Consider the following 57,671-nt stretch of genomic DNA (forward strand, 5'->3'; position numbering starts at 1 on the left):
AACGCCATTAGAAACTTTATTAGATGGAAAATTGATCTGGGCTGAGAAAAATTTAGCTCAAATCTAGACTGACAGTCACCGATTAAAAAACGGGTAACTGTCAGATCAAGTCTGAGCTAGTACAAGTAATACCTATGAAACAATGTCTTTATGCTACTTTTTTAAATTCAATCTCAAATTTTAGTTTTGCCTGTTTATAATCGTCAATAAAGTGCCTAACATTCCAGATAATATTACTTTCGCTTCGCTTTTCTCCTATACCACTAAAAAATATAAAAATACTATGCAAGCATGACATTAAGCCACAATATTGATTACTAAGTTCTTCACATTCAAAAGGAGATAAACCTAATTCAGTTCCTTTTAAATAAATATCATTTACCTCATCAAATTTATCTTTGAAGTTATCATATAATTCATTAAAACCAATTTTTTTATCATCATAATTTTTTAATGTTTTTTCGGAAAAATCAAACAAGGGCAGAGATTGATTTGAGAATTTGGTGATAGTTTCAATAAATCCTCCCTTTGTCATGGTATTCTCAGAGTTAAATTTTGATACTGCTAAGTATGAATCATTCCATACAATACGAACATTAGAGCCTATATTTTCTCCATTGTTAGAATAAGGTAAATAATCACTATCTAATGCTTCAGAAAACCACTCTGTTTGGCATATATGATTGCAATTTCTTTCATCTTCAGCGGATGGGTAAACATATAACCATACAATCTGAGCTGGTTGATCTCGCCAGAGTGTTTTAGTTATATTACTTCTGTGATATTCACAATTTGCTATTTCTGGTGTTACTTTTTTTATTACATGGATTATTTCTAACTGAGTATGTTCTTTATTTAAAATTATATTTGCAGAATACCTTTTCGCTCCTCTTATGCTTTTATCTGAAGTGGAGCTAATGGTGTAATTGTCATACGAAGGCACCTTATTTACTAGTCTTTTCAAGTCGGTAACCATACCACTATTAATTCTTTGAGCTTTTGGAACAATTATTTTCCATTGTTTTTGAGTATATTTAACATTTTGAGGAATTACTGTTTGCCAATAACACACTTCATTATCGATATCACATAAAATAATTAGCACCGAGAGGGAGTGCTCAAGCCAATATGACAAATGCTCTAACTTCCCTCGATAAATAAAAGCATCATCTTTTTCTTCTTTGAAATAGGATGCTCCAGATTTTATTTGAAGAGCAATGAGCTTTCCTGATGTGTTTTCATCTTCAACAGCTTCAATTTGAGCATCGATACCACAATCAACTATTGCTTGCTCCCTAAAAATACAGCCAATACGCTCGAATTGTGCTCCAACCGTATAAATACCAATTCTTTCACTATTTGAGCTTGAGGGGTATTTCATAAAATTAGCCTATTAACTGTTTATTTAAATTTCAGTGTTTGTGATTTTAATTTAAATAATATGATTATTCATTTGTTCTAGGAAATAATTTTATCAGTTAAACTTTCAAAATAATTAAAACTAGAACGTATTTCATCACCTCAATCTATGTGTGTTTTTCGCCACCCATTGAAACAGGGATGTGTAGTTATCGTTAATAAAGTTTGTGACTCGAACCACTGAATTTTGAAATTTATTTCAAATATAATTATGAATTAAATATGTAACTAGGCTCTTATTTTGACATTCAAGTCACAATAAAATTTTTCATAAAGATCGTGACTTGATCCATATACCTACTTAGCAATAGGTGGGGCTTTATAAATAATGAGGAACGCGTCACTTTGTGAGAAAATATAACGAAAGTGCAGAGGGTCAGGTCTTGTTTCTTGCCAAGACCAAACAGCTACCTCACATTTAACACCCTTCCCCGTCATCACGCCCTGAAAATAAGCAATTGATAAGTAATGCATTTCATGGATGAAATGAAAGCCATGCTTGCACATGGATGTGCTCTCATGCCGTTTATGTTCACATCAATTGTGTTTTGAAGGAAATAGCGTGATGCTCGGGGCGCCGTGGGGTTCTAAGGGGTGTCGGCGGTAGCCGCCCCTTGGTTGCCGCCAGCAATCTGGCAAAAAACCTTGAATAAGATTTCTTATCTTTAAAATGTGCCAAACGCATTCACATTATCGGTGATAATAACCTCAAACACATATTCAAATACTTATTCAGGCTGCCGCCCGCGCGCCAGCAAGCTAAACGCCTACAATAAATAACACATACTCTTGGTTTTTGAGCGAGTAAGTATATTTGTGATTTGTTGGGTTTCGTTTCACTCTGCCCAACCTAAGCCCATATCACTTATGGCAAATCACTATGCACAAAAAAGCCATGACATAGCTGCAACGGCTTTTATAATTTTGATAAATTCCCGGACTATTATGGGTCTGACGTACCATTAAAGTTCAAAAAATTAGTCTTGAGAATCGTTAATTAAGTTGGTTAAAAAAATTTAAAACGCTAGTTTAGAATTTATCTATTTTCAAACGTATGATTTCCTTTTTTAATTCAGATAAAACTAGATCCGTATCTATTTGTTTTATATTCTCTTTCACATGCTTCTTAAGCATTGGGTCTGTAGTTAAATTAATTCTCACTGTTAAATTGTCTTCTTTCTCACTTTTTTCGATATTCTCAATAAGAAAACTTTCAAAATCCCACGCATCAATCACTTTATCAATGTTTCTATCCAAAACCTCCTTTCTTTCCTTAGGTTTTGAAAGGTAATCCACAAGATTTTGATGCATCTCACTTTGCTTCCAAGCTTCTTTAACGGATTCACCTATAGTGTTTGTTAACAACCATAAACCTACGGCAGTTAATGTACCTCCAATTAAAATACTTCCCTTTTCTATTCGCTCAAAATAATAAGCATCTATATGATGTAATGGCCCTTTTAACTTATCTCTTAAAGATTGTTTTTCTGAAGGGCTTATAGAACTGTTATTTATTAGATAAAATACTTCTTGATATTGTATTTCCCTTAGAAGGGACGATAATTTTTTTAGAAGCCCTCTTAGAGTTCTATCTGAGACTATATTTAGATCAGGGTGATAAATTTCGAAGGTAATATTTTTCATGATTTTAGGGCTCGAGTTCAGGCGTCTATTACTTGGTTTTTTCATAGATTTTTCATAGCTAGAACGATTGTTCTTAACTTAAAACCGCAGTTCTAAGTTAGAGCTGGTGTTCGAACTTACGACACTGAACCGCAAAGCCAATTCCTTTTTATAATAAATGTACGGTTGAGTCAAATAAACCTAACGCTTTATAAAAATAATATCAATAACTTATGGGAGATAACTTAGGATACTTACTTTATTAACTAGCAAGTAATTCTAAAAAAATACAGAAGGTCAGATCTTGTTTCTTGCCAAGACAAAACACCAATTTCACGTTTAACACCCTTCCCCGTCATCACGCCCTGAAAATAAGCAATTGATGATTAATGTCGCGCATGGATGCGCGATAAGGCGGAACTAGGCCATGGATGGCCTATCTTCGCCGTTTACGTTCACATCAATTGTGCATTGAAGGATTAAGCGTGATGCTCGGGTGCGCTGAGAGTGTCCAGAGAGGGACCAGCGGCAGCCCCTCTTTGGCTGCTGTCGCCAGCGCGACAAAACCTTGAATAAGGTTTCTAATCTTCAAAAAGCGCGAAACGCATTCATATTATCGGTGATAGTAATTCCAAATACCTATTCAAATACTTATTAGGGCTAACGCCCGCGCGTCAGCAAGCTAAACGCCTACAACTAATAACACATACTCTTGGCTTTTGAGCGAGTAAGTATATTTGTGATTTGTTGGGTTTCGTTTCACTCTACCTAGCCTATGCAACTTGTGTTGTAAGGCGAAAGTTAAGTGCTTTCATCACTTTAAAAATAGTTTCCCAACGTGGCTTGGTTTTACCGTTAACTGCTTTATATAAGCTTTCACGGTTTAATCCCGTTGCTTTAGCAATATCACTCACGCCATGTTTTTTAACTAATAAGCCAAGTGCTTCAATAAAGGTATTTGGATCATCATCAGCTAAACACTCTTCTAAAAATGTATTAATTTCTTGTTGTGTTTCCATATAGTCAAACGGGTTAAAATCTGATGTTTGTAGCGCCATAATAATTACTCTAATTTATTCAACTTGCTAAATTAATGTAGCCTAAAAGCTACAGGCGCACAATGTTATTTATAGCTTTAAGGCTGCCGCCCGCGCGTCAGCAAGCTAAGCGCCTACAATAAATAACACATACTCTTGGCTTTTGAGCGAGTAAGTATATTTGTGATTTGTTGGGTTTCGTTTCACTCTTCCCAACCTACGGCCATATTATTTATGGCTTATCTTCACGCACAAAAAAGCCGTTGCATTGCTGCAACGGCTTTTATAATTTTGATAAATTTCCAAACTATAATGGAACTTACTCCCCATTAAAGTTCAAAAATCAGTCTCGGTTCTTAGTCACGATAAGTCTCAACCGCTGGGCATGAACATACTAAGTTACGGTCGCCGTATACGTCGTCTATACGTGTAACGGTTGGCCAAAACTTGTTTTTAGCCACTGCAGGCACTGGGAATGCAGCGTAAAAGCGGTCGTACGCGCGGTCCCATTCGTTACCTAACACGTCGCCTTGTGTATGCGGTGCAAACACTAGCGGGTTGTTTTCGATTGACCATTCACCAGAAATTACTTTTTCAATTTCGCCTTTAATTGACACCATTGCTTCGATAAAGCGGTCAATCTCACCTTTTGATTCAGACTCAGTTGGCTCAATCATTAATGTGCCAGCTACTGGGAACGACATAGTTGGTGAATGGAAGCCGTAGTCTTGCAAGCGCTTAGCTACGTCCATTTCAGTAATGCCTGATTGCTCTTTAAGCGGGCGTAAGTCAACAATACATTCGTGAGCAACACGGTTGTTACGACCACGGTATAAAATTGGGAAGTGCTTGCTTAGCTCATGCGTTAAGTAGTTAGCATTAACGATTGCCATTTCAGTAGCTTGTTTTAAGCCCTCGCTGCCCATCATGGTGATGTAAGCCCATGAAATAGGTAAAATAGCGGCTGACCCGTAAGGCGCTGCCGATACCGCACCGTTACCAATGTTAGTACCTGGTACGTTAATTACGCTGTGGTTTGGCATAAACGGCGCAAGGTGCGATTTAACACCAATTGGGCCAACACCTGGACCACCGCCACCGTGTGGAATACAAAACGTTTTATGCAAGTTTAAGTGCGATACGTCTGAGCCAATAAAGCCTGGGCTTGTTACGCCAACTTGCGCGTTCATGTTTGCGCCGTCCATGTAAACTTGGCCGCCGTGCTCATGAATAATGTCACAAATTTCGCGAATTGTTTCTTCGTATACGCCGTGCGTAGACGGGTATGTGATCATGATGCACGATAAGTTTTCAGACACTTCCTCAGCTTTCGCTTTAAGGTCGCTCATGTCTACGTTACCGTTTTTGTCGCAGTTAACTACCACAATTTTCATGCTCGCCATTTGCGCTGATGCAGGGTTAGTACCGTGCGCAGAGCTTGGGATTAAACATACATTACGGTGTGCATCGCCGCGTGATTCGTGGTATTTACGAATCGCGATTAAGCCTGCGTATTCACCTTGTGCACCAGAGTTTGGCTGAAGTGATACTGCATCGTAACCGGTAATGTTTACTAGCCAGTCGTGTAGCTCGCCAATCATTATTTGGTAACCCTCTGCTTGATCCAGCGGGCAGAATGGGTGAAGGTTTGCAAACTCAGGCCACGTAATTGGGATCATCTCGGCAGTTGCGTTTAGTTTCATGGTACATGAGCCTAACGAGATCATTGAGTGATTAAGCGATAAGTCTTTGCTTTCTAGTCGCTTAATGTAGCGAAGCATGTCTGTTTCACTGTGGTAGCTGTTAAAGTTTGGATGCGTTAGTACTTCGTCGTCACGTACTAAACTTGCAGGGATTGACTCGCTGCCATTTGCTTCAACGTCGGCTGCAATAGCGTCAACACTTAGGCCATGGCCTTCGCCTAAAATAATATCGAATAACTCAGTAATATCGGCACGTGTTGTTGTCTCTGATACCGAAATTGAATACTCGCCTTCGTGATTTGTTGCAAAGTTTACGCCTTTTGCAATTGCACGCGCTATTACGTCGTCTTTGCTGTCGCTTACTACTGTTAGTGTATCAAACCAAGTGCTGTGCTTAAGTGCGATGCCTTTAGCTTTAAGACCACTTGCTAAAATATCAGCAAAGCGATGTATACGCTGCGCGATAGTTTTTAAGCCTTGTGGGCCGTGGTACACCGCGTAAAACGCTGCCATGTTGGCAAGTAATACTTGTGCTGTACAAATGTTTGAGTTGGCTTTGTCGCGACGAATGTGTTGTTCGCGCGTTTGCATTGCCATACGTAGTGCGTCGTTACCTAAACGGTCTTTAGATACACCAATAATACGACCTGGTAATGAACGTTTGTATGCGTCACGTGTTGCAAAAAATGCAGCGTGTGGACCGCCGTAACCCATAGGTACGCCAAAACGTTGAGCCGAACCAAGTACTACGTCTGCGCCTAGTTTACCCGGTGCTTTTAATAGTAATAAACTCATTATGTCGGCAGCAACACAGGCAATGGCCTTTTTGCTTTGTACGCCAGCAATTAGGTCTGTTATGTCTACCACTTCGCCTGATGTAGTTGGGTATTGGAACAATGCGCCAAAAATATCAAAGTTAACGGCATCTTCTGCTTTACCTACAATTATTTCAAAACCAAACTGCTCGGCACGCGTTGTTACTACGTCGATTGTTTGTGTGTGTACATCGTCTGCAATAAAAAAGGCATTGGCTTTTTTAGCTTTTGATACGCGTTTTGCAAGGCCCATAGCCTCTGCAGCGGCTGTTGATTCGTCAAGTAGTGATGCGCTTGCTAAATCAAGACCAGTTAAATCTAGGGTCATAGTCTGGAAGTTTAATAATGATTCTAAACGCCCTTGAGCAATCTCTGGCTGATACGGTGTGTACGCTGTATACCAACCTGGATTTTCTAGTACGTTACGTAAAATTACGTGCGGTACGTTAGTTGGGTGGTAGCCTTGGCCAATGTACGATTTGAAAACTTTATTTTTGCTGGCTACTGATTTTAAGTAGCTTAGTGTTTCAACTTCAGTACGGCTTTGTCCAACTGTTAACGGTTGCTCTAGACGAATGCTAGCCGGTACAGTTTGGTCAATGAGCTCTTGCACACTCGATACTTCTAAAGCACTTAGCATATCGCTTACTTGTGCTGGGCTTGGCCCAATATGGCGGCGAATAAAATCTTGCTTTTGCTCTAGTTCTTCAAGAGATTTGGCGTTTGACATGTGTCCAGATTCCTATGATCCAAAAAATGTGGCTACTGCTGATGGGTAAACAGCAATAACTTAAAATTCTTATGATTTAACAGCCCACTTTGTATGGAAAAGTTAACTGTAAAATCATAAAAGCCCCGATATCTAAATAAAACACGCGGGGCTTTTAGTTATCTACAAAGAATAATTATTCTTCGTCGATAGTGTGCGAGTAACCTTCAGCGTCTAATAAGTTGTCTAGCTCAGACTCGTCAGATGCTTTAATTCGGAATAACCAACCGTCGCCGTAAGCGTCGTTGTTTACCGTTTCTGGTGAGTCTTCAAGTTCTTCGTTAATAGCAACAATTTCGCCACTGATAGGTGCGTAAATGTCTGATGCTGCTTTAACTGACTCTGCTACTGCACAGTCTTCGCCAGCGTCTACTTCGTCGCCAACTTCTGGTAATTCAACAAATACCATGTCGCCAAGAAGTTCTTGTGCATGCTCAGAAATACCAACAGTAAATGTACCGTCGCCTTCGTTACGAACCCACTCGTGTGAAGGTGCGTATTTTAACTCGCTAGGAATGTTGCTCATTTTATTTGTCCTTTGGTTTATATTGGGAGGATATCAATCACTGTAATTACACTGATTGATATAACCAAATTATTTAAATTATTGATTTACCGTTACGTACAAAGCTAGGCTTTACTACTTTAACGTTTACTAATTTTTTACGCATTTCTACTTGAGCTGTATCGCCTGTTGAACGTGGTACACGTGCAAGGGCTACACTAAAACCAAGTGTTGGTGAGAAAGTACCTGAGGTAATAACCCCTTCACCACCATCAACAATTACTTTAGAACCGCTACGCAAAACGCCTTTTTCTTCAAACACTAAGCCAACTAGTTTGTCAGTGCTTTTTTCTGCGCGTTGCTTAACAAGTACGTCACGACCAATAAAGTCACGATCTTCTGGTTCCCATGCAATGGTCCATGCCATGTTAGCTGCAAGTGGTGATACGCTTTCGTCCATATCTAAGCCGTAAAGGTTCATACCTGCTTCTAAACGTAGCGTGTCGCGTGCACCTAAACCAGCAGGCTTAACACCTGCGTCTAGCAGTTGTTGCCATAAATCGGCTGCTTGGTCGTTCGGTACTACTATTTCGTAACCGTCTTCGCCAGTATAACCCGTTGTAGCAATAAATAAATCACCTACTTGAACACCAAAAAATGGCTTCATACCTTCAACAGCGGCTTGTTGCTCAGCATTTAAAAGAGTGGCTGTTTTTGCTTTAGCGTTAGGGCCTTGTACTGCAATCATTGCAAACTCAGGGCGCTCTGTAACGGTTACGTCAAAGTCGCTCGATACGTTAGCTAAATGCGCTAGGTCTTTTTCGCGCGTTGCTGAGTTAACAACTAGGCGGTAAAACGTTTCACTAAAGAAATAAATAATTAAGTCGTCTATTACACCGCCTTGCTCGTTAAGCATGCCTGTGTAAAGCGCTTTGCCTGGTACGGTTAATTTTGCAACGTCGTTAGCTACTAGCTTACGTAAAAATGCTTTTGCTTGAGGCCCTTCAATATCAACAATAGTCATGTGTGATACGTCAAACATACCTGCGTCGGTACGTACGCTATTGTGTTCTTCTATTTGTGAGCCGTAGTTGATTGGCATTTCCCAGCCATGAAAATCAACCATTTTTGCGCCCGCTTCTAGGTGCTTAGCATGTAGTACAGTTTTAGAAGTCATAACATTCCTTCACGTTTAAATTAACCCTGTTTAGGGCGTGGCTTAAATAGATATAAAAACAGGTAAACATTGTTATGCTCGCCTGTTGTTTTTATTCGTTATGCGGCTTCACTATGCATAAGTGCAAAGCCTTGCGCTTGCATGTAGCTTTGCCATTTTTGTAATTCTTGTTGTTTAGCTACTAATACAAAGTGTTGTTTGTCGTTTTTATCAATGGCGGTAATAAATACATCACCGCTTTGTGCACCGTAGCAAAGTTGCGCATCAGAAAGGCGCAAACCTGGTGTTAATTTAAAAGCATTAACAAGGGTATCAAATGCGTTGTCGCCACTTAAAATAAAGCTTGCTAGGTCCGTGCGTACTACATAATCAATATCAAAACGTAATTGCTGCTCGTTTATAAGCGCTTGTAGTTGAAGGCTTGCGTTGTGTGGTAGTACGAATCTAAAGGCGGTTTCGCTAAAGTAATAAACAGCAAAACTGTAGTCTGAATTATAGTCGCCATCAAGCGTGCCTTTTAAGCCTAAACCGCTGGCGGTAAGCTTAGTTAAATCAAGGCCTAAAATAGTGCTTAAAAATACACTGGTTTCGGTGCCGCTAAAATCCATTACAACGTGATTGTTGTTAGTTTGCAAAGCGTTAGTAACCGCACTACTTGCGTTGCTGTGGCGGGCAAACATTATTGGGTTAAAAGTCATAGCAAACACCTGTGTATTTTCGATTACAAAAGTATATTGCCCACGCCTATCAACAACAAATTGTAATTATTTATCAATTGATAAATAATACTTATATATATGGCTATATAAATTGTAATTTTAAATATGAAAAACATATCAACAGACGGTTTACGTACTTTTGTAATGGTAGTTGAAATAGGTGGCTTTGCTAAAGCAGGCGATTTACTTGGCCTGTCGCAACCTGCTGTAAGTTTGCAAATAAAGCGCTTAGAAGACGTGCTTGGCTATAAACTATTTAAAAAACAAGGGCAGCGCCAAGTATTAAACCAGTACGGCGAGCTATTATTGCCTATGGCAAAACAAATGATGCAACACAACGATGCTATTTTGCAGCAGTTCACCTCAGAAAACATTGCAGGTAAAGTGCGCTTGGGTATTCCGAGCGAATTTGCAGCGCGTATTTTACCCTCAATTATTGGCGACTTTGTGGCGCTCTACCCTGAGGTGTCGTTAGAGGTTAAGTCGCGTTTAAGTAAGCATTTGCTTTCGGCTTCTCGCCAAGATCAGTTTGATTTAGTACTTGCGCTAAATGAGCGACTCAACTCTGATAAGTTTCCTATTTTTATGCAAGACGAACTAGTGTGGGTGGGCGATCTGTCTCTTGCGCATAACGAGGTAGTTACCCTAGTTACCGCACCAGAGGGGTGTATTTATCGTCGCCGTGCTACTGATGCATTAAAAAGTGCAGGCATTAAATACCGAATAGTTTATAGCAACGCCGATTTAACCGGCCTTATTGCTGCATTAAAAGAAGGCTTAGGTATTACGGTACTTGCCAAAAGTACAGTACCGAGTGAGCTTAACTATCAGGTTCAAACCAAGCATTTACCAGCTCTTGGTAATATTGGTATTAGCTTGGTTAAAAGTTCGGGTGAGTCAGAAAATGCGGTAGATAAACTCGCTGAATTTATAGCTCTACGCTTGGGCTAGCGCTTACGTAGTACATATAATTCGTTCAGCCTTTATAGCTAGCAAAGCAATTACAAAATAATACAAAAGAAACAATTTAGTTAATTAAGTTGCATAAGCAGGTGTTTTTAGTTCTATTAAACTGAATAATTAAATAGTTAATAACATTGATTCGTATTCGTTAACGTGTTCAAATTGCGCCAATTAAGATAATTGACATGATTAGGAACACAATGAACCCTAAGTTTTTAGTATCTACTTTGGCAACAGCGGTTGCTTTGTCTTTTAGTGCTACTGCAATAGCAAAAGACACCAGCAATAAAGAACAACGCTTTGAACAAATTACTGTTATTGGCTCTCAGCAAGCAATTAACGATATTCCTGGTTCGGCTACGTTTATTTCTGAAGAAGAACTTCAAAAATTCCAGTTTACCGATATTTCTCGCGTTTTAGCGTCTGTTCCGGGCGTTTACGTGCAAGAAGAAGACGGTTATGGCCTTCGTCCTAATATTGGTATGCGCGGTACAGGTACTGGCCGTAACGATAAAATATCAGTAATGGAAGACGGTGTATTAGTTGCACCAGCACCATATTCAGCACCTTCTGCATACTACTTCCCTACTATGGGTCGTATGGAATCTATTGAAGTATTAAAAGGCGCAGCCTCAGTTAAGTACGGCCCGCGTACTACGGGTGGTGTTTTAAACTTACTTTCGCGCAGCTTACCAACTGAGCCAAATAGCTCAAAAGGTATGGTAGATGCAGCCCTTGGTAGCGACGGTTACTACAAAGGCCACGCTTACTTTGGTAAAGAAAAAAATAACACAGCAGGTTTAATTGAAGTATTTACTTACGGCGCAGACGGCTTTAAAGAGCTGCCAGTAGGCAATGACAACACCGGCTTTGAAAAAACAGATTTACTATTAAAGTTTGGCCATACGTTTGGTCAAAACGATGCGCATAATCTTGAGCTAAAAATTAAGTACTCTGACGAAACATCAGACGAAACATACATGGGCTTAACTGACGAAGACTATAAACAAAGTCCTTACCGTCGTTATGCTGCATCGCAAAACGATGAAATGAATACGCGCCACAACGCATACCAACTTAACTATGCATACCGTTTTGGTGATGGCTATGAGTTTTTAGCTACGGCTTACTTAAACGATTTTCATCGTAACTGGTATAAAGCCAGCAAAGTAAGCGAAAGCTACCTTGAGCAATACAGCGATTTTGAAGCAAACCCAACAAGCGAAGGTATTGAAGGTATTGGCGTTAAAGCTAATAACCGCGACTACCAAGCTAAAGGTATTCAGTCTGAATTACATATTCCGGCAGGCGAACACTATGTGACTGTTGGCGTACGTTACCACGAAGACGAAATGGATCGTTTTCAATGGGAAGACAAATACACACTTAATCAAGACCTAAGCTTAACGCTTACAGAGCAAGGCGTTCCGGGCTCTGATAGCAACCGCGTAGATAGTGCAGAAGCAAGCACCTTGTTTATTCAAGATGAGTGGACAATTGATGCATTAGTAGTAAGTGCAGGCCTTCGTTATGAAGACATTACTATTACGCGTGAAGAGTGGTCTAAATCAGATCCAACACGCAGCAACGGTTTAACTAAAGATGTGTCGAACGACACTGAAATTTTAGTGCCGTCACTAGGTGCTACATACACGCTTAACGAAAACGTAACGCTACTTGCGGGCATTCAAAAAGGTTATGCACCAGCTGCACCTGGTAATGCTGACCAAGAAGAAGAAGAAAGTGTAAACATTGAGTTTGGCTCTCGCTTTAATATGGATGGCTTTAGCGGTGAAGTAATTGCGTTTTACTCAGACTACGACAACATGCACGGTAACTGTACTGCAGCGGTTGGTTGTAGCGACGACAACATTGGCGACCAATACAACTACGGTGAAGTAGAAGTAGCGGGCTTTGAATTTAGTGCAGCACGTACGTTTGCAACTGATACAGCTATGTTCCCAGTTAAATTAACGTATACCTACACAGACTCTGAGTTTAAAAACGATTTTGATTCAGAAATTTGGGGCGCGGTAGAAAAAGGCGATGCAATGCCTTACGTACCAGAAAACCAAGTAGCGTTATCGTTAGGTGCTGAGTTTTCTGCGTTTGTAGTTAACAGCCAAATACGTTACGTATCTGATGCGCATGCTAACTTAACGCAATCGGGCTTAAACGCAATTGATAGCCGCGTAGTATGGGATTTAGCTGCTAAATACTTAATCGATGAAAATCAAAAAGTATACCTAAGCGTTGATAACTTGTTTGGTAAAACATACGTTGCTAACCGTTCAAACGGTGGCATTCAGCCAGGTAAGCCGCGTACTGTTCAAGTAGGCTACACTTACTCATTCTAAATTGAAAGCTGGTTAAACGGTTCACTAACAGCGTTAATAATTTTTTATGTAAGAACACTACACATCTAAATTATTGCCTTGTTATTAAACCGTTTTCCTGCGCTTTGTGTAGGAGAAATGGTTCACTAGCTACGTTAAAAGTAACTCATATAAGAACACTATATTTCGTTATTTTTGCCTTATACCAATCTGCTTATATATGAGGTCTATTTAACGTTAAGAAAATTACACTAGAACTAGGCAATAATTTTTGTATCTAGTTGTTCTAAATAAAAAATTTTTAACGACGTTATAGTGCAATTTAATTCGTTAAATTGATCAAAGATTTATGCAGCTTGGTATTACTATAGAGCTATTTTCCTATCGCTATAATAGAGTATCAATTGGTGTAAAGTTAAAGCGTAAATTACAGACACAAAAAAGCCGAGATTGAATTTCAATCTCGGCTTTTTAATACATAAAACTTATCGTTTTATATATTAGTTATTTGCGTTACGTTGGCGTAATACTTCAAACAAACAAATACCCGTGGCTACCGATACGTTTAAGCTTGAAACAGTACCTGCCATTGGGATTTTAACGAGCATATCGCAATGCTCACGCGTTAAGCGTCGCATGCCCTCGCCTTCTGCACCCATAACAATAGCCATTGGCCCCGTTAAGCTTGCATCAAATACGTGGTTATCAGTTTCGCCAGCAGTGCCTACAACCCATACTCCTGCATCTTTAATTTCACGAAGCGTACGTGCAAGGTTAGTCACTTGAATAAGCGGTACTGTTTCGGCTGCGCCACAGGCCACTTTACGTGCTGTGCCGTTAAGCTTTGCCGACTTATCTTTAGGTACAATCACAGCGTGAACACCTGCCGCGTCTGCACTACGTAGGCATGCACCTAAGTTATGAGGATCGGTAATACCATCAAGCACAAGTAAAAATGGTGTGTCTTCACGAGCGATTATCGCATCAAGATCTTTTTCATTAAACGTTGGCGCTGCTTTTACGTTAGCAATAATACCTTGATGCTGCTCACCTTTTGATTTGCTATCAAGGGCTTTACGCTGCATAAACTGTACTGAAATACCAAATTTACGTGCTTCATCAATAATCGGAGTTGAGCGTTTGTCGTCACGGCCTTTAAGGGCGTAAATTTCTACAAAGCGCTCTGGTTCGCTTTCTAAAATTGCTTCAACAGAATGAAAGCCAAAAATTAATTCATTACTCACGTATTGTCTGCTCCTGGGCTAGTACGTTTGCGGGCATTTTTGCCTGCTCTTTTAGGCTTTTTAACGGCCTTCTTCTTTGGTTTTTTCTTTACGGCAGAGTCTGCTGCTTTTTTATCTGCAGGTTTTGTTGCAGACTTATTTGCAGGCTTGCCTTTATCTTTATTTGCTGGCTTTTTTTTACCTTTTGGTTTGTCATCGCTGTGCGATTTTTTACCAGGTACTTTGCCTGCTTTTAATTGCGAACGCACACTTGCTGGCGCATGCTCAGACTTACCTGAGCCTTTTTTTGGTGCACGACGACGTGAGTATCTGTCTTGTGCAACATCGCCTTTAAGCGTTAAGTTTATACGGCGATCGTCTAAACTAACCGACGCAACTTTTACTGTTACTTTATCGCCAAGGCGATAAACTTTGTGAGAGTGCTCACCTATTAGGGTGTGTTTTGCAGCATCATGTGCAAAAAACTCGTCACCTAAATTAGTAACGTGAATAAGTCCATCAATTTGTAAATCGTCTAAACGAATAAACAAACCAAAATTGGTAACCGATGAAATAACACCATCAAACTCTTCACCTACATGGTCTTGCATAAACTCACATTTAAGCCAATCAGCTACTTCGCGAGTTGCATCGTCAGCACGACGCTCTGTTGTAGAACACTGCTCACCTAGTTGATCAACTTCATCATCGGTGTAAGCATATTCGCCAGACGTTTGCTGACCTTGTGCTTTTATTACTGCTTTAATAGCACGATGCACTACTAAATCTGGGTAACGACGTATTGGCGATGTAAAATGCGCGTAAGCCGATAACGCTAAACCAAAGTGACCAATGTTATCTGGCTGATATACTGCTTGTTTCATTGAACGCAGTAACATAGTTTGAATAAGTTCAGCTTCTGGGCGCTCACCTAATCGCGCTAATACTTGCGTTATTTCTTTTGGTGTTGGCTCGTCGCTCAATGTGCTTTCAATACCTAACTCGCCTAAAAACTTAGTAAAGTTACCTAGTTTTTCTTGATCTGGTTCGTCATGCACACGATAAAGCGCACTCGCTTCATGCTTTTCAAGAATTTTAGCCGCTGATACGTTGGCTAAAATCATACATTCTTCAATGAGTTTGTGCGCGTCATTACGAATAACAGGCACTATTGATTCTATTTTACGCTGAGCGTTAAATACAAAACGTGTTTCTAGGGTTTCAAACTCAATGGCACCGCGGTCTTGGCGTGCAGCTTTAAGTGCCATGTACATTTGCTGTAAATCAGTTAAATGTGGCACAACGGCTGAGTATTCTTCGCGTAGTTTTTCGTCGTTTTGTAAAATGGCATTTACTTTGGTGTAAGTTAAACGTGCATGCGAGTTCATCACGGCTTCGTAAAACTTATAACCCGAAAGTTTACCCGCGCTCGACACGGTCATTTCGGCAACCATACATAAGCGATCTACTTTTGGATTAAGCGAACATAATCCGTTAGAAAGTACTTTTGGAAGCATCGGAATTACTTGCTCAGGAAAATACACTGAGTTACCACGCAAAATTGCTTCTTTGTTAAGTGGCGTGTTCATTCCTACGTAATGCGATACATCGGCAATAGCAACCCATAAGCGCCAGCCACCTGATTTTTTAGGTTCACAATATACGGCGTCATCAAAGTCGCGTGCATCTTCGCCATCAATAGTTACAAGTGGTAAATCACGTAAATCTACGCGACCTTGTTTGTCGGCTTCTTCAACAAATTCCCCTAGGTGAGCAACTTGAGCTTCAACTTCTTCTGGCCATACATGTGGAATATCGTGATTGCGCAGTGCAACTTCAATTTCCATACCTGGGGCTAAATGCTCACCAAGTACATCTATAACTTTACCTACCGCGTTCATGTTACGGCTTGGGTTTTGCGTAATTTTAACCTGCACCATTTGGTTATGGCGGGCACCGTTTTCGTTGCCTGGTAAAATCATTATATCTTGCGTTATGCGCGGGTCTTCAGCGACTACAACAGCAACACCGTGCTCAACAAAGTAACGGCCAACAATTGGCGCGCGCTCGTTAGTAAGCACTTTTATAATACGTGCATCGCATTTTGAGCCAGAACCACGTTTAGTGCCTTTAGCTAATACAATGTCGCCATGTAACACCATATTCATTTGGTGCTTAGCAATAAACCAATCTTTACTCTCGCCTTCAACTTCTAAAAAGCCGAAACCGTCTCTGTGGCCTATTACTTTGCCTTTGGTTAAACCGGCTTCGTCAATTAGGGCATAGCATTTAAATTTATTGAAATACAGCTGTCCGTCACGCTCCATAGCGCGAAGGCGGCGTTTAAATGCTATTTGGCGTTCGTCATCATTTACTGCTAGTTCTTCACATAATTGCGCGTAGTTAGCAGGCTTTGAACGCTCTTGAAGGTGAGTAAGTATAAACTCACGACTAGGGACTGGGTTTTCGTACTTTTCTTGTTCTCGACTGAGATTTGGATCTTGGTTTGACATTCACTATCTTGTTAGTTGGTTATGTAGGTATTTTAACCCATATAGTTATAATGAGACAGGTAAAAGCTATTAAACTTTTAAGAAAGCACTTTTACCTTGCTGTTTACCTTGGTGTATAGTTTAAAAATTTAGCGCAATGGGGCTTAACGATCCCTTAACTGCAAAGTGTTTTCATCTGGTAGCAATACTAAGACTTATACTATTTTTTTTGTAGATTTTTCCACAACAGTTTACTTATATTATCAATAAAGCTCGGGTCTTCTTCTTTCATCGTAAGTAAAATCTGCTTATTCATTTGTGTTTTATTTTGAGCGTAAATCCAACGATTTTTATTAAACTGCTGGGCAAACTCAAGTACACCCGCTTGTAGTTCGTCGTTATTTGCAAACACAGCTTCAACTACTTTGTTCTCTAGCAACTGCTGTGCACCAACCCGCTCTCCTGACATAGCTAGACGATTAAAGAAGGTTTGCGAAATAGCCTTATTAATTATAGGAAACATCGACGGAACAAACGGCACCATTACATCCACTTCAGGAAAACAAAAAAAGCCTTTGTCTGATTTCATAAATCTAAAGTCGCACGCACACGCAAGTACAGAACCATTACCATAGGTATGCCCGTTTAACGCAGCAATAATAGGCATAGGAAAAGTAACTATACGTTTAAATAAGTTACTTATTTGAATCATAAAGTCAGAAATTGCTGCAGGTAAAATACTTGGATTAGACATCCATTGAAGGTCGATACCCAATGACCAGTTTTTATCACTTGAAGACGTTAAAATAACTGACTTAATATTTTGTTCTGCTTCAATGTGGTCTAGGTGTAAATTAAACTCAGCCAAAAACGCTGGGTTGTGGCGGTTTTCAGCGGTATTCATGATGAGTATAGCGATATTATTTTTAGTTGTTAGTTCTATTAAATTTGCCATTAAAACCTCTTTTAGCGCTTTTTAAGCTAATTTTAAGCGCTGTTCGTTACTTTTACATATCATAGTAATACTTTGCTTATAATTTATAAACCCGCTAATTAAAGCCACCCTTTTTGTTTAGCTATACGCGCAGCATCTATGCGGTTAGTGGCGTTTAATTTTGCAATGGCATCCGATAGGTAGTTACGCGTAGTCCCTTCGCTAATAAATAACTGCTTGGCTATGTCGCTTGTTTTAAGGCCATCGCTTGCAAGTTTAAGGGCTTTGCGTTCTTTATCGGTAAGTGGATCTGCGTCGTCTAATGCATTAATAGCAAGCTCTGGGTCAATTACCTTTTGTCCCTGCATTACTTTTTTAAGCGCATTTATTAACTCTTCACTTGGTGCTTCTTTTAAAATAAAACCTTTAACGCCTGTCGTAAGCGCTCGCCTAATATAACCCGCACGAGAAAATGTAGTCATAATAACCATTTTTATAGTAGGAAATTTAACAGCTATTTTTTCGCTAAGCTCTATACCATTCATGGTTGGCATTTCTATATCGGTTAAAATTATATCGGGATGTAAATCACTATCAAGCGCCTCAATTGCATTAAGTGCATCTTGCCCGTTACTTGCTTGCCCAATAATCTCAATATTAAAATCAAGCCCTAACAATGCTGCTACTGCGTCGCGCACAAGCGCCTGATCTTCCACTAAATATACTCTGATCATTATAAATCCTTAGCTGTAATTGGCAGCACTACTTTTAAAGTAAAATTATCGCCACAGGTAAATGCTGCACTGCCATTTAGTTGCTCTGCCCGCTCTTTAATACCATTTAGGCCATTGCCCGAATTCAATGTACTGCACGGACCATGGTCAATTACGGTTATAAGTAACTGCTGCGCTGTTTGTTCTATATTTATTTCGCAATTTTTTGTGTTGCTATGGCGTAATAAGTTAGTAACTGCCTCTTTAATTATAAGGCCTGCTATACCCTCTACTTTAGCGGGCAGAGCATTTAAAACCACATTAAATGAAACGTTAAATCCTTGCTCTATTAACCTTTGCTTTAACTGTGCTACTTGGCTGACAAGATTAAGCTGTTTTAAATCACTTACGGCGCTTCTTACATCGCTAAGCAACTGCCTTGCCAAATCGGCCACTTGTGCAATTTCGCTATTTGCTTGAGCGTATCGCTCTCCTTGGTTTAATTTATTAGCAAGCTCAGCCTTTAGAGCAATAGATGACAATGAGTGGCCTAAAATATCATGCAAGTCGCGAGCTATTCGTTCTCGCTCTGCAATAGCTGCTAATTGCTCTAGTTGGTTAGCGCTTTCTTGTTCGCGCTTTTTGTATAAGCTTTCTCTTTTTGCTGCAATACCGTAACTAAATAATGTGGCGCAAAGAATCAAAGCAACGCCTAAAAAGTATTGAACCTTACCTATATCTCCAATATATGTGCTTAATAAAACCGTGAATATAATTGCGATCGCAGCATAAATTCTTTGTCGGGAGCAGTAAGAGTAGCCTGCTATATAGGCTACGAAACCAAATAAAGTAGGCGTACCTGTGGTGTAATAAGTAGCGCAAAAACAAATTAAGAGCATGACTAAAAATAACTTAGTCACCCCTGCACTTTTACAGTTTATTGCTTTTATATACAAAAGAATAAAAGCAACATAGAAGGCTAAAGACATAACAATTTGGTTAACGGTAAAGCTCGCAAAATTAATTATTAGCGGGAGTAAATAAAAGCCGGTAAAAATTAAATGTCCATATTTCCAAAAACCTTTATCACTTTGTTGAGAAAAGCTGCTTAACGAGCTCATACTAATACCTCTGGCATATTATTTTTACTTATAGCACTATTTTTATTAATAAATATAAATAACATAAAAATGCATACCAGCATAAAGCAATCTGCGTACGTAATCGTAAAACTTAACGCCTCTAGCACTTCATTAATAGTTAAGCTAATTAAAATTAAAGAATTCATAATTACCTCCTGTTGAGTAAGGTAACTATGCCCGCGTACAAAAATAATAAGAGTGTGAAGTGTCATCAACTTTAATGACTTTTGTCATGAGGAAAAAATTCATCTTAAGAATTTTTAAGCAATGTTAATATATTCAAAAAGTACAACAAGGAAACTAAATGCAGCCTCAGCAACAAAGTTTAATTTATTTACACATAGCGGTATTACTTTTTGGCGGGACCGCTCTATTTGCCAAACTTATTGGTTTAAATGCTTTAGATATTACCGTTTACAGAACTGCAATTGCAGGAATGGCTATTTTAGCCATGCTTTATTTTCAAAAAAAACAAATTAAACTCAACAAACCTAAAGACTATCTTATTGCGTTATTTTTAGGTGTTGCGGTGGGTATTCACTGGGTTACCTATTTTGCTGGTATGCAAATGGCCGGTATAACTATTGGAATGCTGGCATTTTTTAGCTACCCCGTAATGACGGTGTTTTTAGAACCCTTATTTAATAAAAGCAGGCCAAAAGCAAAAGATATAATAAGTGCAGCGGTGGTTGTTTTAGGTATTTACTTATTAGTACCAAGTGCAAACTTGGGCGATGATGTAACCCTAGGTGTAATAACAGGTGTGATATCAGCATTGTTTTTTTCAATAAGAAACATTACTCATAAGCGCTACTTTAGCCAATATGGCGGGCCGCAAACGATGTTTTATCAAACCTTAGTGGCAAGCATTATGTTGTGTGTATTTATAGAAGTACCAGTGTATGAGGTTAGTAATCACGACCTGATTTTAATTGCTGTAGCGGGTGTTATATTTACAGCTACACCGCACTCGTTATTTGCAGCAAGTTTAAAGCATTTATCAGCGGCAACCGCGGGGTTAATTTCTTGCTTGCAGCCACTTTATGGCACCATACTGGCTATAGTAATTATTCATGAACGTCCTACTGTTATGACGTTAGTTGGTGGTGCACTCATAGTGAGTGCCGCTTGTTTTGAAACGTGGTCAATCACTAAAAAGGCTCGATAATGAAAGTATTTGCACACCGTGGTGCCAGTGGGGATTTTCCTGAAAACACCAAAAGCGCTATTTTAGAAGCGTTAAAAGTAGGTGTTGATGGTATTGAAGTAGATATTCAAAGTTCCTTAGATGATTACATGGTAATACATGACTCATGGCTTGATAGAACCACCAGCGGTAAAGGTAGGGTGAGTAACTTTACCGCTCATGAGCTCTCTAAGCTTGATGCTGGAAATGGTGAAAAAATTCCTACTCTTCAGCAGCTGTTTGATTGGAATAACAATAAATCTTTATTAAATATTGAGCTTAAACACACGTTTGCACTAGAAAGGTTTGTGGCTCAATTAGAACAAAACATTGAAGCTAAAAAAATATCGAAAGCCAATATTTTAGTATCATCGTTTGATCATCATCAACTACAGTGGCTTAAAAACAAGCTACCATGGCTTAAAATAGGTGCCCTTACTTCTTCTATTCCAATTAACTATGCAAAGTTTGCTAGTGATTTAAACGCTTATAGCGTACATGCAGATAAAACCTTTATAAATAAGGCTTTTGCAGAGGATGCAAAAAAAAGAGGCCTAAAGATTTATGCTTATACAGTCGATAGGGAAGAAGATATAGCGCTAATGCTTGAGTATGGCATAGACGGAATTTTTACAAATTACCCAGCGCGAACCAAAGCTTACTTGTTGTCGTTACAAAAAGGCTAACTTACATTCCCCTCACTTAAATAACAATCGTAGGGCTTGAGCATAATGAGTGGTTTTATGAAAATTTATAACTATATAGAGCAAACATTCTTTTTTACGTTAACCCGTAAAATAGTCGGTAATTTAAGTTTTGTATTATTGTTCCAAGCAATTACGTTATTTTGGCTGCATCAGAGTTTAAGCGAACAACAGCAAAGTACAGGGCTATTTTGGCTGCTTACGCTTGTGATTATATCTGGTTTTATTTTTACTCTTTTTTATATGCGTTTTTTAATTGTTCGCCCTGTTACTGCTATGCGCGATACTTTGATAGAAATAAACCAACAAGATGCAAATTTAGCAGCAAAACTTCCCCACTTTTCGTATGACGAATTTAAAGATTTAAGTTCACAATACAATATATTTACTGCCCATTTAAGTGAGTTACTCAGCACAACATATAACAGTGCTCAAGCTAGTGCACACAGCAATACACAAGTCACTGAATCAATGAAAAATACTGAGCAATCAAGTGAGCAACAAATACAGTTAAGCCACAGTATTATTAATGCCAGTATGCAAATAACCCAAAGCTTACAAGACATAGTAAATAATACAGATAGCGTACATAACGTTAATAATGAACACCTTAACTTTGTAAAACTATCTGCATCAGAACTCGCTGCTTTAGTAGAGCAGGTGAAACTTATTACTAATATGCTAGGTAGCTTTTCAAATACAATTGCGGGACTAAAAGAGAACAGTGAAAACATTCGTAGTATTTTAAAAATGGTTGAAGAGTTTTCTGATCAAACTAATTTGTTAGCCCTCAACGCCGCAATAGAAGCAGCTAGAGCGGGTGAAGCTGGCAGAGGATTTGCCGTAGTTGCAGACGAAGTACGCACGCTTTCAATAAAGGTAAGTGGCGCAACTAGGCAGATTAGCGACTTTATAAATCAGATGAATCATTTGGTAAACGAGACAAATAAAGAGTCAGAGCAATTAATGACTCACTCTAATAACGCACAAAGCTCAATTAGTGCAACCTGTGATGGCTTTACTAAAATGCTTAGTGAGTTTGAGCACAACCAGCAGCAGCTGCAACAAATAGCCAGTGCTGTGCATTTGCTTGAGGGCACCCAAAGTACGACTCACCAATCGGTAGAGCAAATCGTAGCTTTAGGGGAGCAAGCTAAACAGCAAATAGATACGGCATTAGCCGATAGCGAGCAATCTCAACAGCTAAGCTTGCAAACCCAACAACAGTTAAAACGCTTTGTGCACTAAGAAGCGTTTTCGGGCTCAGAGAAATATGGTAAATTACGCAGCTATTAATTTAAGTGTGTAAAGCGTGTGAGCAACCCTACCCCAGACTATGAAAAATTAGCCCTGCAAATAAAAACCTGGGGGCAAGAGCTTGGCTTTAGCGAAGTGGGCATTACTGATATTGACTTATCTAAGCACGAAGCCCAATTGCAACGTTGGCTTGATGCAGGCTACCACGGCTCGATGGATTATATGGCTGCCCATGGTATGAAACGCGCCCGCCCTGCTGAATTAGTACCTGGTACACAGCGTGTTATATCTGTAAAAATGAATTATCTGCCTCCCGATGCTGGCTTTGCAAAAACCTTAAAAAATAAAGAAAAAGCATATATAAGCCGCTATGCATTAGGTCGCGATTACCATAAATTAATGCGTAATCGTTTAAAAAAACTCGGCCAAAAAATAGAGCAAGAAGTTGGCGAGTATGGCTTTAGACCCTTTGTAGATTCAGCCCCTGTACTTGAGCGTCAACTTGCCGAAAAAGCCGGTTTAGGGTGGCGTGGTAAGCATTCGTTATTAATTAACCAAGAAGCGGGGTCGTGGTTTTTTTTAGGCGAGCTATTTATTGATTTACCTCTACCAATTGATGCAGAAAACACCTTTGAAGGCTGCGGTAAATGCGTTGCTTGTATTACTCTTTGCCCAACAGGTGCAATTATAGAGCCCTACGTTGTTGATGCACGTAAATGTATATCGTATTTAACCATAGAACACCAAGGGCCAATACCAGAGCAGTACCGTTCTTTATTAGGCAATCGTGTTTATGGTTGTGATGATTGTCAGTTGGTATGTCCTTGGAATCGTTATGGACAAATAACTGACGAAAATGACTTTCATCCTCGCACTCAATTAAAAGATAAAGATTTACTTGAGCTGTTTGCTTGGGATGAGCCTACATTTTTAAAAAATACCGAAGGCAGCCCTATTCGTCGCATTGGCCACGAACGTTGGTTACGTAATTTAGCAGTTGGTTTAGGTAATGCAGAGTTTAGTCCCGCTATTATTAATGCCCTACAAGATAAAAGCCAAATATGCAGCGAACTTGTTTTAGAGCATATTGAATGGGCACTTGCTAAGCAAAACGATAAACAACGATTACAAATTCGTAAAACAGCTAGGTTAATTAGAATTGTAGAAAAAGGCTTACCAAGGGATGCATAGCACCGCTTAAGTAAACCTTTATATTGCGAAGTAACTAGTTTTTCAAAAGTAACGATAGATCTTGTTCTATCTCTGTAAAGGCTGCTTTGACTTGTTTAACAGACTCTTCTCTTGCTACTGAGTTTTGGATAGTTTCATCTACTTTTTTATAAATAAACACCTCCTGATCTTCATCCAGTCCCATTGATGGGATACGTTCTTCGAGCTCTTCTTGTAACTGTTTAAACACTTTTTCGTTGTTTTGACGGTTTTCATTCAACAAGCTAATTAAGCTATGAAACTTACTATGAACAGTACTTGCTACGGCATTAAGTTTCGCTCGTTGTGATTCAAGCATTTTCTTGGTCATGATGGCGCGTAGCTGCTGCTCGGTAACACTGACAATAAAACATACGTGGTCGCGTATACGACCATGCTTATCAGGGTCATGATCGGGCATATTTAAAATAAGTAAGCTAATCAATTCATAGTTAACTAAAATTCGGTGCGAAAACTCATGTAAGCGCCCTTTGTTTTTCAGCATTTCAAATAGCTCCACCACAATAGGTGAACACACGCCGTTTAGCGCAAAGTGGCTAATTTCATTATTTTCTCTAAATTCTACATTGCTTTGTAAATCAAAAGACTGCAGGCAATCTACAAGCGCTTTACCTAGCTCTTGAGGATCGTTAATAAAGCCTATGTTTTCAACGTAGTTAACTATTTGCCCCATTTCACTGCTATTGGCCATTGCATTAAATGCAGTTGATGTTGCATCTTCAACTTGCTTTTCTAGGCTTTGTTTTTCAACGAGTACTTGATTTAAATTTTTAAGCTTTGACTTAAGTTCATCATGGCCAAAGGGTTTTACAATATAGTCTTCTGCACCAACCGAGTAGCCTTCCATGCGCTCTTCAACTGTGCCACGAGCAGACACAAACATAACAATAATGTGTGCTGTATTTGGGTTTGCTTTAAGTGCCTTACATACTTCATAGCCGTTCATTTGCGGCATACTTACGTCGAGCAATATAACCTGAGGCATATAGCCCTCAACCATGTTTAAACACTCAGGACCATTCGTTGCTACTTGTAATTCAAAATCAAGATCCTCTAAAATTTCCTCAATAATTTCAAGGTTAAAGGGTTCGTCATCAACGGCAAGTATTTTAGTTAAGGCCATAATTTATCATCCATTTAAATTCTTTAAAAAGTTACTTGGTATGCCAAAAAACAATTAATTAGTGTGTTGTATTAACTGATCTTCAGCTAAATGCTCGTCTAAGTTTATTTCTAATGGCACTTGTATAGATATAGTTGCACCACCATTTTCGTTGTTACGTGCAGTGATTTCACCTTGGTGTAAAGATACAAACTCTCTACACAATGCAAGGCCTAACCCTGTGCCACCAGCACCACTATTTGTTTTACTGCTTTGCACAAACTTAGTAAAAATATGCTCCAACTCATCTTCTGGTATACCGACCCCATTATCGGTAACCTCTATAGTAGCAAGCTTATTATCTGACTCTAAATTTACCCGTATTTTACTTTTAGGTTCGCTAAATTTAAGTGCGTTACCTAGTACGTTTCGAAGTAACTGGTTTATTTGCTCTTCATCACATTGTGCAATTACAGGTAATGGCTGTGCGGTAAATATAATCTCAATTTCTTTTTCCATTGCCGTACCAGACACATCATCAATACTTGTTTTAATAATATTCGCTAAATTATAGGGACGAGGGTTAAATGGAAACTTGCCTACATCTAGCTTAGATAGGTCGAGTAAATTATTTAGTAACGACAGTAAACGCTCACCACTACTCTCTATTCGCGATAAATACTTAATGAGTTTTTCTTTTGCAAAATCTCCAGCTTCTAATTTACTTAAACCAAAACGAGAAAAGCTTAAAATAGAGTGCATAGGTGTTCGAAGTTCATGCGACATGTTTGCTAAAAATTCTGATTTACTTAAGTTTGCAGCCTCAGCCACATTTTTAGCATGCTCGAGTTGTGAAGTACGTGCTCTTACTTGCTCTTCAAGAACATCTTTTGCTTCAAGTAATAAATCCTCTTTTTGCTTTAGATGGGTTACATTTTTAAATATGACCGCAAGTGCTATTTCGCCATGGTGATCTATCTCATTAAAAGAGCCAACTAAGGGTATATAACCTCCTGCAGTTTTAGATAAACGTAAGTCGCAGCTAAATTGGCGATTACTATTTAATGTCGAAATTTTATTTTTAATACCTAAAGTTGAATCATCATCTAAAAAGCTAAATACTGATTTACCTTCTAGTTCGTTAAACGGTAAGTTAAATAGTTTTAAACAAGCATCATTAGCTTCTATCACTCTACCGCATTTCTCAAACAACATAATTGCATCGGGCGTATGCTTATAAATAACCTGAAGTAGGCTGTCTTTTTCAATCAGGGCATCAACTGTATCTTGTAGCCTTTCGACAAGTTCTGCGTTATGGCGTTTTAATAGCTCTGTTTGCCACAATTTATGTATTGATTGTAATAATGAGCTGTCGTTCAATGGCTTAATAAGTACGTCTTCTACACCTTGACGAATAGCTTCAATCATTGAAACTTGATCGGGACGTGAGGTAAATAATAAGCAACGGCAATGTGGTTGCATTATTTTTAAGTTTGAAAAAATTTCTAAACCGGTTCCGTCATCTAAAATAAAATCGCTTATCAGTATATCGATTTGCTTTTCTTTCGTAATTTCTAAAGCTTCTGCAGAGGTGGTTGCTGTATGGGTCTCGATATGAGCACCGATTAAGCTATTTTTCATTTTTTCGAGACGCTCAGGAACATGATCGACGAGTAAAATAGCGGGTAATTGCAAAATATGATTAGAGCCTAATTCTAGTAGGCTCTCTAAAAGAGAAGTAATTTCTTTATTAGAAAAAAATGGATATATCACGGTTGCGTCAGGCGCAACATGATTTAGCTCACTAAACGCAGTTAGTTGCTCACCACTTTGTGCTTTTGGAGCAAGCAGCATAAAACGCTCTTGCGCTACTTGGCTAACAAGCGGTTTTATAGAATCAACAGGCACACCATTGGCAACAACAACTAAGTCGTAGTCGCCTATATTGGTATACATGTCTAGCATGCTGAAATGAATTAATTCGACTTCACATCCTATTAATTCTAAAAGCACTTTCACACGCATTGCGATGACACTGCTACTATCAACAATTAATATTTTTCGAATCATCAAGCTACACTTCAAATTAATAAACTTAATATGTTAATAGCGTAGACTATTTTTATTTAATTGGCATAAACCCTTCGTCTTATTTTGTAAAAAAATATTACAACATTATGAAAAATAATTTATTCCAGATGTTTTCCAAAAATAGTAAGGCTATACGCCTTATCATCCATTATGGCAACGCTTGGCAACTCGCCCCATATTTCAAAATCAAAATGCTTAAACAATTTAACACTCGGTAAGTTATGACTAAAAATAAAACCAAGCAATACTTTAATATTTAATTGCTTAGCTTGTGTTTGAGCAAATATCATTAGCTTTTTACCAAGCCCTTTACCTTGTGCTTTACGGGTAATGTAAATGCTCATCTCTACTGTGCCATCGTAAGCAGGGCGCCCATAAAACGACTTATAACTTACCCAAGCAAGTACTTGGTTATTTTCGCAGTAAACATAAATAGGCCTTTTATCGTTATGGCTATTAAACCAGTCACGCTTTTCGTCAACAGTAACTTCTTCGGTATCTGCAGTTACCATTCGCCCTGCAATGGTTTCATTATAAATGGCTACAATTTCACTAAGATCATCAATAGTTGCTAAACGGGTTGTCATAGGTCATTCAAAGGTTGATCAATTTGTTTCATATTAGCGTATGATTATCCAATCAAACAATTGAAAAGTTTAGGTAATGTAATGCTAAAAAAAATTATAATAGGATTAATGGCTTTATTTATTAATGCCCCACTCCACGCTGAAACATCATCAACTATTAACCAAACCTCTACCCAAGACTGTCAAGATTTTACCAATGTCGATATTCGAAAGCTTCGCTCAAAAGAATCTATTAATTTATGCCAATTTAAAAATAAGCCTTTATTAATAGTAAACACGGCAAGCAACTGTGGTTTTACACCCCAATTTAAAGGCCTCGAAGCGCTATATCAACGATACAAAGAACAAGGTTTAGTCGTATTAGGGTTCCCTTCTGATGATTTTTTTCAAGAAGAGGATAGTGAAAAAGAAACTGCAAAAGTATGCTTTGTAAATTATGGTGTAACCTTCCCTATGTTTGCTACAAGCGAAGTGCGTGGTAGTAAAGCGAATCCAATTTTTAAATATTTGAATGAGCAAACTAGCTCTCCAAATTGGAACTTTTATAAGTATTTAGTGTCTGCTGATCGTGAGACGGTTTTACGATTTAACAGCAAAGCAGCACCTGATTCAGAACAAATGATTGCTGCAATTGAAACTGTGCTTTCTGATAAATAAGTTTATACTGGTACAATTAGTTCAAACTAACTAGAATGATATTTTAACTCGGTTAAAAAAACACCACACTATACTCGGGAGATTTTATGACAGTAGCAAGCGCACGACATATACTTGTAGACAGTGAAGCACAATGCTTAGACTTAAAAACAAAAATTGAGCAAGGCGAAGACTTTGCTGAATTAGCCAAAGCGCATTCAAACTGCCCATCAGGTCAAGATGGCGGTGCTCTTGGTGAGTTTGGTCCTGGTATGATGGTTCCAGAGTTTGATAAAGTTGTGTTTTCAGCTCCAATTAACCAAGTACAAGGCCCTGTGCAAACTCAATTTGGTTATCATTTACTTGAAGTTACTAGCCGTTCAGAATAAATTTAACTGTATCGTAAGTAACGTTTTATAAAAGCCGCTTATGCGGCTTTTTTATGGAGTAATTATGCAATTAATTGGTTCTGTACCTTCACCTTACGTGCGCCGAATTAGAATTTGGGCACAACAAAACAACTGTAAACTAGAGCTTGTGAGTCTTGATATATTTTCTGAGCAAGATCGCCCTACTATGGCCAGTAAAAATCCAGCTCGAAAGATTCCCATTCTGGTAGATGGCGACTTAACACTTAGTGACTCTAATTCTATATTGCGCTATTTACTTGAAAAAACAGGGCAACCAAAACTAACGTGGCCGCAAGAGCACTTACTTACGACTATAAATGCCTGTAACGATTCGCTAGTAGAAATGCTGCTATGTGAACGCTCTGGATTTGACACCAAAAGCGATAAACTCTTTTTTAATTTGCAAAACGAACGAATTGAACAAACATTAAGCTTTTTAAATACCCATTTAAGCGATGAAGAATTTAAAAGCTGTGAATACCTCAACATCAGTTTATACTGCCTGCTTGATTGGATTTGCTTTCGTGAATTAACTGACTTTAGTCAGTATTCAGAGCTTGTTGCTTTTCATAAGCAATATGGCAAGCGTCAAGCAGCAATAGATACTAATCCTCGTCACTAATTTAAAAAGGTAAACACATGAGCGATATCGAAATTGAATCACAACTAGTTAACTTTGTAGAAAAAGTACGTGTTAGCGAAGTAATTTGGGCACTTGGTGCAGAAGATAATGGCTTTGTAGTGTGCGATTCTAACCAATTTGACGAAACTGACGTACTACTGCTTTGGGAAAGTGAAGAAGCAGCTAAAGCGCAATGTAAAGAAGAGTGGAAAGACTACAGCCCTGTAGAAATAAATCTTGATGAATTTTTAGATGCATGGGTTGAAGATTTAAATGAAGATAACGCACTTGTTGGCATTAACTGGAATGATGACCAAGTATGTACAGAGATTGAACCTACTGGTTTAGCTCGCGCATTAAGTGAGTAATACTTTATACGCTTTATTTTAAGAGCGGATAAAACCCGACTAGCATCTACTGCTAGTTGGGTATAAAATAAAACACATCATTATTTTCAAGGTATTACGTTGAAAACCCATCTTGGTCGCCGGCCCTTTTCAGCCATGGAACTGCACACTCTTTATAATGGATATATATACGGTGATTTTAAAGTTGCACGTGAGCAACCAAAACACTGGCATTTTTGGCTTCCTCTAATTGCATATTACAGTGGTGCATATAGCGATGAAATTGGCTATCTAACGCTTGATGATCTGTCTCTTGAAAAAGATGTCTTATGTTTTAATTTTCATACTCACGGTAAGATAAAACCTCGCTTAGTTCCAGTGCATCAGGCACTTATAGATGCCGGGTTTAATGAATATTTAGCATTCATAAAATCACAAAATCAACAACGATTAATGTTCGACTTACCCGCTAAAACTGGCAGATACAGTGAAAAAGTCCGTATTTGGTTTTCAGGTGAAGGTGAGCGAGCCGGCTATTTACAAAAATGTGATATACCAAACGTTGATCAACTCGGTATGAAAACAGCCATAAGCAGCCTTCGTCTTAACTTTGAGCAACAAGTGCGTATACATGCTCTGCAAGCCAACTCTAAAGACGCCTTTAATTACCTCATGGGATTTAACGAATACCCACATAATGAATTTAAGGACGTGCTTTTATTAGATAACGTGATCCAAAAAATACGTATTATTAACTCACACCTGCATTGGCAGCGTTTTATAACACGCGAAAGCCACTGACAAACTTTGTTACTATTTCCCCTTAAAGTCACCGTTATAATCAATTACTCTATTAAAAAAAACTGTTAGGATATCTAACCCCCTAATAATATGAGCATAAAAAAGCCTATTTAGGGTAGTTTCTAACAACAACAATCTAGGGATCACTATGTTTCTTAAAAGCCTCTTAACAGTGAGCGTTGCTTTGGCAATGGGTGCTGCAAACGCTAACGAATTCGTTATTGAAAAACTCGCAAAACCAAGTTCTCAACAGGTATCGTTAACACTCGATCCGAGCCAAGATACATTCACAGGGATGACTGAGATTTCCCTAGAAGTACTAAAACCAACAAAATACATTGAATTAAATGGCGTAGCTTACGCTGTTAAAATGGCGCAACTGCTTGGCGACGAAAATTGTGACTTAAACAACGAAATGCTTAAAACAGGTAAAGTTAAATTTAGCTGTGATGAGCAAATTCAACCAGGTAAATACACCCTTAAAGTTGATTTTTCAGCGCCATATAACCGTCAAAGTGTTGGTTTATACAAAACGTTAGACCAAGGCACACCTTATTTATTTACTCAATTTGAAATGAGTGATGCACGCCGTGCATTTCCTGTTTTTGATGAGCCAAGTTACAAAATTCCATTTCAGTTAACGATTACTGCACCTACATCACAAAAAGTATATTCAAATACGCCTGAGCTTAAAGCAACGGTTGATGGCGATATGACCACACACTACTTTGATAAAACGCCGCCAATTCCTTCATACTTAGTCGCGATGGCTGTTGGCCCATTTGAAGAGTTAGATATTAAAGGCATGCCAATTCCTGGTCGTGTAATTACCCCTCAAGGTAAAATTCACTTAGCCCAATACGCAAAAGAAAACATGCCAAAAGTACTGGGCGCACTTGAAGCGTATTTTGGTATTCCTTACGTTTACAAAAAATTAGACTCAGTAGCGGTACCAGAGTTTCCATTTGGCGCAATGGAAAACTCAGGCTTAGTAACCTACCGAGAAGATATTTTATTAGTTGATTTAGCTGCAGCAACACGCAGTAAAAAACAGCGTAATGTATCAATTATTGCTCATGAACTTGCTCACCAATGGTACGGTAATTTAGTAACCATGAAATGGTGGAACGACTTATGGTTAAACGAAGCGTTTGCTAGCTGGATGGCTGCAAAAATTACTAAGCAGCTTAACCCTGAGTTTGAATCGCACTTAGACCTGCCACAAAACAACGTAATGGCACTTGATGCACGCCTAAGCACCAAGCCTATTCGTAAGCCAATTAAAACCGAAGCCGACATTATGGACGGTTTAGGTCTTGCTTACAGTAAAGGCAGCTCAGTACTTGCTATGGTTGAAAACTGGATTGGCGAAGATGCATTTCAAAAAGGTATTCAAAGCTACTTAAAAGAGTTTTCATATAAAAATGCAGAAGCAGCCGACTTATGGGAAGCACTTGGTAAAGCGTCAAATAAAGACGTAGCGAGTGTTTTAAAATCGTTTATTGAGCAATCTTCTTTTCCACTAGTTAAAGTAACTCAACAAGGTAGCAAAGTAACTATTTCACAAAGCCGCTTTGCAAACGCAGGCGTTGATGCGCCAGAGCAGCTATGGAATGTACCTGTTGCAATTAAATATGGTGCTGGCGATAAAGTAAAAACAGCAAACGTATTACTTAATAAACAAAGCCAAACACTAGATTTAGACTTTGAACCAGAGTGGATTTATCCTGACCAAGGTGCATTAGGCTACTACCGCTGGGTAATGGATGATGCACAATTTAGCGCGCTTGTTAAAAAGGCGCCAAGCGTACTGAGTGACCGTGAGCGCTTAGCGTTACTATCGGCTACTGATGCGCTACTTGATGCTGGTGTTATATCTGCTGCTAAGTTAATGCAAACACTTGAAGTGTTCGTAAGCGATAGCCACCCTCGCGTAGCAAATACCGCACTAGGTTACTTAGTATCGCAACAGCGCACTTTTAAAGACGATAGCAATAAAGACCTATGGCCTGAATTTATTCGCGGTGCAGTAACGCCTGCAGCTAAAAAATATGGTCTTGAAGCAAAAGCGGGAGAAGACGGTGCTATTGCACAACTTCGTGCAGCCGTTGTATCACGCTTAGGTTTTGATGGTGAAGATCAAAACGTCATCAATAAAGCCAAAGAACAAACGCAAGTTTATTTAAATGATCCACAAAAAGTAGACCCATACTTAGCAGGTACGTACTTAACTCTTGCTGCTTTTCATGGCGATAAAGCACTGCTTGATCAATTCATGACTACGTTTAAAACGACCAAAGATCCACAAGTACGTACTAACATGCTTGCAGCTATGGGCTTTTTTGGTAAACCTGAGTTACAAAAAGCGGTATTAGCTTATAGCTTAACGGATGAAGTAACGGCATCTGACATGCGTACTATTTTGTCAGGTCAAAGTTACACAGATGAGCGCCAGGCATTATTTATTGATTGGGTTTACAGTAACTACGATAAAGTAACAGCAAGCTTACCGCCGTTCTTTATACCTAACTTGCCGTACTTTACAACTGCAAGCTGTGATGCAGAAAGCTTAGCGACAACAAAAACCTTCTTTAACGAAAAAGTAGCTGATGTAGCTGGTTACGCGCGCACATTAAGTAAGCTTGAAGAAAGCACAAACGATTGTATCGCGCTTAAAACACGTGAACTTGAATCGGTTAATAGCTTTTTAAAAAGTAAGTAATTATTAGGTTTATTGAGCTATAAAAATACAAATGCCGCTGAATATAAATTCAGCGGCTTTTTACTTTTTATATAAAATTAGTTGCCAATAATCATAGTTAGCTTGGCTATAAAATCTTTGGCTGCTTGCTCAGAATTTATTTTAAACGCAACACCATAGTGAATAGGTTGGGCGCTTTTAAAAATGCGCGTAGGAAAGCGTGTCATCTCACTGCTATGGAAGTACCCTTGCGCACGCGTTACGCCATCAATATCATTAAAATCATCGCTAAACACCTCAAATGCTGGGCGAATTACTATTTTACCCTTGCCGCTTTCGCTGTGGGTATAAAATGCTTCTTTAGAGTTTACTAACATGTACTCTGCAATATTTTTAATCTTAAAATTACTTCTGCACTGTAATTTAATGAGCTGTTCTGTCAGCTCGTCTGCACTATAAGCCACGTGTAATCCCTATTAGTTAATTTGCGTATTAGATTAACGCATACGCACAATAAAATCTGAATTTATTTGTCTGCTTTACTTTGTTATATCACATACAAAAGCGAGTTTTTCATTGTTGTAACTCATTCTTGTTATATTTGTTTCGCAGTAGGTGCTTAAATTAAGCCATTGCGATACTTCATCACTTCCATCAAGTTTACGCTGATAAACGCGGTTTTTAATAGCATAAGCAATGGTCGTATTATCTTTTAAAATAAAATCTTGAACTTGAGCCGGTAACCTTAATAGGTCTTCAACTTGTTTATCTTGTGGATTAAAACTCGCTAAAATGTGTTGCTCGTTTTTAGTGTAACTAAATAAAAATGTAGCCATTGAGTTGTTATAAATAAGCGTTCGGCCAATATTACTGGCAGCTATTTCCCCCTTCGCTTGTGCAACTGAAGTATATTGAAGAGTGTGAGGCTTTCCTAAAATAAACATCACTAAATCATTTTGCCCCCCCCATGCATGGTATCCAACAGGTTCAATCCAATCAAAAATACGACTTGGCGCATCTTCATTTTTGAGTGGGTATTGCCACAATTTTTGCTTACCGTCAGCTTCTACAACAATCGCTGATATCGCATCACCACTTGGCATAACCGTTGGTGAATATTCGCTTACAGGAGAGTTAGTTATATTGGTAACTTTTTTTGAAGTGAAATCATAATAAGCAATATCAGTTTGGCTTTGCCCCTTATTAATTACTTCATGAGTAAAGTATAAACCTGTACTTGTTAAGTGCGGTTGGTTGTTATAACTATTTTTATCGCTAACTATACTAACTTGTACCCCGAAAGGTGTATTTAAATCAGCAAGTAATACTTGGCTTTTTGGCATGCTAGCCTGCACCACTATTGGGCTCAGCGCTGCTACAGAAAATAATCCAAGTAATGGTTTAATAAGTTTCATGCTTTCTCTCGTTTTAATTTTAAGCACCTCATGATAACGTTATTTGCTGATGGCGTCACTTGAGCTAAGTCAGTCAACTCTTAAGATACCCAAACGACTTAAAATAATGTTAAGTTTAGTCTGGTTATAAAACCTGGTCCTAAAAAAGAGAATTAACATGTCAGCTAAAAATCCTATTATTGCGATTACGGGTTCATCTGGTGCGGGTACAACCACCACAACGAATGCAATTAAACATATTTTCCGTAGCCTTAATATTCAAGCGGCTTTTGTCGAAGGAGATAGCTTTCATCGTTACACTCGCCCCGAAATGGATAAAAAAGTTCGAGAAGCACAACAAGAAGGTAAACATATTAGTTACTTTGGCCGAGAGGCCAATGACTTTGGCGCTTTAAAAACACTGTTCGAAAACTATAGCGAAACAGGTCAAGGAAAGTTACGCCGCTACTTACATACCTTTGATGAAGCCGTTCCGTACAATCAATTACCTGGTACATTTACACCTTGGCAAGATCTTGATCATAATACTGACATTTTGTTTTATGAAGGATTACATGGTGGTGTAGTTGATCAAGATGTAGACGTGGCAAAGCATGTCGATTTATTAATAGGCATGGTTCCAATTATTAACCTTGAGTGGATTCAAAAATTAATACGCGATACATCCGAACGAGGCCATTCTCGCGAAGCGGTTATGGGCTCTATTGTGCGCAGTATGGATGACTATATAAATCATATTACCCCGCAGTTTTCTCGTACCCATATTAATTTTCAACGCGTGCCAACTGTTGATACATCAAACCCATTTAGCGCCAAAGATATTCCATCTCTTGATGAAAGCTTTGTAGTTATTCGCTTTAGGGGTATTGATGATGTTGATTTTCCTTATTATTTACGGATGATCGAAGGCAGTTTTATGTCTCGTATTAATACGCTTGTAGTACCGGGGGGCAAAATGGGCTTAGCTATGGAGCTGGTTCTTACTCCACTTATTAAAGATATTATTTTGAAAAAGCGTGCACTGGAAAACTTAGCACCTTTGGATATACCTATTTAACTCCTCTTCTAAGATTGAGCTCTCTCACGTACACTGCTGATTTTAGTAGCAATAAGGGAAATTGTGTTGTACTCATTAAAAATTATTGTGGGTTCTAAAAACCCTGTCAAAATTAACGCGGCTAAACATATTTTTGCAATGTATTTCCCTGAACATGAAATTGATTGCCAAGGTGTTGATGCTCCATCCAATGTGCCAGATCAACCTATTGGCGAAGAAGAAACACGTGTTGGCGCACAAAACCGTGTTAATTATTGCAAAGAGCATTACCAAGCTCACTACTACGTGGCAATGGAAGGCGGTGCAGAGCAATTTAGCTATGGTGCAGCAACCTTTGCTTACGTAGTTATTGATAATGCCTTAAATCAGGTTGTAGGGCGCAGCAGCAGCCTCCCCTTGCCTCAAGTGCTTTATAACGCATTACTTAACGGCGAAGAGCTTGGCGATGTAATGGACAAAGCATTTAATACCACCAACGTTAAACAAAAAGGGGGCGCTATTGGGTTACTTACAAACAATCACGCCACGCGCGAAAGCACCTATACACAAGCACTCACTTTAGCTATGGCGCCCTTTCTACACGTAGATCTCTACAGCCAAACAAATTAATTTAGGAAGTTTAATGAAATACAACTATGTATTGTTTGATGCAGACGAAACCTTATTTAGGTTTGATATTTTAGCGGGCATGACTCGCATGTTTAAAGCTTACAACGTAGATTTTAGCCAAGACGATTATATTCATTATCAAAAAACCAATAAGCAGCTGTGGGTTGATTATCAAAATGGCACTATTAGCGCAGATTACTTACAAGTAACACGCTTTAATGAGTGGGCTTCAAAGCTTAATGTGCCCGCAAAAGAGCTAAACGATGCTTTTTTAGATGCTATGGCGCAAATTTGCGAGCCATTACCTGGTGCTATTGAGCTTTTAAATAAACTTAAGCCAAATGCTCGATTGGGTATTATTACTAACGGATTTGCCCGCTTACAAACCGTACGCCTTGAGCATACTGGCTTAAAAGATATGTTTGAATGGTTAGTAATATCTGAACTTGTGGGTATAGCAAAACCAAATAAAGCGATTTTTGAGCACACATTTGAGCTAATGGGTAACCCAGATAAAAGCGAGATACTTATGGTGGGTGATACTGCTGCAAGCGACATACTTGGCGGCAACAATGCAGGTATTGATACTTGCTGGTTACAACACCCTGGTGAACAATTAGCCGATGGAATAAAACCAACCTATACAGTAACTCATTTAAATCAGTTACAAGATCTTTTAGAGTTATAATAGAGTAAATTTTACGCAAAAAAAATGACGCTAATTAGCGTCATTTTTTATAACTGTTTGTGAGCTGTTCTTTTACTGCTTTTAGGCTGGAGCTAACTCAAGACCGGGTGCAGGCATCGTCACAGGCGTTTCAAATGTTGCCCACTCCCATGCTGACTCTGTAGCCATAATTTTACGAAGTAATTTATTATTTAAATCATGACCCGATTTAAATGCTGTTACTTTACCTAAAAGGTTATGACCTGTCATAAACATGTCACCAACACAGTCTAATATCTTGTGCTTAACAAACTCATCGCTATAACGTAAGCCATTAGGATTTAAAACTTTGAATTCATCAAGTACCACAGCACTATCCATGCTACCACCTAGCGCTAGGTTGTTTGCATGCATGTATTCAATATCTTTCATAAATCCAAAAGTACGCGCACGGCTAATTTCTTCAATAAAGCTTTGCGTTGTTATATCCAACCCAATACGTTGGCGACTTTCATTGATAGCTGGGTGGTTAAATGCAATCTCAAAGTCGATATGAAAACCATCATATGGTTCAACTTCAGCCCACTTACCATCTTCTTCAATGCGTACTTTTTCTTTAATACGGATAAAGCGTTTAGCAACGTTTTGTTCTTCAATTCCGCCTTTTTGTAACAGATATATGAATGGTAATGCACTACCATCCATAATCGGCACTTCTGAGCTGTCCAATTCTACAATTAGATTATCAATGCCCATTGCAGCAACAGCTGCAATAAGATGCTCAGTAGTTGATAAGCGAACACCATCTTTGTTAATTAAACAGGTACACAACTGCGTATCACCAACGGCTTCAGGTGTTGTTTCAAAATCAACAACCGGATCAAGGTCGACACGACGAAATACAATCCCAGTATTTGCGCTCGCAGGTCGGAGAGTTATTGTGACCTTCTCACCTTTATGAAGTCCAATTCCTATGGCTTTGACTACTTGTGCAATCGTACGCTGTTTAATCATAGGTATGCTCACTTTTAAATCAGTTACAGTTAGACGGCGGAGTTTAACATAAATCCTTTTGCCTTTCAATATTTGTACATATTTCAAACAAAAGTATTATTAAATGTTAATCTGCCTGCTTACGTAAAAAAGCGGGAATATCAAAATAATCACCACCTTCTGATTTATCTGCTTTTTTACTATTTTGCGCTGAAGAACTTGAACTACTTGAACTCGTTGAAGGCGCTTTTTCTTTGCTTTGCGCTTGCTCTTTAGTCGTGTTTTCTTCAGCGTTTGTATCTTGGCTTGCAAAGCTTGGTACGTACATGCTGCTCGTTTGGTTTGATGTGCTTGCAACATCAGAACCTGATGCTTTTTTAAAGCCGTTATCAACAATACCAAACTGTGGACGACGATCGCCGCCTAAACCAGTTGCAACAACCGTTACACGTAGCTCATCAGTCATTTCTGGGTCGATTACCGCACCAACAACAACCGTTGCGTTTTCTGACGCAAGTGCTTTAACGTGATTACCAACAATTTCAAATTCTTCAATCGCAATGTCCATACCAGCGGTAATATTAACTAAGATACCTTTAGCACCTGTTAAATCAACGTCTTCTAGTAGTGGGCTTGAGATAGCGGCTTCTGCGGCTTCTTGTGCACGATCAGGACCTGACGCAGACGCCGTTCCCATCATTGCAGTACCCATTGCAGACATTACAGTTCTAACATCGGCGAAATCCACGTTAATTAAACCAGAACGTGTAATTAGCTCTGCTATACCTTGTACCGCACCAAATAATACGTCATTAGCTTTAGCGAAGGCATCTAGAAGTGTAGTCCCTTTCCCTAAAACTTTAAGCAATTTATTGTTAGGAATTGTAATAAGTGAATCTACAATTTCTGACAATTCATTAATGCCTTGTTCAGCGGCTGCTGCACGTTTTTTACCTTCAAAATCAAAAGGACGTGTTACAACTGCAACAGTTAAAATACCGAGTTCTTTAGCAATTTTAGCAACTACCGGTGCTGCACCAGTACCTGTACCACCGCCCATACCGGCTGCAATAAATACCATATCGGCGCCTTCAAGGCTGGCACGAATTGTATCTGCATCTTCTTCAGCCGACTTACGGCCTACTTCAGGGTTTGCGCCCGCACCCAACCCAGAGGTTATTTGCGTGCCTAGTTGAACTGTAATATCGGCAGCAGAGTTACGTAATGCTTGCGCATCCGTATTAGCGGCTATAAAACGCACGCCTTCTATTTGTTGTTTTACCATGTGCTCAACAGCGTTACCGCCACCACCGCCCACGCCGATTACTTTTATTACAGCTTCTTCGCTGTGTTGTTCCATTATATCAAACATGTTTACTCTCCGACTTGAGTCTTAAAACTCGCCTTGGAACCATTTAGTAATGCGGTTCCACCAATTATTGTTATCCTCTGCTTTCGACTTTTGTGCATTCATCGATTGCATGGTACGCCCGTATTGTAACAAACCAACAGCGGTTGCGTACGAAGGATCATCTACATAGTCTGTCAAACCAACCATCCCGATTGGTTTGCCTATTCTTACTGGCATTTGGAAGATGTCTTCTGCCACTTCCATCGCGCCAGTCATTTTAGCAGTTCCGCCTGTAATAACGAGACCTGCCGCAATTTGGTCTTCTAAGCCTGAACGACGAATTTCTTCCATCGCAAGCTCAAATAATTCTCTAAAACGAGGCTCTACCACCTCAGATAATGTATGGCGCGACATCAACCTTGCTGGTCGTCCGCCTACACTTGGTACTTCAATTGTGTCTTCGCTACTTGCCATTTGGCTACTAGCACATGCGTATTGTACTTTGAGTGACTCGGCATGTGATATAGGTGTGCGAAATATTTTTGCAATATCACCAGTAACTTGGTTACCCGCCACTGGAATAACCGCAGAGTGACGAAGTGCGCCATTAATATAAATGGTGATATCCATAGTACCGCCACCAATATCAAGTACTGCAACACCTAGCTCTTTTTCGTCATCTGTTAGTACAGAATAACATGACGCAAGGGCAGTAAAGATAAGTTGATCAACTTCAAGACCACAGCGCTCAACGCATTTTTCGATATTTTTTGCCATATCGTTTGAGCACGTAATGATATGTGCACGCGCTTCCATACGAACGCCGCTCATGCCTAGTGGGTTTTTAATGCCCTCTTGCATATCGATGCTGTATTCTTGCGGCAATGCATGTAGCATTTTACGCTCTGCTGAAATAGGCACAGAACGCGCAATATGTATTACGTTTTCAATGTCTTCGTCAGTGACTTCGGTGTTATTGATTGCTACCACACCACTTTCGTTTTGACACTGTATATGTTTGCCAGAAATACCCAAATACACAGAGCTTATACGACAATCAGCCATTAACTCGGCCTCGTCTATTGCTCGTCGAATAGACTCAGACACTAAGTTTAAATCGTTAACGCCGCCTTTATCCATACCATGAGATACTTGGCTGCCCACACCAACAATGCTGAGCTTGTTATCTGCGGTGATTTCACCTACCGTGGCAACCACTTTCGAGGTGCCAACGTCTAATCCTATTACTAGGTTTCTTTCTGCTGACTTAGTCATGCCTTACTCTTATTTTGTAATTGTTCTTCTTGCATTGGCTTAAAGCTTACTGCAAGGCCGGTATCATACCGTAAATCGATTGTATCTACTTGTGCATCTGCACGTTGTTCCATTCGTGGATAAACGTCTATAAAACGTTGTACACGCTTGGCTTTATCTTTACGCCCTAAATTTAAGCGAATCCCGTTATCTAGCCAAAGTTGCCACGAAAAACGTTCCGATAATGCCAAACTTGTTAATGTTAAACCATTAACTCTGAGCATTTCATCAAATTGCTTAAAAGCAACCCACGCCTCTTCTTCGCTACCTTCTGGGCCATATAACTGTGGTAAGTTATCATCTAACTTATCGCTGCTGGCTTGAAATGCTTGGCCACTTTGGTTGAGCAACAAGTCGCTATTCCAGTGAGCAACTACTTCATGTTCAACTACATACACCTGTATAGTATCAGGCCATTGTTTACGTACCGAAGCGGTAGCAACCCAAGGCAAGTCTTGAACTAGCTGCTGCACGTGCTTAACATTAAGTTCAAAAAAACTACTTAAATCGGCTTTTTTAATTGCTTTTATAATTGCCGTTTCATCTGTGTATTTGGGATGCCCTTGCACTGTAAGGTGCTTAATTTGAGCATCTTTATTTTCAACTAACCAATCAGATACACCGGTGGTTATTTGTACTAAGCCTATAACCACAACCAGAAAAAAACTCACTCCAAAAATCAGCGACCAATTTAAGTTAAGTTGCTGTTTTAGTTGTTGAGCTTTTTCTAAAAGGGGATGCATATTAAAGCGTTTGCTCTAAAATGCGAACAACTAATTGTTCAAAAGTTGCCCCGTTCGCTTTTGCAGCCATCGGTACTAGTGACTTTTCAGTCATGCCTGGTACTGTATTTACTTCAAGCAGGTAAAAATTCCCTTGCTCGTCTTGCATAGCATCAACACGACCCCAACCACTTGCACCCACTAAATCAAACGCATCTAGCGATATGGCTTGTAAGTACTTAGTATCTTGCTCTGATAAATCTGCAGGGCAATGATACTGGGTTGTATTTGATTGATACTTAGCTTGGTAATCGTAAAAGCCATTAGGTGTCGTCATCTCAATGACTGGTTGTACATCGTCGCCAAGCACTGTGATTGTAAACTCACGACCAGTGATCCACTGCTCTACAAGTACTTGGTTATCAAACTTAAATGCATTAGCTAGTGCATCTTCAAGCTCTTGTGTTGTACTTGCTTGCGCCATACCTATGCTTGAACCTTCATGCGATGGCTTAACCATGACCTTTTTAAACTCATCCATAATGGCTTTAGCATCAAAGCCTTTTTTAGCATCAACTACGGTATAAGGTGCAGTACTTAAACCCGCTGATTTAAATAAGTGCTTACAACGTACTTTATCCATAGCAAGTGCTGAACCTAGTACATTACTGCCCGTGTAAGGCAAGTTCATAAATTCAAGTGCACCCTGCACTGTGCCGTCTTCGCCACCACGGCCATGCAAAGCAATAAAAACGCGATCTACATTTAATTCTTTTAACTCCCACAAAGAACGACTTTGTGGGTCAAATGCAATTGCATCAATACCACTATTTTGCAGCGCATTTAAAACAGCCTGACCCGATCGTAAAGACACTTCACGCTCTGCTGAGTTACCACCTAGCAGTACCGCTACTTTACCAAATTGTGTGTTTACCTGAGTCATACTTCACCTTGCTTAAGTTTTTCTATCGACATACCCGTTGCAGCTAATGTTTTAACTAACTGACCTATATTACCAGCGCCTTGGGTTAATACTAAATCATTGTTTTGTAAATTTTCGGCCAAAACACCTGCAAGTTCAGCATTTGTTGCTACGTGCAGCGGCTCTTTGCCACGTTGACGAAGGCTACGACATAAGCTTTTGCTGTCGGCCCCTACAATAGGATCTTCACCTGCGCTGTACACATCAAGCAATAGCAACTGATCTACATCAGCAAGTACTTTTACAAAATCTTCGTATAAGTCGCGTGTACGAGAAAACCTATGAGGTTGATATACCATTACTAAACGCTTATCAGGCCAACCTTCACGCACTGCTGCAATTGTTGCTGCAACTTCTGAAGGGTGATGCCCGTAATCATCAACTAACATCACATTGCCCCGCTCGTTTTCAAATTCACCATAGTGCTGAAAACGACGACCAATGCCTTCAAACTTCTGCAGCGCTTCTAAAATTGCATGATTCGCAATGTTTTGATCTTTTGCCACAGCAATCGCAGCGGTTGCATTAAGTGCGTTGTGTCTACCTGGCATATTCAACGTGGCAGTTAAACACTCACCTTGTTTGTTAGTTACTGTAAATGTGCACGTATTAGCTGATTGGCTAAAGTCGCTCATGCGATAATCAGCATCCTTCGATTCGCCATACGTAATAACTGGGCGACCAAAGCGCGGGATAAGCTCAGCTGCAACTTCAGAGTCAATACATACAACAGCTAAACCATAAAACGGCAAGTTATGAATAAAGTCGACATACGTGTCTTTCATTTTTTCAAGACTGCCGCCATAAGTATCCATGTGATCTTCTTCAATATTTGTGATCACCGAGACCATTGGCTGCAAGTGTAAAAACGACGCATCGCTTTCATCAGCTTCTGCTATTAAAAAATCACTTTTGCCTACTTTTGCGTTACTACCTGCGCTATTTAACAAGCCACCAATAATAAAAGTTGGATCGAGCCCTGCTTGTCCATAAATACTTGCAATTAGGCTTGTTGTCGTTGTTTTACCATGCGTTCCCGCAATCGCTATACCGTGGCGAAAACGCATTAGCTCTGCGAGCATTTCTGCGCGGCGCACAACAGGGATTCTTGCGGCTTTAGCTGCAATAATTTCAGGATTTGTTTCATCAATCGCGCTTGAAACAACCACTACATTGGCATCTTTCACGTTATTTTCATGATGGCCAATAAATACCTCAGCACCGGCTTTAATTAAGCGATCTGTCATAGCGCTATGAGCAATGTCAGAACCTGTAATACGGTAGCCTTCAAAAGCGAGTACTTCAGCAATACCGCCCATACCGGCTCCACCAATACCAATAAAGTGAATGGTTTCTATTCGGCGCATTGCAGGGCGCGTGTGTTTTTCTTGTACTGACGTTTCTTTCACTTATTTTCTCTTATTTGTTACTTGCTCACAGTGCGTTGCTACGCTTGCTGTGGCATCTAAAATGGCTTGTTTTTTTGCATTTGTAGCCATTTCAGTAATTAATGAAGGTTGGGCTAAATATGGGCTTAATAGTTCAACAATTGATTGTTTATTGAACTGCCCTTGTGGCATTAATAATGCGCCATTAGCCATCACTAAATATTGTGCGTTTGCTGTTTGATGGTCGTCCACGGCATGTGGAAAAGGAACAAAAACAGCCATTTTACCTGCTGCTGCAATTTCGCTAACAGTTAATGCACCAGCGCGGCAAACAACAATATCAGCCCAGCTATACGCCGCGTCCATATCATCAATAAATTCAGCTATTTTTGTATTACCATCCGCAAAGCCATGCATTTTATAAGCTGTTTCTACAGTAGATAAATGACCCTTACCTGTTTGATGCCATACGTTTATAGGAGCTGTATTATTTAGTACTTTAAATGCTTCTGGTAATGTTTGATTAAGCACTTGTGCACCGAGCGAGCCCCCTACCACTAAAATATTAATAGGGCTTGATACATCGCGTTTGGCTATATTCATAACGCTTTGGCGAACTGGGTTACCTACTAGCTCGGCTTGACCCTGTGCAAAAGCACTTGGAAATGCTGCTAATACACGTGTAGCCACCTTAGCTAGCAGTTTATTGCTCATACCCGCTACAGCGTTTTGCTCGTGAATAACTAACGGAATACCTAAACTCTTTGCGGCAATTCCCGTGGGTCCCGTAACATAACCGCCCATTGCGAGTACTACATCAGGACGCTGTTCTTTCAATACCTTACGCGCTTGCAATACTGCATTAACTACCATGAATGGGGCTTTAATAAGACGCTTTAATCCGTTACCACGAACACCTTTTACATTAATAAAATCAATATCTATATTATGCTTAGGTACGACGCTTGCTTCCATTCGATCTGGTGTGCCAATCCAGCTTACTTGCCAGCCCTGCTGTTTTAAATAATCAGCCACTGCAATACCAGGAAAAATGTGTCCGCCAGTTCCACCAGCCACTACTACTAATTTTTTACTCATCGCTTGCCTCCACGTGAGGTGGCTTGTTTGGTTGCCATTTTGGTTTCAAAATCAACGCGCAATAAAATGCCCGTGGCAATGGTCATAATTAACAAGCTTGAACCACCATAAGAAATAAATGGCAGGGTTAAACCCTTAGTTGGCAAAATACCCGCGCTCGCACCTACATTCACCATGGTTTGAAATGCAAACCAAATACCAATGGCAAACGAAAAATAGCCTTCGTATTCTTTGCCACATTTAAGCGCTTGTTGGCCTATTAATAACGCTCTAAATACTAAAGTAGCTAATACCATTAAAATACTTACAACGCCTATTAAACCAAGTTCTTCACCTATTACAGCAAAAATAAAATCGTTATGCGCTTCAGGTAAATATTGCAGTTTTTGTACACTGTTACCTAAGCCTTGGCCAAACCAACCACCTTGGCTATAAGCCATTAGCGATTGAACTAACTGATAACCCTTACCAAAAGGATCATCCCAAGGGTCTAAAAAGCCGACAACACGCGCCATTCGATATGGTTCAACAATAATCAGTAATACAACCAAACCGACGCCAGTTAGAATAAGTACAAAGAACTGCCATAATTTAGCGCCAGCTAAAAACAGTAAACCAACCGTTGTTACAAACATAACAACCACTGTACCTAAATCAGGTTGTAGCAAAATAAGTAGCGCATACACTGCAAATACAGCTATTGGCTTTGCAAAGCCTTTAATATTTTCTTGTACTTCTTCGCGTTTTCTTACCAAATAACCCGCAATATAACTAAAAAAGTATAATTTAGCGGCCTCAGCAACCTGAAAACCAACAGGACCAATAGGTATCCATCGTTTAGCACCATTTACTTCACGCCCAACAATCAATACCGCTATTAACAGCACCATGCCTAGTATTAATAAATAAGGGTTGGATCGTTTCCACCAATCCATTGGCACACAAACACTTATCCAAAAAAGCACAAAAGACATTGCCAAAAACATGCTGTGGCGAATAGTAATATGGTATGGGTCATCAAATAACCGCTCAGCGGTCGGCATTGAAGCGCTGGTTACCATGATAAAACCAACACCAATTAACATAATTACGCAGTACAACAGCGGTACATCATACAACTGACCTGAAGGTTTTGGTGTTAATGCATCTCTTATATCGGCAAAAGCAATCATAGTTGCCCTGCCATAACACATTGAATAAAATCATCACCACGTTGCATATAGTTGTTATACATATCAATGCTGGCACATGCAGGTGCTAACAAAACAATATTGCCTGTACTACTAAGTACGTTGGCCAAAGCAACGGCTTCTTCCATGTTGTTAGTTAAATAGCTCTTATTGGTAATCGCAGATAAGTCACTTGCATCTTTACCAAAACAAATTAATGCTTTTACATGCTGTTCTATGTAGGATTTAAGTGCGTTTAAATCAGCGCCTTTAGCATCGCCACCTGCAATAACAATCAGATTTTCACCATCACTAGCCAAACTATCTATTGCAGCAATAGTCGCTCCAACATTCGTTGCCTTTGAATCGTTAAAATACTTTACACCGTTAAGCTCAGCTACAAATTGGCAGCGGTGAGCCAATCCATTAAATTGACCTAACGCGTTCTTATATTGCTCTTTACTTACTTCAAACGGACTTAAAAGCGCCATTACTGCAAGCGTATTTAAATAATTGTGCTTACCCACTACCGCAAGGGTATCAACAGGTAAAAATGCATCGCCTTTAAGCATAAAATGAGTTTCGTCATTATGCTGCGCTAAATGGTAATCACCTTGTTGAGCACCAAAGCTGATTAGGGGGGTTGTACCGCGCTCAACTGGATGAGTTTGAATATCGTCGGCATTGACAACTATCAGCTCTGCACCGTCATAAATACTTAGCTTTGAGTCTATATAAGCTTGGTAACTGTCGTATCGATCAAGATGATCTTCTGACACATTTAACACCGTTGCACTTACAGGTTTTAAACTCGTTGTGGTATCTAGCTGAAAACTAGATAACTCAAGTACATACACATCAAAATCATCATTGAGCAAATCAAGCACCGCGGTGCCAATATTCCCACCCAAAGCGACTTTATAGCCGGCTTCTTTTAATACTTCATAAGCAAGCGTAACCACGGTTGATTTGCCGTTAGAGCCTGTTACAGCAACAACCGGTTTTGTATTAATACGAGCAAACAACTCAACGTCGCCAATCACTTCAACACCTGCGTTAATTGCATTTTCAACAGCTGGTATTATTAAGCTAAGCCCAGGGCTTATAATAATCATATCGTTTGAACAAAGCTCAGCGTCATCCAAATTACCAAAGTAGGTATCTAGATTTGGCGCGTGCTCTTTTAGCCAATCAATCCCCGGCGGGGTTGCTCGGCTATCAACGACCTTTGGGGCGAGGCCATGAGATAATAGAAAACGCACAATGCCCAGACCGGTTACACCGAGTCCGAGCACTGTTATTTGTTTGTTTTTTATCTCGTTTAAATACTGCATTTATCGAATCTTTAAAGTAGCTAAGCCAGCAAGCACTAGCACAACAGAAATAATCCAAAAGCGCACAATAACGCGAGGCTCTGGCCAACCTTTTAATTCATAATGATGATGAATCGGCGCCATTCTAAAAATGCGTTGTCCGCGTAATTTATACGACCCCACTTGTAATATTACCGATAGTGCTTCCATTACAAATACACCACCCATAATAATAAGTAGTAACTCTTGGCGTACTAAAACAGCAATAATACCTAATGCGCCACCAAGTGCTAATGAGCCAACATCGCCCATAAATACTTGTGCTGGGTAAGTGTTAAACCATAAAAAGCCAAGCCCTGCGCCCACAATGGCAGTACACACAACTACAAGCTCACTCGCTAGCGGTAAATGTGGAATATGTAAGTAAGCCGAAAAGTTAATATTACCTGTTAAGTAAGCAATAATTGCCAATGCCGCAGCCACCAAAATAATTGGCACAATCGCCAAGCCATCTAAGCCATCGGTCAGGTTTACTGCGTTTGATGTACCTACTATGGCAAAATACGTAAGCACAATATAAAACAAACCTAATTGCGGTAATACGTCTTTAAAAAATGGAACAACAAGAGATGTCTCAGATGCTTGAGCACTAGTAAAGTACAAAGCAGTAGCTACAACTAATGCAATGACCGATTGCCAAAAGTACTTCCACTTAGCAATTAAACCTTTTGGGTCTTTACGAATAACTTTACGGTAATCATCAACAAAACCAACAATACCTAATGAGCCAATTACAAACAGTGTTGCCCACACATATTTATTTGATAAATCGGCCCAAAGTAGCGTGCTGGTAAAAATAGCCGCTAAAATAAGTAAGCCACCCATAGTCGGTGTACCCGACTTAGACAAATGCGATTGCGGACCATCGTCGCGAACTGTTTGACCTATTTGCATACGTTGCAAACCACGAATTAACTTAGGCCCTAAATAAAGAGACATAATTAACGCAGTTAAAATACCTAAAATGGCACGTAGCGTTAAATACGAAAAAACATGAAAACCACTAAAATACTGTGTTAAATACTCTGCCAGCCAAACTAACATTATGATACTCCATTGATGGCTTGTTGCTGGCCATTAACTAAATCGGTTACTAATAATTCCATGCGAGAACTGCGCGATCCTTTCACTACTATTGTTGTTTTTTTATTCACTTTATTAATACTTTCTTGAATTTTTTGCTGCATCTGTTCGCGGCTCGAAAAGTGGCGATTAGGAAGTTCAAACACATCACTTGCGTATTTACTTAACACGCCTAATGTAAATAACTCATCAATCCCTTGTTCAAGTGCATACTCGCCAACTTCTTTATGGTACTTACGTGCATCTTCACCAAGCTCCCCCATATCTCCGAGTGCTAAAATGCGGTGACCTTGCATATCACTTAACAAGTCAATCGCAGCCTTTACCGACTTAACATTGGCATTATAGGTGTCATCAACCACGGTAAGAAAATCAGACACTTCAATTAAATTAACGCGCCCTTTTACATCACCCATTGTGGCAAGTGCATTGGCTATTTCTTCAAGGGTTACATCAAATTCACTGGTCAGCGCCGCAGCGATAAGTGCATTACTAATATTATGCTTACCAGGTAGCGCCAAAGTAACAGGCACTTGCTTGTTTTTAGTGCAAAGCGTAAAGCTTGCACGTGCATTGGCATCAAGCGTGATGTTCTCTGCCCAAATGTCTAGTTTTTCGGTTGTAGAAAAGCGTTTAACATTACGCCCTTCAAGTTTATCTAACCAATACTGGCTAAATTCACTATCGCAATTAACAATGGCAACACCGTCATCTTTTAGGCCATCAAAAATCTCACCTTTAGCTTTTGCAACGCCCATTAAGCTACCAAAACCTTCCAAGTGAGCTGCTGCAACATTACATACAACGGCCACATCTGGTTTTGTCATTGCCGTTGTGTAAGCAATTTCACCTAAGTGATTTGCACCTAGCTCAATTACAGCAAAACGATGTTGAGGCTCTAAGCGCAATAACGTAAGAGGGACGCCAATATCGTTGTTAAAATTACCTTTAGTAGCTAATACATCACCGTGAACCGACAAAATTGCCGCACACATTTCTTTTACGGTGGTTTTGCCTACACTCCCTGTAATTGCAATTGTTTTAGGCGCCACTTGGGCCATAACTGCGGTGCCAATTGTACCTAGTGCAATACGTGTATCGCTTACTATAAATTGTGGAATATCTACATCAACTTTGTGCTGAACAATAACGCCTATAGCGCCTTTTTGTTTAGCCTCAGCTATAAATTTATGGCCATCAAAATTTGGCCCTTTCAGTGCTAAAAACACTTCGCCATCGCACACTGTGCGAGTATCAGTATTTATATTTAGCACGTGTTGATTATCACCTTGATAATCAGTTGTTAGCACATTAGCTAACCAATCAAAATCCATTGGGATCATTGTGTTATCCCTCTTATTGCTTTTTTTAATTGTTCTTGTACATAGCGGCGATCGCAAAAGTCGATGCGCTTATCGCCTATAATTTGATAATCTTCGTGGCCTTTACCTGCAATCAAAATAACATCATCAGCTGTAGCATTTTCTATAGCAAAACGAATTGCAGTTGCTCTATCAGCCTCTAAATGTGCATTTTGAGGATGGGTTAGACCGCCTGCTACATCTGCAATAATGTCATCAGGATTTTCAGATCGAGGGTTATCGCTGGTAATAATCACTTTATTAGCGTTTTGCTCTGCAGCTTGCGCCATTAATGCGCGCTTACCTTTGTCTCTGTCGCCACCGCAACCAAATACACAACTTACACCACCTGGCACATGCAACTGCAATGCTTGTAATGCAAGTGCAAGTGCATCGGGTGTATGGGCGTAATCAACAACACAGGTTGGCATGCCAGCTTGACTAAAAGCTTGCATTCGACCAGCGACTGGCTGTAACTGCGCACAACCAGCAACTAGCTGCTCAAGTGGATAACCTAGCCCTAGTAATGTAGCGAGCGCTGCCGTTAAGTTATATAAGTTGAATTCGCCAAACAGAGGCGATTTAATTGAAATATCACCCCAACTTGTCGATAACTGCGCTGAAATACCTTCACTTGAATATTCAACACCAGAAAAATAAACATATCGGGCATTCTTAGGAGCTAAGTTTTTGCGGCCATAACAAATTAGGTTATTAAAATCATACTTTTCAAGCCATTGCTCAGCTTGAAAGTCATCTTGATTAAGCACTACAACTTGCGGTTCAAAATCACGGAAAAGCATTAATTTAGCATCACTGTAACTTGCCATATCACCATGGTAATCTAAGTGATCGCGCGAAAGATTAGTAAACACAGCCGCTTTAAACTGACATTTAGCAACGCGTTGTTGCACTAACCCATGAGATGATACTTCCATGGCTACCAGCTTTTTATGCTGCGAATTTAAATCGCTCAAAATATGCTGTAAATCAACTGTTGAAGGCGTTGTGTTTATCAGTGGAATTAAGTTATCAGGATGGCCATAACCTAAAGTACCTATAATAGCTGACACAGTACTACAAAATTGTGCTAAGTGGGCAATCATTGCTGTGGTGGTCGATTTACCATTTGTACCTGTCACACCAATTAAATCAAGAGTCTGACTTGGTTGGCTATAAAAGCGACTAGCTAATTCTGGAAGCTTTTTATCAAGCTCTGAGACTAAATACAGTGGCTCAAAACTGCTTTCAAATTCACATAATCTGTCAGCAATGATAGCTATTGCGCCATTTTCAATTGCTTTATTAATAAATTGTCCGCCATCAAGTGTATGGCCTTTAATAGCAACAAATACATCCCCTGGCGTTACTTCACGGCTATCAAGGCGTAAATGCTTTACCAGTTGCGAGGGCGCATCTATTTCGATGTATTTTAAAATATCCTTTAAATCACGCATCGTTATCTTTACCTTGTACGTACGCAACCTCTTCCTTGTCAGGCGCTACGTTTAATATTCTTAATGCGTTAGAGATGATTTCTGCAAATGCAGGGCCAGCGGTGGCACCTCCATAGTACACATCACCACCTGGTTCATTAATCATAACTACCACGGCTAAACGAGGATTACTTGCCGGTGCTACACCTGCAAAGTAACCTACATATTCATCACCATAACCACCTGCTACGGCTTTTTTAGATGTACCTGTTTTACCGGCAGCACGATACCCATCAACTTTTATGTTGCGAGCAGTACCGTCTTTTTCAAATACACTTTCCATCATGTGGACTACGGCTTCTACGTCTTTTTGTTTAAAAATACGTTCGCCTTCAGGTATATTATCTTGCTTTAAAATAGTCAGTGGTCGATTAACTCCACCAGCGCCTAACATGGTATAAAAGCGCGCCATTTGCGCAGTACTTACCGAAATTGCATAACCAAATGATAAAGTTGCAATTTCAAAGTCAGACCAACGACGATTTGGATAAAACAAACCGCTGCTTTCACCTACCATTCCAGTACCGGTGTCACTGCCAAAGCCTACTTTTTGATATAAGCCAACAAGGTAATCTTTAGGCACTAACTGAGTAACCTTCGCAACCCCCATATTTGAGGAGTACTTTAGTATTTCGCGCAGTGTTAGTTCGCCGTGATTACGAGTATCTCTAACTAAACTACCACCTAAACGCATCCAACCTGGGTAGGTATCAATCGTGTCATCTGCCTGAATGGCGCCGTAGTCTAGCCCAGCTAAAATGGCTAGAGGCTTAACAGTTGAGCCTGGTTCAAACAAATCTGTAATTGCGCGATTACGACGCTTATGAGGTGCAGCATCGCTTAAGTTATTTGGATTAAATGAAGGACTATTTACCATTGCCAGCACTTCACCGGTTTTAACATCAACTACCATAGCTGAGCCCGATGTGGCTTTGTAGGTCAGTACAGCTGATTTTACAGCTTTGTAGGCAATAGCTTGAATTCGTTGGTCGATACTTAATTCTATACTTTCTGGCTCTACGCGCTCACGCTCGTCAAGCACTTCTACTTCACGCCCTTGTGCGTCTTTACGTATAGTGCGGCGGCCTTCCTCGCCCGTTAAAGCGTTTTCGTATAGCTTTTCAATGCCTTCAATGCCTTTACCGTCTATATTAGTAAAACCAATAACATGCGCGGTAACCTCACCGGCGGGGTAATAGCGTTTAGATTCATCTAGTAAATGAATACCTGGTAGGCGTAAATCGCCAATATAATTTGCTACAGCAGGAGTAACTTGGCGCTTTAAATAAACAAAGCGACGCGAGGGATCGTTTAATAGTCGAGAGTTAATCTTCTTAGGATCAATACGCAGCACATCTGCAAGCTCACGCCAGCGTAAATCGTTTTTATAATAAAGTGCAGTACGCTTATCAAGCTCGGCGGTATTTTCAGCTAAAGATAAATGATCTTCGCCGCTTTTACGTGCTTGTTTAATTACTTTAGAGACTAGCGACTTGTGCAATGCTTTAGGATCAGCATATACACTTACAACAGGCACACTTACCGCTAACTCTTTACCATTACGGTCAAAAATCATCCCGCGTTGCACATGTAGTTTTTCAACGCGCACGGTACGTTTGTCACTTTCTGAACGTGCTTTATCAGGTTCTATTACTTGTAAATAAGCAGCGCGAGATACGAGTGTTACAAACACCATAAACACAACTGCACACACCAGCATGAAGCGCCATGTGATTAAATTAGTGACTGGTTTTTTGCCTCTATTTCTCATTGTACTATTATTACCTGCTCATCTTGACTCGTAGGTCTTTTCATTTTCAATTGTGATGTAGCTACTTCTTCAATGCGTGCATGTTGCGAATAAAATTCTTCTTCAACAAGTAAGTAGCGCCACTCTAAATCGAGCTCATCGCGTTCTTGTAATAATTGATCTTGCTGTATAAGTTGGCCACGAGCTAAGTGGGTTGTTTGCACAACAGCTAAACTAGAAGCGAATATCACAACCAACAAGGCCGAGGTTAGCTTATTAGCTCCTAGGCCTTTTAATATTTCAAAGAATAAATTAGGTTGCCGATAGCTCGCTTTTTTACTCATCCCAACCTCTGTGCAATCCTAAGTACAGAACTACGAGAACGTGGATTACGCTCTACTTCTGCAGCACTTGGCTTAATAGCTTTACCCACTGCTTTTAACGTCAGATTTTTATTTATTTGTGCATCAGTTAAAGGCAGACCTCTGGGTAATGCTTCTCCCTTACTCTGTTTTCTAATAAACTGTTTTACAATACGGTCTTCTAAAGAATGAAACGAAATCACCACTAAACGTCCGCCTGGCTTTAGCACTTTAACTGCAGACTGAAGCGCAGTTTGAATTTCTTCAAGCTCACTATTAATGTAAATACGAATAGCCTGAAAAGTACGGGTAGCTGGGTGTTTAAACTTATCTTTTACCGGTACAGCTTCATCAACAAGGTCAGCAAGCTGCTTGGTAGTTGTGATTGGCGTGTGCTCACGAACTTCAAGTACTTTGTGCGCAATGCGTTTACCAAACTTTTCTTCGCCCAATTTTTTAATTACGTGGGTAATATCATCCAACTCAGCCTCTGCTAACCACTGTGCTGCACTGCGACCTGTTGTAGGGTCCATACGCATATCGAGTGGGCCGTCTTTCATAAAACTAAAGCCACGCTCAGCGTCATCTAGTTGTGGTGACGAAACACCAATGTCTAATAAAATGCCATCGACTTTACCAATTAGATCGTTTTGCTGTGCTACTTCGTATAAGTTTGAAAAGCGAGTGTGTGCAATTGCAAAACGTGGGTCATCAGCAAATTTTTCAGCTGATTGTATTGCTTGTGGATCTTGGTCAATTGCTTGCAGGCGACCTTCATCACCAAGGCGTGCTAAAATTTGCCCAGAGTGGCCACCACGTCCAAATGTACCATCCATGTATATACCGTCTGGCTTAATTGCAAGGGCATCGATGGTCTCATCCATTAATACGGATACGTGTTCAAATTGCGCTGTCATTAGCTATTGTGTGCCTTTTTTTGTGCCGTTAGAGTGTAAAATTATCTAAATCTTGGTTAGGTTCAAAATCACCAAGCCTTTCAAGCTCAGTATCTTGCTGCATTTGCTCGTGCCAACGCGCCTCGTCCCAAATTTCAAACTTATTCATCAAACCAACCAGCATGATTTTTTTGCCAAGAGATGCATGGGCACGTAATGACGGCGCAAGCAAAATTCGACCATTTTTATCAAGTTGATACTCTGTAGCGTTACCTAGCAACATACGTTGCATTCGTCGAGCTCGTGGATTCATATTAGATATTTTCGCTAAACGGCTTTCTATTTCGAGCCACTCAGCCAATGGATATAACCATAAACACGGTTCATTTAATGCGACGGTACAAATAACTGTCCCCTGATCTTCAGACAACAGAGATTCTCGGTACTTTGTCGGTACCGCAAAACGCCCCTTATCATCCAAACTCAGTGAACTCGCGCCACGAAACATAAAAAACCTACTTTGAAATTGTTTTATTCAATTTTTTGTTTATTTTATCCAATGAGATCCACTAAAAACCACTTTTAACCACAGTGCTCCAGTTTAGGGCTTGACAAGCCATTTTGTCAAGTAAGCTGACCAGCTTTAGTGAGTCTCAAAGCTAGAAAAAATAAGGGCTCAAGCGAAGCGTTTGAATTACGTGGGAAAAAGTGGGATTGAGGTAAAGAAAAATATCAGCTTTGCTTTTATAACTTTCTGTTTACATGCATTGCTTACTGAATAACCAATGAATATTTACAATTTTTAAGGCGTTTTTATCCTCTTTGTAAAATTTACCTAGCCGTGTAGTAATAGTTACTGTTTATTTTAAAATACTAATTATCAAAAATTAAAAAAATACAAAAAACCCATCAAATTCAGTAAGTTAAAATTAATAACAAGTTTGGTTTAATCATTGCATCATCTAAATCACTATTTAAATTTTTAACTTATTAAGGATTGATTATGGCTACTGCAACGAATACGAAACCAAATACAACTTCAGATGTTAAGCCTGACGTTAAACTAACAAATACTGAGTCTCCTCTTACAGAGAAAGCAACATCAGCGGCGCACGATGCTGTAGATGCACTTTCTAGCAAAGCTGCAACAGCTGAAAGCAGTGTGCGTAAAGGAGCTTCTAGCTCAGCAGATGCATTGAGCGAAAAACAACTTATCGCACGTGAAAAACTAAGCGAATGTACTGCAAAAACTCGTGCTTTTGCTTCTGAAAACCCATTAGCAACTGCGGGTATTGCTTTTGCTGCGGGTATGCTAATCACATCACTACTTCGTCGTAAGTAATTAGTGATGAATAACCCACAAACAACAGCAACCAAGGATGGTGATGCGCAAGACCAAACTACTGAGCAACATAGCCAAAAGGACGATTGGCAAGATCATGTTGCAATGCTTTTAGAGTATTCTGAGCAGCTCAAGGATGATTACCAAACTCAAGGAAAGATCACCCACCAGCTTGCTAAAGCTGAATGGCGGTTATCGCTTAGATCGCTTGCATTGATCACTATATTTTTAGGATGCTTTGCCAGTGGTTTGGTTTTGTTGTGGGCAGGATTTCTAGGTGCTGTTGGATACGGTGTATACGATGTTTTTGGGTCGGTATGGCTAAGTATTGCAACAGCTACTTTGCTACAAGTTGCTTGTTTAATATGGCTTTGGAAAAATACAGTTTACTTAAGCAATAAAATTGGCTTTAGTAAAACGCTTAAAAGTTTAAAGCAGCTATTTAACCTACAAGGAAATTAGTATGTTAGTTAACTACTTAATTAAAGCACCTAATGAAAACGTTGATGCTCTAAGTAAGCAAATGGATACGCGCAGTGAATTGAAACGCCAACATCATGCAGCGTTCCAATATAGACTAAAGCGTTTTGCCGTAACCAAAGTTGGGCTTTCAAGTGCCTTTATCGCAGGTGCAGCAGTACAAGCGGGTAAAAGCGAAACCAGCTTCGTAAGAAAATACGGCTGGCTAGTGAACTTGATAGCTTAAGCGCTAAACATTTCTACCGTGATCAGATAAGTAATCAATACTTGGACCACTTGGCACAACTTGTGTTGGGTTGATCATTGTGTGACTAAAATAGTAATGACGCTTAATATGATAAAAATCAACTGTTTCAGCCACTCCTTTAACTTGATATAGCTCCCTAAGGTATCCACTTAATGCAGGATAGCTTTCAATTGTGCGTAAATTACATTTAAAATGGCCAACGTACACACTATCAAACCGAATGAGTGTAGTGAATAGTCGCCAATCTGCCTCGGTGAGCCTATTACCTGTTAAATAACGCTGCTTGCTCAGTATCCCTTCTACTTTATCGAGTGCTTTGAATAAATCGTTAAACGCCTCTTCGTATGCATCTTGAGTTGTTGCGAATCCCGTACGATAAACACCATTATTTATATTTGGATAAATCAACGCATTTAATCCATCAATTTTTGGTCGTAGTGCCTCTGGGTAGTAATCATCGTTATTACCTGTTAATTCATTAAATGCACTATTGAACATACGTATAATATCGGCAGACTCATTACTGACAATTTTATTTAGCTTTTTATCCCACAATACGGGTACGGTAACTCGCCCGGAATACTTAGGATTATTTTTTATATACACTTGATGTAAGTAGTTACTATTAAATAAAGCATCACCAGTACTGTGGTTTTGCGTATCAAAAGCCCAACCACTATCAAGCATATCAGGACTAACAACCGACACCGTAATTAAATCTTGCAACCCTTTTAACGCTCTAAATATAAGCGTTCGATGCGCCCAAGGACACGCAAGTGACACATATAAATGATACCTGTTCGCTTGTGCTTTAAATCCGGCCTCGCCCGTTATTCCAGCGCTACCATCAACAGTTACCCAGTGACGTAACTGCGCCGTTTCGCGTTCAAACTTACCGTTACTTGAATCAGTGTCGTACCATTTATCTTGCCATTGGCCGTTAACTAATAATCCCATAAAACTCTCCTAAAAATACCATTATATTTTGCCAAACTCACCGTTTTGATAATCACGCACTGCTTGCTGTACTTCTGCTTGCGTCGTCATTACAAACGGCCCCATATGAGCAATAGGTTGATTAAGTGGATCGCCTGCTAAAACCAAAACACCAGCGCCGTGCTCAGAGCTAATATTAATATCACTGCCTGGTTCTAAAATAAGTAACTTACCCGCTAGTATTGTTTGATTGTCGCTCATTATTAGTGAGCCGCTATGAATATAAAGCATTACTTTTTGTTGGCTAAGAGGCTCTAAATAAGTGCTTTTACCAGC

General features: G+C 39.6%; 54 protein-coding genes (1 of these 54 running past the window's edge). 18 read left to right on the forward strand and 36 right to left on the reverse strand.

Annotation, left to right across the window (positions count from 1 at the left end):
* Positions 1-148: 148 nt before the first annotated feature.
* The 7 genes from H5087_RS01300 to H5087_RS01330 form a co-directional block, all read right to left on the reverse strand.
* Positions 149-1,381, reverse strand: coding sequence for a DUF4365 domain-containing protein (locus H5087_RS01300; RefSeq protein ID WP_182670910.1), 1,233 nt, complete (start codon positions 1,379-1,381; stop codon positions 149-151).
* Positions 1,382-2,448: 1,067 nt separating this feature from the next.
* The gene (locus H5087_RS01305) at positions 2,449-3,108 is read right to left on the reverse strand and encodes a hypothetical protein (protein WP_220491513.1); all 660 of its coding nucleotides are present in this window, start codon (positions 3,106-3,108) and stop codon (positions 2,449-2,451) included.
* A 707-nt stretch (positions 3,109-3,815) separates the two neighbouring features.
* Positions 3,816-4,100: an addiction module antidote protein gene (locus tag H5087_RS01310; RefSeq protein ID WP_007579952.1), complete on the reverse strand. Its 285-nt coding sequence runs from the start codon at positions 4,098-4,100 to the stop codon at positions 3,816-3,818.
* 335 nt (positions 4,101-4,435) lie between these two features.
* Positions 4,436-7,327, reverse strand: a complete 2,892-nt coding sequence (gene gcvP / locus H5087_RS01315) for an aminomethyl-transferring glycine dehydrogenase (RefSeq protein WP_182670911.1) — start codon at positions 7,325-7,327, stop codon at positions 4,436-4,438.
* A 175-nt stretch (positions 7,328-7,502) separates the two neighbouring features.
* Positions 7,503-7,892, reverse strand: coding sequence for a glycine cleavage system protein GcvH (gene gcvH / locus H5087_RS01320; RefSeq protein WP_002958029.1), 390 nt, complete (start codon positions 7,890-7,892; stop codon positions 7,503-7,505).
* 73 nt (positions 7,893-7,965) lie between these two features.
* On the reverse strand, positions 7,966-9,048 hold the full coding sequence (gene gcvT, locus H5087_RS01325; RefSeq protein ID WP_002958027.1) for a glycine cleavage system aminomethyltransferase GcvT: 1,083 nt from the start codon (positions 9,046-9,048) through the stop codon (positions 7,966-7,968).
* Positions 9,049-9,146: 98 nt separating this feature from the next.
* The gene (locus tag H5087_RS01330; RefSeq protein WP_182670912.1) at positions 9,147-9,746 is read right to left on the reverse strand and encodes a hypothetical protein; all 600 of its coding nucleotides are present in this window, start codon (positions 9,744-9,746) and stop codon (positions 9,147-9,149) included.
* A 126-nt stretch (positions 9,747-9,872) separates the two neighbouring features.
* Between H5087_RS01330 and H5087_RS01335 the strand changes: the two genes are divergently transcribed.
* The gene (locus H5087_RS01335; protein ID WP_002958025.1) at positions 9,873-10,718 is read left to right on the forward strand and encodes a LysR family transcriptional regulator; all 846 of its coding nucleotides are present in this window, start codon (positions 9,873-9,875) and stop codon (positions 10,716-10,718) included.
* A gap of 212 nt (positions 10,719-10,930) precedes the next feature.
* The gene (locus H5087_RS01340; protein ID WP_182670913.1) at positions 10,931-13,087 is read left to right on the forward strand and encodes a TonB-dependent receptor domain-containing protein; all 2,157 of its coding nucleotides are present in this window, start codon (positions 10,931-10,933) and stop codon (positions 13,085-13,087) included.
* 479 nt (positions 13,088-13,566) lie between these two features.
* Here H5087_RS01340 and rlmB read toward each other — a convergent pair whose 3' ends face one another.
* The 6 genes from rlmB to H5087_RS01370 all read right to left on the reverse strand — a co-directional run bounded on the left by rlmB (position 13,567) and on the right by H5087_RS01370 (position 19,716).
* Entirely contained in the window at positions 13,567-14,310 is a 744-nt protein-coding gene (gene rlmB / locus H5087_RS01345; RefSeq protein WP_002958023.1) for a 23S rRNA (guanosine(2251)-2'-O)-methyltransferase RlmB, read from the reverse strand.
* The gene (rnr, locus tag H5087_RS01350; protein WP_182670914.1) at positions 14,307-16,802 is read right to left on the reverse strand and encodes a ribonuclease R; all 2,496 of its coding nucleotides are present in this window, start codon (positions 16,800-16,802) and stop codon (positions 14,307-14,309) included. The genes rlmB and rnr overlap by 4 nt, the downstream gene beginning before the upstream one ends.
* A gap of 199 nt (positions 16,803-17,001) precedes the next feature.
* A complete protein-coding gene (locus H5087_RS01355; protein WP_182670915.1) occupies positions 17,002-17,736 on the reverse strand; it encodes an enoyl-CoA hydratase/isomerase family protein in 735 nt (244 codons plus the stop codon).
* A gap of 98 nt (positions 17,737-17,834) precedes the next feature.
* On the reverse strand, positions 17,835-18,449 hold the full coding sequence (locus H5087_RS01360) for a DNA-binding response regulator (protein WP_138488568.1): 615 nt from the start codon (positions 18,447-18,449) through the stop codon (positions 17,835-17,837).
* The gene (locus H5087_RS01365; protein ID WP_182670916.1) at positions 18,449-19,549 is read right to left on the reverse strand and encodes a sensor histidine kinase; all 1,101 of its coding nucleotides are present in this window, start codon (positions 19,547-19,549) and stop codon (positions 18,449-18,451) included. The genes H5087_RS01360 and H5087_RS01365 overlap by 1 nt, the downstream gene beginning before the upstream one ends.
* A complete protein-coding gene (locus H5087_RS01370; protein WP_164487629.1) occupies positions 19,546-19,716 on the reverse strand; it encodes a hypothetical protein in 171 nt (56 codons plus the stop codon). Before H5087_RS01370 ends, H5087_RS01365 begins: the two co-directional genes overlap by 4 nt.
* 158 nt (positions 19,717-19,874) lie before the next feature.
* Here H5087_RS01370 and H5087_RS01375 point away from each other — a divergent pair, with 158 nt between their 5' ends.
* The 4 genes from H5087_RS01375 to queG all read left to right on the forward strand — a co-directional run bounded on the left by H5087_RS01375 (position 19,875) and on the right by queG (position 23,908).
* The gene (locus H5087_RS01375) at positions 19,875-20,738 is read left to right on the forward strand and encodes a DMT family transporter (protein ID WP_182670917.1); all 864 of its coding nucleotides are present in this window, start codon (positions 19,875-19,877) and stop codon (positions 20,736-20,738) included.
* Positions 20,738-21,442, forward strand: a complete 705-nt coding sequence (locus H5087_RS01380) for a glycerophosphodiester phosphodiesterase family protein (RefSeq protein WP_182670918.1) — start codon at positions 20,738-20,740, stop codon at positions 21,440-21,442. The genes H5087_RS01375 and H5087_RS01380 overlap by 1 nt, the downstream gene beginning before the upstream one ends.
* 45 nt (positions 21,443-21,487) lie before the next feature.
* Positions 21,488-22,708 carry a methyl-accepting chemotaxis protein gene (locus H5087_RS01385; RefSeq protein ID WP_182670919.1) on the forward strand — a complete coding sequence of 407 codons (1,221 nt, stop codon included), beginning with the start codon at positions 21,488-21,490 and terminating at the stop codon, positions 22,706-22,708.
* Positions 22,709-22,774: 66 nt separating this feature from the next.
* Positions 22,775-23,908 carry a tRNA epoxyqueuosine(34) reductase QueG gene (gene queG / locus H5087_RS01390; protein WP_182670920.1) on the forward strand — a complete coding sequence of 378 codons (1,134 nt, stop codon included), beginning with the start codon at positions 22,775-22,777 and terminating at the stop codon, positions 23,906-23,908.
* Positions 23,909-23,942: 34 nt separating this feature from the next.
* Here the strand turns inward: queG and H5087_RS01395 are convergent, their stop codons facing one another.
* The 3 genes from H5087_RS01395 to H5087_RS01405 form a co-directional block, all read right to left on the reverse strand.
* Positions 23,943-25,070, reverse strand: a complete 1,128-nt coding sequence (locus tag H5087_RS01395; RefSeq protein ID WP_058154163.1) for a PleD family two-component system response regulator — start codon at positions 25,068-25,070, stop codon at positions 23,943-23,945.
* 54 nt (positions 25,071-25,124) lie between these two features.
* Positions 25,125-27,119, reverse strand: coding sequence for an ATP-binding protein (locus H5087_RS01400; protein ID WP_182670921.1), 1,995 nt, complete (start codon positions 27,117-27,119; stop codon positions 25,125-25,127).
* Positions 27,120-27,238: 119 nt separating this feature from the next.
* Positions 27,239-27,727 carry a GNAT family N-acetyltransferase gene (locus H5087_RS01405; RefSeq protein WP_182670922.1) on the reverse strand — a complete coding sequence of 163 codons (489 nt, stop codon included), beginning with the start codon at positions 27,725-27,727 and terminating at the stop codon, positions 27,239-27,241.
* A gap of 81 nt (positions 27,728-27,808) precedes the next feature.
* On the opposite strand from H5087_RS01405, the gene H5087_RS01410 reads away from it, so the two are divergent.
* The 6 genes from H5087_RS01410 to H5087_RS01435 all read left to right on the forward strand — a co-directional run bounded on the left by H5087_RS01410 (position 27,809) and on the right by H5087_RS01435 (position 33,265).
* Positions 27,809-28,384, forward strand: a complete 576-nt coding sequence (locus H5087_RS01410; protein ID WP_002958010.1) for a glutathione peroxidase — start codon at positions 27,809-27,811, stop codon at positions 28,382-28,384.
* Between the two features lie 86 nt (positions 28,385-28,470).
* Positions 28,471-28,752 carry a peptidylprolyl isomerase gene (locus H5087_RS01415; RefSeq protein ID WP_002958009.1) on the forward strand — a complete coding sequence of 94 codons (282 nt, stop codon included), beginning with the start codon at positions 28,471-28,473 and terminating at the stop codon, positions 28,750-28,752.
* 64 nt (positions 28,753-28,816) lie between these two features.
* Positions 28,817-29,395, forward strand: a complete 579-nt coding sequence (locus H5087_RS01420; RefSeq protein WP_024605976.1) for a glutathione S-transferase family protein — start codon at positions 28,817-28,819, stop codon at positions 29,393-29,395.
* Between the two features lie 17 nt (positions 29,396-29,412).
* Positions 29,413-29,763: a DUF2750 domain-containing protein gene (locus tag H5087_RS01425; RefSeq protein WP_002958007.1), complete on the forward strand. Its 351-nt coding sequence runs from the start codon at positions 29,413-29,415 to the stop codon at positions 29,761-29,763.
* Positions 29,764-29,862: 99 nt separating this feature from the next.
* On the forward strand, positions 29,863-30,543 hold the full coding sequence (locus tag H5087_RS01430) for a hypothetical protein (RefSeq protein WP_182670923.1): 681 nt from the start codon (positions 29,863-29,865) through the stop codon (positions 30,541-30,543).
* A gap of 148 nt (positions 30,544-30,691) precedes the next feature.
* Complete coding sequence (locus H5087_RS01435; protein WP_182670924.1) at positions 30,692-33,265, forward strand: M1 family metallopeptidase; 2,574 nt, start codon at positions 30,692-30,694, stop codon at positions 33,263-33,265.
* A gap of 77 nt (positions 33,266-33,342) precedes the next feature.
* Here H5087_RS01435 and H5087_RS01440 read toward each other — a convergent pair whose 3' ends face one another.
* On the reverse strand, positions 33,343-33,708 hold the full coding sequence (locus H5087_RS01440) for a hypothetical protein (protein ID WP_007376965.1): 366 nt from the start codon (positions 33,706-33,708) through the stop codon (positions 33,343-33,345).
* Positions 33,709-33,783: 75 nt separating this feature from the next.
* Positions 33,784-34,659 (reverse strand): hypothetical protein, encoded by an 876-nt coding sequence (locus tag H5087_RS01445; RefSeq protein ID WP_182670925.1) that lies wholly within the window; start codon positions 34,657-34,659, stop codon positions 33,784-33,786.
* Positions 34,660-34,816: 157 nt separating this feature from the next.
* Here H5087_RS01445 and H5087_RS01450 point away from each other — a divergent pair, with 157 nt between their 5' ends.
* The 3 genes from H5087_RS01450 to yjjG all read left to right on the forward strand — a co-directional run bounded on the left by H5087_RS01450 (position 34,817) and on the right by yjjG (position 37,013).
* The gene (locus H5087_RS01450; protein ID WP_002958002.1) at positions 34,817-35,716 is read left to right on the forward strand and encodes a phosphoribulokinase; all 900 of its coding nucleotides are present in this window, start codon (positions 34,817-34,819) and stop codon (positions 35,714-35,716) included.
* A 63-nt stretch (positions 35,717-35,779) separates the two neighbouring features.
* Positions 35,780-36,325, forward strand: coding sequence for an inosine/xanthosine triphosphatase (gene yjjX / locus H5087_RS01455; protein WP_182670926.1), 546 nt, complete (start codon positions 35,780-35,782; stop codon positions 36,323-36,325).
* Positions 36,326-36,338: 13 nt separating this feature from the next.
* Positions 36,339-37,013 carry a pyrimidine 5'-nucleotidase gene (gene yjjG, locus H5087_RS01460; protein WP_182670927.1) on the forward strand — a complete coding sequence of 225 codons (675 nt, stop codon included), beginning with the start codon at positions 36,339-36,341 and terminating at the stop codon, positions 37,011-37,013.
* 81 nt (positions 37,014-37,094) lie between these two features.
* Here the strand turns inward: yjjG and lpxC are convergent, their stop codons facing one another.
* The 16 genes from lpxC to mraZ form a co-directional block, all read right to left on the reverse strand.
* A complete protein-coding gene (gene lpxC / locus H5087_RS01465) occupies positions 37,095-38,006 on the reverse strand; it encodes a UDP-3-O-acyl-N-acetylglucosamine deacetylase (protein ID WP_002957999.1) in 912 nt (303 codons plus the stop codon).
* Between the two features lie 106 nt (positions 38,007-38,112).
* Positions 38,113-39,357, reverse strand: a complete 1,245-nt coding sequence (ftsZ, locus tag H5087_RS01470) for a cell division protein FtsZ (RefSeq protein ID WP_058154155.1) — start codon at positions 39,355-39,357, stop codon at positions 38,113-38,115.
* Positions 39,358-39,378: 21 nt separating this feature from the next.
* On the reverse strand, positions 39,379-40,611 hold the full coding sequence (ftsA, locus tag H5087_RS01475; RefSeq protein WP_007582937.1) for a cell division protein FtsA: 1,233 nt from the start codon (positions 40,609-40,611) through the stop codon (positions 39,379-39,381).
* Positions 40,608-41,393, reverse strand: a complete 786-nt coding sequence (locus H5087_RS01480) for a cell division protein FtsQ/DivIB (RefSeq protein ID WP_182670928.1) — start codon at positions 41,391-41,393, stop codon at positions 40,608-40,610. Before H5087_RS01480 ends, ftsA begins: the two co-directional genes overlap by 4 nt.
* Position 41,394: 1 nt before the next feature.
* Positions 41,395-42,315, reverse strand: a complete 921-nt coding sequence (locus H5087_RS01485) for a D-alanine--D-alanine ligase (protein WP_039485318.1) — start codon at positions 42,313-42,315, stop codon at positions 41,395-41,397.
* Positions 42,312-43,763 carry a UDP-N-acetylmuramate--L-alanine ligase gene (gene murC, locus H5087_RS01490; RefSeq protein WP_182670929.1) on the reverse strand — a complete coding sequence of 484 codons (1,452 nt, stop codon included), beginning with the start codon at positions 43,761-43,763 and terminating at the stop codon, positions 42,312-42,314. Before murC ends, H5087_RS01485 begins: the two co-directional genes overlap by 4 nt.
* On the reverse strand, positions 43,764-44,840 hold the full coding sequence (gene murG / locus H5087_RS01495; RefSeq protein WP_182670930.1) for an undecaprenyldiphospho-muramoylpentapeptide beta-N-acetylglucosaminyltransferase: 1,077 nt from the start codon (positions 44,838-44,840) through the stop codon (positions 43,764-43,766).
* The gene (gene ftsW / locus H5087_RS01500; protein ID WP_024606332.1) at positions 44,837-46,012 is read right to left on the reverse strand and encodes a cell division protein FtsW; all 1,176 of its coding nucleotides are present in this window, start codon (positions 46,010-46,012) and stop codon (positions 44,837-44,839) included. Before ftsW ends, murG begins: the two co-directional genes overlap by 4 nt.
* Positions 46,009-47,343 (reverse strand): UDP-N-acetylmuramoyl-L-alanine--D-glutamate ligase, encoded by a 1,335-nt coding sequence (gene murD, locus H5087_RS01505; RefSeq protein WP_182670931.1) that lies wholly within the window; start codon positions 47,341-47,343, stop codon positions 46,009-46,011. Before murD ends, ftsW begins: the two co-directional genes overlap by 4 nt.
* Entirely contained in the window at positions 47,344-48,426 is a 1,083-nt protein-coding gene (gene mraY / locus H5087_RS01510) for a phospho-N-acetylmuramoyl-pentapeptide-transferase (RefSeq protein WP_002957990.1), read from the reverse strand.
* Positions 48,426-49,808 carry a UDP-N-acetylmuramoyl-tripeptide--D-alanyl-D-alanine ligase gene (murF, locus tag H5087_RS01515; RefSeq protein WP_182670932.1) on the reverse strand — a complete coding sequence of 461 codons (1,383 nt, stop codon included), beginning with the start codon at positions 49,806-49,808 and terminating at the stop codon, positions 48,426-48,428. Before murF ends, mraY begins: the two co-directional genes overlap by 1 nt.
* Positions 49,805-51,283, reverse strand: a complete 1,479-nt coding sequence (gene murE, locus H5087_RS01520; protein ID WP_182670933.1) for a UDP-N-acetylmuramoyl-L-alanyl-D-glutamate--2,6-diaminopimelate ligase — start codon at positions 51,281-51,283, stop codon at positions 49,805-49,807. The genes murF and murE overlap by 4 nt, the downstream gene beginning before the upstream one ends.
* A complete protein-coding gene (locus H5087_RS01525) occupies positions 51,276-53,093 on the reverse strand; it encodes a peptidoglycan glycosyltransferase FtsI (RefSeq protein ID WP_002957987.1) in 1,818 nt (605 codons plus the stop codon). Before H5087_RS01525 ends, murE begins: the two co-directional genes overlap by 8 nt.
* Positions 53,090-53,416, reverse strand: coding sequence for a cell division protein FtsL (gene ftsL, locus H5087_RS01530; RefSeq protein ID WP_002957986.1), 327 nt, complete (start codon positions 53,414-53,416; stop codon positions 53,090-53,092). The genes H5087_RS01525 and ftsL overlap by 4 nt, the downstream gene beginning before the upstream one ends.
* A complete protein-coding gene (gene rsmH, locus H5087_RS01535) occupies positions 53,413-54,351 on the reverse strand; it encodes a 16S rRNA (cytosine(1402)-N(4))-methyltransferase RsmH (protein WP_024606338.1) in 939 nt (312 codons plus the stop codon). The genes ftsL and rsmH overlap by 4 nt, the downstream gene beginning before the upstream one ends.
* A 28-nt stretch (positions 54,352-54,379) precedes the next feature.
* Entirely contained in the window at positions 54,380-54,838 is a 459-nt protein-coding gene (gene mraZ / locus H5087_RS01540; RefSeq protein WP_007582904.1) for a division/cell wall cluster transcriptional repressor MraZ, read from the reverse strand.
* Positions 54,839-55,333: 495 nt separating this feature from the next.
* On the opposite strand from mraZ, the gene H5087_RS01545 reads away from it, so the two are divergent.
* The 3 genes from H5087_RS01545 to H5087_RS01555 are packed head-to-tail and all read left to right on the forward strand — an operon-like array spanning position 55,334 to position 56,378.
* Positions 55,334-55,672, forward strand: coding sequence for a hypothetical protein (locus H5087_RS01545; RefSeq protein ID WP_002957982.1), 339 nt, complete (start codon positions 55,334-55,336; stop codon positions 55,670-55,672).
* Between the two features lie 6 nt (positions 55,673-55,678).
* Positions 55,679-56,134, forward strand: coding sequence for a hypothetical protein (locus tag H5087_RS01550; protein ID WP_182670934.1), 456 nt, complete (start codon positions 55,679-55,681; stop codon positions 56,132-56,134).
* Between the two features lies 1 nt (position 56,135).
* Entirely contained in the window at positions 56,136-56,378 is a 243-nt protein-coding gene (locus H5087_RS01555) for a hypothetical protein (RefSeq protein WP_024596383.1), read from the forward strand.
* Positions 56,379-56,381: 3 nt separating this feature from the next.
* On the opposite strand, the gene H5087_RS01560 is transcribed toward H5087_RS01555, so the two are convergent.
* Entirely contained in the window at positions 56,382-57,356 is a 975-nt protein-coding gene (locus tag H5087_RS01560) for a glutathione S-transferase family protein (RefSeq protein WP_182670935.1), read from the reverse strand.
* A gap of 21 nt (positions 57,357-57,377) precedes the next feature.
* A protein-coding gene (locus H5087_RS01565) for a pirin family protein (RefSeq protein ID WP_182670936.1) crosses the window boundary here: on the reverse strand, positions 57,378-57,671 show its end. The gene runs 549 nt beyond the window's last position; only the last 294 of its 843 coding nucleotides appear in the window; its start codon lies beyond the right edge, outside the window — the gene reads right to left on this strand; it ends in the stop codon at positions 57,378-57,380.

It is taken from the genome of Pseudoalteromonas sp. SR43-7 (genome assembly GCF_014163785.1).
In the GTDB taxonomy this organism is placed as follows: domain Bacteria; phylum Pseudomonadota; class Gammaproteobacteria; order Enterobacterales; family Alteromonadaceae; genus Pseudoalteromonas; species Pseudoalteromonas distincta.

Excerpts from the sequence above, each read along its gene's own strand:
- H5087_RS01300 (WP_182670910.1), bottom strand. The coding sequence starts at position 1,381 with ATGAAATACCCCTCAAGCTCAAATAGTGAAAGAATTGGTATTTATACG.
- H5087_RS01305 (WP_220491513.1), bottom strand. The coding sequence starts at position 3,108 with ATGAAAAAACCAAGTAATAGACGCCTGAACTCGAGCCCTAAAATCATG.
- H5087_RS01310 (WP_007579952.1), bottom strand. The coding sequence starts at position 4,100 with ATGGCGCTACAAACATCAGATTTTAACCCGTTTGACTATATGGAAACA.
- gcvP (WP_182670911.1), bottom strand. The coding sequence starts at position 7,327 with ATGTCAAACGCCAAATCTCTTGAAGAACTAGAGCAAAAGCAAGATTTT.
- gcvH (WP_002958029.1), bottom strand. The coding sequence starts at position 7,892 with ATGAGCAACATTCCTAGCGAGTTAAAATACGCACCTTCACACGAGTGG.
- gcvT (WP_002958027.1), bottom strand. The coding sequence starts at position 9,048 with ATGACTTCTAAAACTGTACTACATGCTAAGCACCTAGAAGCGGGCGCA.
- H5087_RS01330 (WP_182670912.1), bottom strand. The coding sequence starts at position 9,746 with ATGACTTTTAACCCAATAATGTTTGCCCGCCACAGCAACGCAAGTAGT.
- H5087_RS01335 (WP_002958025.1), top strand. The coding sequence starts at position 9,873 with ATGAAAAACATATCAACAGACGGTTTACGTACTTTTGTAATGGTAGTT.
- H5087_RS01340 (WP_182670913.1), top strand. The coding sequence starts at position 10,931 with ATGAACCCTAAGTTTTTAGTATCTACTTTGGCAACAGCGGTTGCTTTG.
- rnr (WP_182670914.1), bottom strand. The coding sequence starts at position 16,802 with ATGTCAAACCAAGATCCAAATCTCAGTCGAGAACAAGAAAAGTACGAA.
- H5087_RS01355 (WP_182670915.1), bottom strand. The coding sequence starts at position 17,736 with ATGGCAAATTTAATAGAACTAACAACTAAAAATAATATCGCTATACTC.
- H5087_RS01360 (WP_138488568.1), bottom strand. The coding sequence starts at position 18,449 with ATGATCAGAGTATATTTAGTGGAAGATCAGGCGCTTGTGCGCGACGCA.
- H5087_RS01365 (WP_182670916.1), bottom strand. The coding sequence starts at position 19,549 with ATGAGCTCGTTAAGCAGCTTTTCTCAACAAAGTGATAAAGGTTTTTGG.
- H5087_RS01370 (WP_164487629.1), bottom strand. The coding sequence starts at position 19,716 with ATGAATTCTTTAATTTTAATTAGCTTAACTATTAATGAAGTGCTAGAG.
- H5087_RS01375 (WP_182670917.1), top strand. The coding sequence starts at position 19,875 with ATGCAGCCTCAGCAACAAAGTTTAATTTATTTACACATAGCGGTATTA.
- H5087_RS01380 (WP_182670918.1), top strand. The coding sequence starts at position 20,738 with ATGAAAGTATTTGCACACCGTGGTGCCAGTGGGGATTTTCCTGAAAAC.
- H5087_RS01385 (WP_182670919.1), top strand. The coding sequence starts at position 21,488 with ATGAGTGGTTTTATGAAAATTTATAACTATATAGAGCAAACATTCTTT.
- H5087_RS01395 (WP_058154163.1), bottom strand. The coding sequence starts at position 25,070 with ATGGCCTTAACTAAAATACTTGCCGTTGATGACGAACCCTTTAACCTT.
- H5087_RS01400 (WP_182670921.1), bottom strand. The coding sequence starts at position 27,119 with ATGATTCGAAAAATATTAATTGTTGATAGTAGCAGTGTCATCGCAATG.
- H5087_RS01405 (WP_182670922.1), bottom strand. The coding sequence starts at position 27,727 with ATGACAACCCGTTTAGCAACTATTGATGATCTTAGTGAAATTGTAGCC.
- H5087_RS01410 (WP_002958010.1), top strand. The coding sequence starts at position 27,809 with ATGCTAAAAAAAATTATAATAGGATTAATGGCTTTATTTATTAATGCC.
- H5087_RS01415 (WP_002958009.1), top strand. The coding sequence starts at position 28,471 with ATGACAGTAGCAAGCGCACGACATATACTTGTAGACAGTGAAGCACAA.
- H5087_RS01420 (WP_024605976.1), top strand. The coding sequence starts at position 28,817 with ATGCAATTAATTGGTTCTGTACCTTCACCTTACGTGCGCCGAATTAGA.
- H5087_RS01425 (WP_002958007.1), top strand. The coding sequence starts at position 29,413 with ATGAGCGATATCGAAATTGAATCACAACTAGTTAACTTTGTAGAAAAA.
- H5087_RS01435 (WP_182670924.1), top strand. The coding sequence starts at position 30,692 with ATGTTTCTTAAAAGCCTCTTAACAGTGAGCGTTGCTTTGGCAATGGGT.
- H5087_RS01445 (WP_182670925.1), bottom strand. The coding sequence starts at position 34,659 with ATGAAACTTATTAAACCATTACTTGGATTATTTTCTGTAGCAGCGCTG.
- H5087_RS01450 (WP_002958002.1), top strand. The coding sequence starts at position 34,817 with ATGTCAGCTAAAAATCCTATTATTGCGATTACGGGTTCATCTGGTGCG.
- yjjG (WP_182670927.1), top strand. The coding sequence starts at position 36,339 with ATGAAATACAACTATGTATTGTTTGATGCAGACGAAACCTTATTTAGG.
- lpxC (WP_002957999.1), bottom strand. The coding sequence starts at position 38,006 with ATGATTAAACAGCGTACGATTGCACAAGTAGTCAAAGCCATAGGAATT.
- ftsZ (WP_058154155.1), bottom strand. The coding sequence starts at position 39,357 with ATGTTTGATATAATGGAACAACACAGCGAAGAAGCTGTAATAAAAGTA.
- ftsA (WP_007582937.1), bottom strand. The coding sequence starts at position 40,611 with ATGACTAAGTCAGCAGAAAGAAACCTAGTAATAGGATTAGACGTTGGC.
- H5087_RS01480 (WP_182670928.1), bottom strand. The coding sequence starts at position 41,393 with ATGCATCCCCTTTTAGAAAAAGCTCAACAACTAAAACAGCAACTTAAC.
- H5087_RS01485 (WP_039485318.1), bottom strand. The coding sequence starts at position 42,315 with ATGACTCAGGTAAACACACAATTTGGTAAAGTAGCGGTACTGCTAGGT.
- murG (WP_182670930.1), bottom strand. The coding sequence starts at position 44,840 with ATGAGTAAAAAATTAGTAGTAGTGGCTGGTGGAACTGGCGGACACATT.
- ftsW (WP_024606332.1), bottom strand. The coding sequence starts at position 46,012 with ATGATTGCTTTTGCCGATATAAGAGATGCATTAACACCAAAACCTTCA.
- murD (WP_182670931.1), bottom strand. The coding sequence starts at position 47,343 with ATGCAGTATTTAAACGAGATAAAAAACAAACAAATAACAGTGCTCGGA.
- mraY (WP_002957990.1), bottom strand. The coding sequence starts at position 48,426 with ATGTTAGTTTGGCTGGCAGAGTATTTAACACAGTATTTTAGTGGTTTT.
- murF (WP_182670932.1), bottom strand. The coding sequence starts at position 49,808 with ATGATCCCAATGGATTTTGATTGGTTAGCTAATGTGCTAACAACTGAT.
- murE (WP_182670933.1), bottom strand. The coding sequence starts at position 51,283 with ATGCGTGATTTAAAGGATATTTTAAAATACATCGAAATAGATGCGCCC.
- H5087_RS01525 (WP_002957987.1), bottom strand. The coding sequence starts at position 53,093 with ATGAGAAATAGAGGCAAAAAACCAGTCACTAATTTAATCACATGGCGC.
- ftsL (WP_002957986.1), bottom strand. The coding sequence starts at position 53,416 with ATGAGTAAAAAAGCGAGCTATCGGCAACCTAATTTATTCTTTGAAATA.
- rsmH (WP_024606338.1), bottom strand. The coding sequence starts at position 54,351 with ATGACAGCGCAATTTGAACACGTATCCGTATTAATGGATGAGACCATC.
- mraZ (WP_007582904.1), bottom strand. The coding sequence starts at position 54,838 with ATGTTTCGTGGCGCGAGTTCACTGAGTTTGGATGATAAGGGGCGTTTT.
- H5087_RS01545 (WP_002957982.1), top strand. The coding sequence starts at position 55,334 with ATGGCTACTGCAACGAATACGAAACCAAATACAACTTCAGATGTTAAG.
- H5087_RS01550 (WP_182670934.1), top strand. The coding sequence starts at position 55,679 with ATGAATAACCCACAAACAACAGCAACCAAGGATGGTGATGCGCAAGAC.
- H5087_RS01555 (WP_024596383.1), top strand. The coding sequence starts at position 56,136 with ATGTTAGTTAACTACTTAATTAAAGCACCTAATGAAAACGTTGATGCT.
- H5087_RS01560 (WP_182670935.1), bottom strand. The coding sequence starts at position 57,356 with ATGGGATTATTAGTTAACGGCCAATGGCAAGATAAATGGTACGACACT.